The following is a 44,435-nucleotide window of genomic DNA, read 5'->3' on the forward strand; positions in this document are numbered from 1 at the left end:
AGACCTCCCAGGGTAAGACACGTGACCTTCACACTTATACCTGCCGCATCTACGACCGCTGCTCCGTGCAAGTACCGGGCTTTGAAGATATTGGACTCCTCACCCGCAGCCGTCGCCTCGTATGCGATTTCTATTCGTCAGGCCAGTGCTTTGCCTTCGGCTTCCTTCAGATTCCACCTCGCGATGGACACCCTTGCCGTTCGGCTAGTGGTTCCCCTTGCCGGGCCCACAGAGGACTTGCACCTCCAAGTCATCCGACCGCCACCACGCGCGTCGGAACAGCGCCCGTCAAGGCGCTACGCGCCATGCCTGGCGCACGATAAAAAACGGCTCCCGAAGGAGCCGCAGAAGTGTGCTTTGGAATGACGGCGGCTTTGTGGGGGACAAAACCGGAAAGCACTGGAGGCGGCGAACCGCCTCCGGACACGTCCATGTGCGAACACAACGGACAGAGAGGTGAATCAGAAGAACCCGAGCGGATCGGTGCTGTAGCTGACCAGCATGTTCTTGGTCTGCTGGTAGTGATCCAGCATCATCTTGTGGGTTTCACGGCCAACACCTGACTTCTTGTAACCACCGAAGGCAGCGTGCGCCGGGTAAGCGTGGTAGCAGTTGGTCCAGACACGACCGGCCTGAATACCACGACCCATACGGTAAGAGCGGTTCATATCGCGAGACCAAACACCGGCTCCGAGGCCGAATTCGGTGTCGTTAGCGATTGCCAGCGCTTCCGCTTCATCTTTGAAGGTGGTCACAGCGACAACCGGGCCAAAGATCTCCTCCTGGAAGACGCGCATATCGTTGCGGCCTTTCAGCAGGGTCGGCTGAATGTAGTAACCGTTGTTCAGCTTGTCACCAAGCTGCTCGGCAGCACCACCGATCAGGCACTCTGCACCCTCTTCGCGACCGATATCCAGGTAGCCCAGAATCTTCTCGTACTGTTCCTGAGACGCCTGAGCACCGACCATGGTTTCGGTATCCAGCGGGTTACCACGCTTGATCTGCTTGATGCGGTCGATGACCAGACCGATGAAGTCTTCGTAGATGCTTTCCTGGATCAGCAGGCGCGACGGGCAGGTGCAGACCTCGCCCTGGTTGAAGAACGCCAGTACGGTACCTTCAACACACTTGCTCAGGAAGCTGTCTTCGTGGTTCATCACATCTTCAAAGTAGATGTTCGGCGACTTACCACCCAGCTCAACGGTGGACGGGATGATGTTATCAGCCGCGCACTTGAGAATGTGTGAGCCAACCGGGGTAGAACCGGTGAATGCGATCTTGGCGATACGGGTGCTGGTGGCCAGCGCCTGACCGGCTTCGGCACCATAGCCGTTAACGATGTTCAGAACGCCCGGCGGCAGCAGGTCACCGATGACTTCCATCAGGACCAGAATAGACGCCGGAGTCTGCTCGGCCGGCTTGAGCACGATGCAGTTACCGGCAGCCAGGGCCGGAGCGATCTTCCAGGCAGCCATCAGCAGCGGGAAGTTCCACGGGATAATCTGGCCGACAACGCCGAGCGGCTCGTGGAAGTGGTAAGCGACAGTGTTCTCGTCGATCTCACCGATGGTACCTTCCTGAGCGCGGATGCAGCCGGCGAAGTAGCGGAAGTGATCGATAGAGAGAGGAACGTCTGCGGCCATGGTTTCGCGAACCGCTTTACCGTTATCCCAGGTCTCGGCAACAGCCAGACGCTCCAGGTTGGCTTCCAGACGGTCTGCGATTTTCAGCAGGATATTGGAACGCTCTGCGACAGAGGTACGACCCCAAGCGTCTTTCGCCTTGTGCGCGGCATCCAGCGCCAGCTCGATATCCTCTGCGGTAGAACGGGGGATTTCGCAGATTGCTTCGCCGGTGCACGGCGTGATGTTAGTGAAGTATTCGCCTTTGACGGGTGCTACCCATTCGCCACCGATGTAGTTACCGTAGCGCTGCTGGAAAGTTACTACTGAACCTTCTGTACCGGGCTGTGCGTAGATCATTGTCGTAAGCCTCTTTGTTTTTATGTCCCAAGACTTCGCCGGAGGGGCCAAGCCGTTTTGTTAATCGACACTGGCATCTTAGGACTGGGATGCAAGCCCCGGTATGGTCCCTTGGCAGTGAAAAAGCGATACTTTGGTACCGGTTTTTATCGCCCGCGACGACCCACTCCCGAACGCTTAATCCCTGAAAAAAGCGGCGTTAGAAGTTATAATGGGAGATTAAATCCACCTTATCCTTAGAAGGATGATCTATGCCTCTTCTAGACAGCTTTACCGTCGATCACACACGCATGCACGCACCGGCAGTGCGTATCGCCAAGACGATGAACACCCCGAAGGGCGACCCGATCACCGTTTTTGACCTGCGCTTCTGCCTGCCTAACCAGGAGATTCTTTCAGAGAAAGGTATCCACACACTGGAGCACCTGTTCGCCGGTTTTATGCGCGAGCACCTGAACGGCGACGGCGTGGAAATTATCGACATATCACCGATGGGCTGCCGCACCGGCTTCTACATGAGCCTGATCGGCACACCGGGCGAGAAAGACGTTTCGAACGCTTGGCAGGCTTCAATGCAGGATGTCTTGAACGTGAAAACCGAGGGCGATATACCCGAGCTGAATAAATACCAGTGCGGAACCTACACCATGCACTCCCTGCAGGAAGCGCAGCAGATCGCCCGCAATATTCTGGATCGCGGCATTCAGGTCAACAGCAACGCCGAGCTGGATCTCGACGAAGAGTTTCTGAAAGAACACAGCTGATTGGGGCTCCTACCGGGCTACACCCACGTAGCCCGGATGCAGCGAAGCGAAATCCGGGAGATCACCCCAAATCATCAATTTTGGCGGCAATAATAAAGTCGTTCTCATGTAACCCATCGATCTTGTGGGTCCAGATCTCCACCTCCACATGCCCCCAGCCGAAGCTGATCTCGGGATGATGATCCTCTTCCTCGGCCAGCTCCCCTACCCGGTTCACAAAGCGCAAAGCCTCGGCAAAATTTTTGAACGCAAACTCCCGCCGCAGCTTTTTTGCATCGGCGGACAGGGTCCACATGGGCACTTCGCGACTGAGTTCAGCAGCCTTTTCCGCACTCAGCGGCGGCACGCCACCTTTACAGGGTTCGCAGCTTTTTTCGGATAAAGCCATGGATGCCTCCTTGATGCACCAGATGGGTTTGAACCCAGTGTAGTCAAGAAGGCCCGGTGATACCCGGCGCAACCTATGTAGCCCAGATGGAGTAAAACGGAATCCGGGATGATCCCCTACTCCTCGACAACCTGCTCCTCGGAACGGAAACGTTTCCGCTCCTCTGCCGACAGACCCAGTATTTTGGAGAACCAGGGTGGCGGTGCCTTGAATACCTGCTGGAACTCTTTGAGTTTCTCCGAAGCATCAATCACGTCCGGCACTTTGATCGGGTAGATATCAGCGCGAATCACCCGTGCAGCAGCGGGGCCACCCATGGTCTGTACGAACAACACCTGACAATCACGGATCAGGTCCACACGGAACAGGTTCCGATCATCGGAGTCGTCCGCCTCAATGGCTGAACGAATATCCACCAGACGCATATCGGTAGGTGAAAGCTGGTAGATCAGGTAGCGCAGGCAGGAGCCAAAATGGCCATTGAGCAGATTGCCAGCATTGGATGCCACCGCCACTCGGACCGACCCCGGCAGATCACCGTCACGATAGGCTTCGATCTGCGGGAGATCTTCATCGGATTCCTCCCCCCAGAGATAACGCACAGCCAGCTTGATGTTTTCCAGGCCGATACCGATATCTTCGCCATCCTCTTCGCCATCCAGACTGCCGATGCCGGTCTTGAGGTTGGTTACGGTCACCCGCTTGAGCGCTTCGTCATCCAGCGGAGTTCCCACTCGCTCATGCAGAATATCCAGCAACTCACCCACTTCAACACCGGGCAAAACCCGGGCTGCCAGCGCTATACGCAGCGCCAACTCTCGATCCAACGCTTCCATAGAAAACTCCAGGTTCAGGCAACAGAAACTGCACGCAATAACTTGAAGCTGGTCAGGCTCGCTGCCAGATCCAGTGCCGACATATCATCATCATTGCGAATCGCAGGATCAGCACCCAGTTCAAGCAGCAGGTGGACAATGGCATCTTTACCGCTGGAAGCAGCGTACGCCATGACCGTATTACCAGCCGGGTTGCGAAAATTGATATCACAGCCGGAGGCAACCAGCAGGCGAATAACCGCTTCGGACTCGGCGTAGCACGCGGCCCAAATTGCGTTATTGCCATACGCATCCACTGCACTGATATCGGCACCCTTCTCAATCAATTCACTGATCAGGTCCGCATCGCCAGCCCGGGATGCCAGAATCAGCGCGCAATCACCTTCACCGTTCACTGAATTGACATCCTTTTCCTTCAAACCGCACTGGCTAAACCACTCAGCTTCCATCATGACGGATCTCCCGCTTTTATTATTCAGGTCCAGGCGGCAAAACCACCCTTGAGGCTGTACACATCCTTGAATCCGAAGTCGCTAAACATCTCGGCCACATGTTCACTGGCGTGCCCGTGGTAGCAATAGATCACCATGGGACGGCTCTTATCCCCCTTGAGCAGAAGGGTCTCACGCAGCCCTTCGTGCAGATGCATGGCGTTATCGATGTGCCCCGCCTTATAGTCTTTCACGTCGCGGCAATCGAGCAGCATGGTGCGCTCATCAGACAGCAGAGGCTTCACCTCATCCACGGTAACGGTCTTGAACTTGCTCATCTGTCACAGGCTCCCTGTTGTGTATAAATCGGCTTGAAGGGATCAATTAAGTGTGCGGGTGCGGCCCGCTTCACCACTGAGCCGATCGATCAGTGCGAAATACTCGTCACTGGCGAAGGCTTCACTCTGGCTCTCGAAAAAGCTGCGGGCGTTATCCACCGCGTCCTGCATCGCCGCGATCACGAACGCTTCCGCATGAACCGACTCCACCATGCGTCCCGGCACCGATGACTCGATCCGCAGGGTGTTGGAACGGGAATCGAAAGAGTGAAAACGCATGCCTTCGAAGGGCGGCGCTTCCTCCGAACCCGGCATCAGAAAATGCAGGTCCAAGTGAGGCGATCGGGTTTGCAGCGGATCGCGACGCTGCTGAGCAAGCCCGGCCGCCACACGCACCAGCGCTTTGTGGAAGGGGCTTTCATCGAGCTGGCGGTCCGGCAGGTACGCCCCGATATAGATAGCCATGGTATTTATCTCCTGATCCGAGTGTGTAAGATGCAGCAAAACCCCGGCCAGACTGTGCCACCCTGCAAAAACAGCAAGTTAAGCCATTTTCCAGGGCTCCATTCCTCGGTAACGCTGTTGTAAACCCGACAACCCTGTGGGGATCATTCCCAAGGCGCTGTATCTGATCGACGGCGAATCCGCTATTATCCGGGCGTTTTCATGGGAAGATGGCTGATGATCGAACTTCAGGATCTGTTCTGGCTCACGCTGATCGGCTTCCTCTGTCTGGCCTGGTGGCAGGGGCAGAAGGTCAAGGAGATCGCCCTGCGTCGGGCGCGACGCGAATGCCGGGACCTCGACTTACAACTGCTCGACGACAGCGTGGCGCTGCGTGCAATCTGGCTTAAGCGGGACGATGGCGGTCGCATCCGGGTCTGGCGACGTTACCGTTTTGAGTTCACCTCCACCGGCGATGAGCGCTATACCGGCGAGGTCGTTACGCTAGGGGTGGCCGTGACCGGATTCCATCTGGCACCCCACCGGCTGGGCTAAAGCAATTGCAGAACACGGCAGTTAACGCCTAACATCCAAGTATCATGAAAGTGTCACCTGCCTCTACCAAAGAGATGATCAGAACACGGTCGATATTCCAGCGCCGTCTGCTGGCGTTTTCCGGCGCGTTGCTGATAGCTACCTCCTTTGCCGCCCGCAGTGGAGAGATTCGTCGGATCGTGCACCCGGACGGACGGGTTGAGTACACCAATGTAGCCCCGGAACAGGCGACCAAACGCTATGGCGGCTCCGGCAGCAGTGACACTATCTACAAGTATCGCCGTCCCGATGGCACCCTCTCCTTCACCGACCAACGCCCGGTGCACATCCGCAATTACGAGGTGATGCGCTTTGACTGCTACGCCTGTCGGGTAAGCTCCACCGTTAACTGGCACACCACGCCGCTTAACCGTAGCGCATTCGAAAACAGCATCACCTCTGCGGCGGCACGCTACAACGTAGATCCATCACTGGTACGCGCCGTGATTCATGCCGAATCGGCCTTCCGGGCCGATGCCCGTTCCAGTAAGGGCGCCATGGGATTGATGCAGCTAATGCCCGGCACCGCCGATGATCTCGGTGTGGCCGATGCGTACGACAGTGCCCAGAATATTGATGGCGGCGTACGTTACCTGGCCGCCCTGCTTGAGCGCTATCGTGGCGATACACGTCTAGCGACAGCGGCCTACAACGCAGGGCCCGGTGCCGTGAACCGGTATTCCGGTATTCCGCCCTATGCGGAGACACAAGCCTACGTGGAGCGCGTGGCAATTTTGCGAGACCGATACGCACAGCCGTAGCCCGGCAGAAGCCAAAGGCGGGTGCCGGGAAACTCCCGACACGCTAAACAAAACGTAAAAAGGGCCCGCAGGCCCTTTTGAAAGTGGAGAGTTGGATTACACCTTAACGGCTGGCCATCTCAGCGCTGGCCGGAAGTTTGAAGGTCCAGACGGAGCCGCCCTGGTTCAGGTGCTTAACGCGCTTGGCAACTTCACCACCCCACAGTGGTACCGCGCCACCCCAGCCGGAAACAACGGAGACATACTGCTCGCCATCCATTTCCCAGGTGATCGGTGAACCAACGATGCCGGAACCGGTGTTGAACTTGTACAGCATCTCACCGGACTCGGCGTTGAATGCCATCAGGTAGCCTTCCGGGTTACCGGTGAAGACCAGGTTACCCGCTGTGGCCAGAACACCACCCCAGAGCGGTGCGTAGTTTTCATAACGCCACGCCTCTTTGCCGGTCTTCGGATCGATGGCACGCAGAACACCGATGTACTCTTCGTTGGTCGGATGGATGGTGAAACCGGCACCCAGATAGGCAGCGCCTTTCTTGTAGTTAACCGGCTCGTTCCAGATATCCATCTCCCACTCGTTGGAGGGGACATAGAAGTATCCGGTGTCCTGGCTGTAAGCCATCGGCATCCAGTTTTTGCCACCCAGGAATGACGGAGCCGCTACAACGGTCTCGCCTTTCTTGGCCGCTGCCGGGTTGCCCGGGCGGTTAGCATCGTCATAGATCGGACGGCCATTCTCGTCCAGGCCCTTGGCCCAGGTCATCTTATCCACGAACGGGAAGCCGCGGATAAATTCACCGTTCTCACGGTTCAGGACGTAGAAGAAGCCGTTACGGTCAGCGGTAGCAGCCGCCTTCACGGTTTTGCCATTCTCTTCATAGTCGAAGGAGATCAGCTCGTTCACACCGTCGTAGTCCCAGCCGTCGTGCGGCGTGGACTGGAAGTGCCACTTGATGGTGCCGTCATCCGGGTCGATCGCCAGGCGTGAGGAGGAGAACAGGTTGTCACCCGGACGCATGTGGGAGTTCCAGGGAGCCGGGTTACCGGTACCGATCAGTATGCTGTCGGTATCCGGATCATAGTACCCACCCAGCCAGGTTGCCGCGCCACCGGTCTTCCAAAGGTCACCCGGCCAGGTCTGGCCCGGCTTGCCACCAGAGATGCCGTTTTCGACTTTCTTGCCGTCTTCGTAGACATAGCCCATGTGACCTTCCACGGTCGGACGAGTCCACACCAGATCACCGGTTTTGGCGTCGTAGGCTTCCACCTTACCGACCACACCGAACTCACCACCGGAGACACCGGTAATGATCTTGCCCTTAACAATCATCGGAGCCGCAGTCAGCGAGTAACCTTCCTGATAATCGGCAACGGTCTTCTTCCACACGGTCTTACCGGTGTCCTTGTTCAGAGCCACCAGCTTGGCATCCAGTGTGCCGAAGATCACCAGATCGTCGTAGAGTGCTACACCACGGTTGATGACGTCACAGCACGGCATGATGCCGTCTGGCAGACGGGCGTTGTATTCCCATAGCTCTTCGCCGGTTTTGACATCAACGGCGAATACGCGGGAGTAGGAACCGGTCACGTACATGACACCGTCCTTCACCATCGGCTGAGATTCCTGACCACGCTGCTTCTCACCACCGAAGGAGAAGGACCAGACCGGACGCAGCTCCTGGACGTTGTCAGTGTTGAGTTTGGTCAGCGGGCTGAAACGCTGCCCCTGGACGCCGAGACCGTTGGAGACGACATCATCTGTCGTCAAATGGTCTTTCAAGATATCTTCGTCGGTTACACCGGCCTGTGCAACGCTAGCCGTGGACATCGCTGCAACGAGGGCAGTAACTGCAAAGCCTGTACTGAGCCCGAGTCGTTTCATTGTCGTCTCCTTTACGGATCATTCTTATTGGATGCGGGGAATTTCCCGGTTGACCGGGATTTCCTCCCGATTCTGACCCTATTCTTGTTGCCGACCCGATTTTCAACAATTGACCGCCCGAAGCAGTTTTCTCCTCACTTGGTAGTAATACTCGACCATCCCCGGCATACGCCTCCGGCTTCTGCCGGGCTACAGAGAGGCGTAGCCCGGATGGAGTGAAACGGAATCCGGGACAGTAAGAGGAACTATCTCGGTTTCCAGTACCTGCGCGTCCTTCGGGTCATGCGACACCAATACAAGGCTCAGCTCGGGGCGGCGCTCCAACATCCGGCAAAGCAGCTCGCGCATCTGCTGTGCTGTGGGCGGGTCCAGCGATACCAACGGCTCGTCAAGAAGAAGCAGATCCGGGTTATACGCTAACGCCCTAGCAAGCGCGGCGCGGCGTGCCATGCCCAACGACAGCTCTCTCGGGTAATGCGCTTCAAAGCCATCCAACCCCACCTCATTCAGCAGAGAGTGGATGACATCGGGGTTGGCCCCCACCATGGCCAGGTTCTGCTGCACTGTGCGCCAGGGGAGTAATCTCGGCTCCTGGAACATGTACGCTATCCGCGCACCTCTCGATAACCGGCGCTCCCCCTCAAAGTCGGTATCGAGACCGGCAATGATATTGAGCAGCGTGGTTTTGCCACAGCCGGAAGGCCCAACCAGCGATAGCCGCTGCCCCTGCCGGATCGACAGATGCATCACGCCCAGCACCGGCTGTTGAAAGCACTTACTGACCAGGTTGAGATCAAGCACAGGCCACCCCGCCCTGCCAGCGTCTTGCTCGTTGCTCCAGAGGTTGAAGCACAAGCCACTCAATCAACTGCACCACCAAAATAAAACTGAAGCTGTAGGCAAGAATCGCGGCCACGTCGAACAGTTGAAACGCCAGGTGCAGCTGAAACCCGATACCGTCGGAACGCCCCAACAGCTCCACGACCAACACGATTTTCCAGATCAATGCGAGTCCGGAGCGCATGGCCCCCATCAGATAGGGGAAGAGCTGCGGTAACCAAAGATCCAGTACCTTCTGGCTCAGCGTAAAGCGGTAGATCCGCGCCACCTCGTCCAGCTGCGGGTCCATATTTCGGGCACCCTCCCGCAGCGTTACCGCCACATTAGGCACCTTGTTCAGGATCACGGCCAATACCGCCGCAGCCTCCACCAAGCCCATCCAGACATAGAGAAGAATAATCAGCACCAGAGCAGGCAGGTTCAGCATCAGCACCAGCAGTGGATCGAGGGCGCGACTCACCCGCTGACTGCGTCCCATCACCCAGCCCAAAAGGGTTCCCAACAGCATCGCCATCACAAAGGCGATCGCTACCCGGCGCAGAGTCACCAGCAGATGATGTAGCAGGTTGCCGCTTACGAACTCCTGGTAACCCGTCAGCAACACCTGATAGGGACTGGGCAGTAGAGGGTCGTTCAGATAACCGGCGATGAGCTGCCATAGCAGGAGCAGTGCTCCAACCACCAACAGGTAATCACCGATACGGGAGCGCATCAGGGCGCCACTCCACGGAAGATCGAAACCGGCAGTGGCTTTTCGCTGTGACTGATCAATGGCCAGGCGGTACGGGCAGAGCTGATCAGATCATCATCGAGATGGGAGGCGGGCTCACCACGACGAAACCCCTCTTTAAGGGCCGCATATTCTGCATCACTCTTTGCCCGCATTAACGGCTTAATAGCCACCCACGGCGAATCGTCACGCAGTGCCTCTTTGGCCTGCGCCACCGAGCGAACGAACCCTTCAGCCAGTTCGGGGTTTTCAACTACCCACTCCTCATGGGCCAGGTAGCCCAGAGTGGGCAGCCGGGGATCGACCCCCAACGCGGTTACCATCGAGGCAGCCGTAAAGGCGGGCCGGTAGTGACGGGTAGAGGTTAACCGGTCGGCAAAATGCCAGAACGTCAGCAACGCATCGATACGCCCGGCCTCAAGCTCGCGGCCAAGTAGTGGCGGCGCTCCGAAGCTCACTTCGGCCTTCTCTGCCAGATCGATACCCTTGAGCTGTGCCGCCGCACTGAGCAACTGCCAGCTTTTGCCCTGGGGCCCACCCGCCACTCCGATTCGCTTGCCCACCAAATCAGATACAGCGTTGATCGAGGAATCACTCGCAACGACCACTTCGCCAATCCGCGCCGAAAACGGCACGAAGCGTATGGGCTCTCCGGCCAGCGTACGCTGAGCCGCCCAAACCCAATCAGCCACGATCCAGTCCACGCTGCCGGATGTCAGCGCCAAACGGCCGGCCGAACTGTTCGCCAGCGGCCGCAACTCCAGGCGGTAGCCATTCCGGCGGTCCCGCCCGGCTGTCTGAATATGGGACAGCTCCCAATGCGCGGTTCCAAACTGCAACATACCCACCCGAACAACGGGCAGATCAGCGGCATTAAGAACAGCAGGCAAATAAAGAGCAACGAGAATCAAAATACGCAGGGCGGTAGCTTTCATGGCAGCTCTTGGTTTTATTTTCAGTGGCCGACAGGCAAACCTCTGGGGTTTGCGAACGATACCTTAAGCCTGAGCAACTCCAGAAAGGGACAACATACGACTTTGGCACCCCTTGCCGTGGTATTTGGTCGTAGATATAAGAAACCCCGGCGACTGCCAGGGTTTCGATTCAGCGCATGGAGCCGTGACAACGCATCAGGGCGTATCGATGTAAAGGCTGGGTTTTTCGTAAGTCACGCCGTAGCGAGCAAACAGCTCGGCCATGGATCCATCACGGATCATCCGGTCGAACAGGGTCTCCACCGCATAACCCAGGTCACGACTGTCTTCCGCGACGGCGACACCGATATCCCAGGCCTGCTTGCCCATGGCGGGAAAGCCGTTCTCTGCCCGGTGATATTGATCACCGGTTTCGCGGTGCAGCAGCCAGTCGATCTCGGAGCGCATCCCCATCACGGCACTGACCTCACCCGCTTTCATGGCAGAAAATGCCTCGCGAGGGTTGGCGTAGTGATGGGTTTTATCACGCATCCGCCCCTGCAATGCAGACGTCAGATAGAAAGCCGGCAGGCTATCAACCTCAACACCGATGGGGTGGTACTGAAACTTGGCCAGGGTACGAACCGAATCCAGCTTTTGGGTATCGAATGCCAGCTGCCAGCGCTCCTGATGATAAGGGGACATCATCACCACCAGCTCGTTAACCAGCAGCCCCAGGGAATCGCGCTTATAGGAGAAGTCACGATCATAAGGTACACGCAACATCACATCCGCCACATTCTTCAACGCCAGCGGATTATCTTCGTCCTTATCGAGGTAGTGCCCTTTCCAGACGTTGTTACGCAGGTCATCGTCCAGCGTTTCGTCCGGCGTCATCCAGTGCAGGCGGAACTCGACACCCAGCTCCTTGGCGATAGCACGGCCAAGATCCACATCGATCCCCACCGCCTTATCGCCCTCCATGTAGGAGTATGGCGGAAAGTCGCGATAAGCACCGATACGGACAAACCCGGAGGCGATCACATCATCGTATACCCGCGCCTGCGACGGCCCGCCGATCAACAGCAGGCCGGCTGCGAGCAGACCGAGAAAGTTACTCCATCTCTTCATGCCGCACATCCAGGTAAGTCTTGATCGCCCAGAGCGCTTCCTGGCTCAACGTCTCGGCCATCTTCGGCATGTACACCTTGCCATCACGCACGGCACCGTTGATGACACGGTACTTGTACCAGTCATCGCCATCGTAATCCGGCGTCAGCAGGCGCAGGTCCGGTGCAATACCGCCGGAGATCGCTTCCAGCCCGTGGCAGCGTGCGCAGTTCTGGTTATACGCGGAGGCACCGATTTCGTACGCCTTTTCAAAGTCATCGCTCGGTTTACGGTAGGGGTTGGTGTCAGGCCACTCCTCGCCCAGTGGGGTAAGCCCCTCAACGTCAACAGCCTGGGGCGTTACGTCGCCATGAGCCAGTGCCTGGGAACTGATACCCGCCGTCATCAGAGCCGACAGCGCCAGAGCGGGAACAGAGAGATGCTTTGCCATAATACTTCACCCGTTTTTGTTATGAACTCTGTCTGCCTCGCAGAAAGATCCACGAGAGCAGTATTGAATTCATAATGGATGAGGTAGCGCCGCTGTTGGATTGAACCTTGGCAGGTTTGGACAGGGTCTTTAGTACTAGTTCAGGGTGGCCATATCACGGATAAAAAAGAGGAGGTGTCGCGGCACCTCCCCTTGCGCCCCACACTGTGAGGCGTTACTTATCCTGTGGTCAGCCCTTCAGAACTCGACGTTGTGGTACACCTGCTGAACATCGTCCAGATCGTTCAGGATCGCCATAAACTTCTCGAACAGCGCCACATCGTCACCACTGAGGCTGGTGTAGCTCATCGGGATGAACTGGATCTCATCCACGTCAAAATCGATATCGCCAAAGCGTTCGATCAGCGCAGTCTTGGCCTTGAAGTATTCAGTATTGGGGGCAAAGACGGTAATTTTACCCTCTTCGTTTTCGATATCGGTGACATCCACGTCCCCTTCCATCAGCGCTTCAAGCACCGCTTCTTCATCGTCCCCGGCAAAGACGAAGATGGCGCAGTGATCGAACATGTGGCTGACGCTCCCTTGAGTGCCAATCTTGCTCTTGGTCTTGGTGAACGCCTGGCGCACGTCGCCAAAGGTGCGGTTGGGGTTGTCGGTCAGGCATTCAATAATTGCCATGCTGCCGCCGGGGCCATACCCCTCGTAACGCGCCGGAGAGTAGTCTTCACCGCCACCGCCCTTGGCCTTGTCGAGCGCTTTCTCGATCACGTGGGCAGGTACCTGCTCCTTCTTCGCACGATCGATCAGGCCACGCAGCGCCAGGTTACCATCGGGGTCGGTTCCGCCTGACTTGGCCGTGACATAGATTTCACGCCCATAACGGCTGTAGAGCTTGGCCTTCATGTCGGAGGTTTTGGCCATTGACTCTTTGCGGTTCTGATACGCCCTGCCCATGCGGTGGTTTCTCCGGTAGTGATCTTAAAGCAGGCGATTTTACTGCGAACCGACCAGCCTGAACACTGCGTATTTCAGCCGTTCCAGGGTTTGTGTTATTGCGATACCGCTTAAGAATTCTCGGTACATCTAAGATCCATAACAATCAATACGGCGCATGCGATCAGGCAGGACGTTGCTCAGGCGCTGCGGAATACTGAGTACCCACCCGTTGTCGGCTCTCTTCGATCAGCTCCAGCAAAGTGTGCGCGTACTGTTCAGCCCTTTCTGAGTCCATCCACTGGGCGTAATCGATCTGGCTCAGGTTGTCTTGTTTGCCAAGCAGCCAAGATGAATCGATATGATCGATGATTAGCTGGGTGTTATCGTCCATAAACTGCTCAAGGGCGTTTTGAGCCGATGATAGCCCACCTTCATTCAGGGTTGCGGCGGGCCGGTTGAAGCGGAAATTCTCGATCAGTTGATCGAGGGTCATCTGCATATCAGGATGACTGGCTCTGAGCGCGAAGAACTTTTGTGTGAGTTGATTAAAACGCGCCTGGGCATCGCTGATCAGGCTCTGCCGGATCTCTTCAGGCTGACTGTTCAGATAGTCAACTCCCTGCCAGGCATGATCCCGTAACACCCTTGCATTCGCCCCTTTCTCCCACGGCTCCAGCCCATACTGCTGGAAAACCATTTGCTCTGCACGCCGACCATTTTCCTCAATCCTTTGCCACTCCACCCGACTTTGGGGGAATTCATCCAGTTTACGTTGCAGGTCCGCGACGGCTTGGATACCCAGTTTATGCTGTTCGGCAAAGGCATTGAGCGCGTCAGCCGCTGGGTGCGTGCTTCCATCGGGCTGCTGCCCGATAGGATTCCCCGCTTTAACGTTATCCAGCAGGTCCTGCAGATTAAGGGCAGGGTCAACGTCCGAGAATACACGGTAAAACTCATCACTGAGCGGCTGGTAAAGGGTTTGATAGGACTGGATTAAACTCTGTTTTTCACTGTTATACATCTGACTGGACACTGCATTTTTCAGCATATTGGCATCCCCAACCCGCAGGCCGATCTCGATAAAACGCTGAGACAGATCACGGGCTGCCTGAGGATCCAAGGTCCCATTTGCCTGATGACGCCCATAGACGTCGTTAAAAACGTTAAAGCGCGCGTCAGATTCAACCAGCCCGCCGTTACCTTCCCTTTCCATCTGATAAACGGCGGTGCTAGCGAGCGCCTCACTGCGTTCGCGGGAACCTTCCAAGCCAGAGTAGCGGTGCATTTCAATGACTTTATCGACCTCCTCAGACCGCGGAATCTGCTGTTGATCGAGCCAATCCCCCAAGTGGCCGGGTACCTGCTTCAAGTTCTCATACTGCTCCAGCATTTTCTCGATAGCCGGTTGGTTCTCTTGCCAGAACCGGTTCAACGTGTCTGCGTTTGGAAGCATCGAGCCATTGGCATTCTCACTGGGGGAACGTCCGGCTAACGCGTTTTCCGCCAGTTGATCAAGCTCCACCGATACCGGGAACTCTTCATCGAGCGTCTCTGCCAGTTTGTAAGAGAGCGAAAAATAGTCATCCAGGTAGGCCGCGGCATAGCCTCGCCGCTGCTCCACCATTTGCTCCAGGTAACCGGCGGCTTCAACCCCTGCCGGCCCGGCTTCCATCAGAGCCCACCATTGGTTATTGGCCTGCTCGCTCCATTGAGTCATCTCGACTCTGTGCATACCCTCGTCAGACATAAACGCCATCGAGGTTGTGAACTCGCCCACCAGGCCCTGATTAACGAGATCATAAACCTCTTTATGGGTGGCTGACTTTGCCTGTATCTGGCTCGGAGTACTGTTGGGCAGTAAAGATGTAATGGAGATGCTCACTATGCCTTCCTCAATTCAATCCGTTGACCGAAGCTGTCGAGCAAAATCCACTCCAGATAAACTTTTTTGTTTATATATCAACTCTCTAAGATAAATACAGGCCACTTCAACGGCAGATAGGCGCCTCTCATTTGGGTCGACGGCGGCAAACGACTTCCCCTGCTGAGTTGATAGATATTGAACGTCCCCTCAGCTCAGCGAGCTGCCGTAACTTGGCAGACTCAAGCATAAAGAGGTCGCCACCCTGGTCGGCATTGCTCCCATGAACCGTGAAAGTGGCTCCTAAGCCATAACTCGAACAGTCATAGGGGCCTCGTCCGTATCCTGCCCTGCGGCGCGACCTTCTTTTTCATCTTGTCGATTAATCCAATACTAACCGGAGGAATTAGAACCTTGGATCTGCCTGTTTAGGTCCTGGGAATACAGCGCTTTGGAATTAGGTTTTTTTCCCTCGTGATTCAAGCCCGGTTCCCGGATTAGCAGGGCCCGGCTCCCTCTGATCTGCCGCGGGTGATAGCAAGAATGTAGGGGACATTGGAGCAGTGCTTGCTGCCCCTAACCAAACCAGAAAAGGCTATCCCAATGACAACAAAAACAGAAAATCTGAACCTGAAACCGCTGACAGCGATCATGCGTGTGGCTGCGCTGGGCGCTACACTCGGGCTTTCCACTTTGTCCGCCAACGCTGCAAACTCTTCCGTTACCTGGGAGGACATTGTCAATGACCAGGCAACGCCCGAAGACGTTCTGGGATACGGCATCGGCCCCAAGGCACAACGTTACAGTCCAATGGCCAAGATCAATACCGACAACGTAAAGAAGTTGGTACCGGCCTGGTCCTATTCATTTGGTGATGAAAAGCAGCGCGGACAGGAATCCCAGGCACTGGTCCATAACGGAGTCATCTACGTCACCGGCTCCTACTCCCGTGTGTTCGCCATCGATGCCAAGACAGGTAAAGAGATCTGGTCCTACACTGCGCGCCTGCCTGATGGCATCCGCCCCTGCTGTGATGTGGTCAACCGCGGCGCGGCAATTTTTGGTGACAAGATATTCTTTGGCACCCTGGATGCGGGTATTGTCGCGCTGAACAAAGACACCGGTAAGGTAGTATGGAAAGAAGTGTTTGGTGACTACCAGGCCGGTTACACGATGACCGGCGCGCCAACTCTGATCAAGGATCAAAAGACGGATCGCGTGCTGCTAATCCACGGCAGCTCCGGTGACGAGTTTGGCGTTGTCGGAAAGCTCTTTGCCCGTGATCCGGATACGGGCGAAGAGGTCTGGATGCGCCCCTTCGTGGAAGGCCATATGGGCCGCCTCAACGGCGAGGAGAGCACACCGACAGGTGATCCCCGTGCACCAAGCTGGCCCGATGATCCCAACTCACCCACCGGTAAGGTAGAAGCCTGGAGCCACGGCGGCGGCGCCCCCTGGCAAAGCGCCAGCTTCGACGTTGAAACCAACACTATTATTGTTGGCGCAGGCAACCCGGCCCCTTGGAACACCTGGAAGCGTACATCCGAGGGCGGCGACCCTCATGATTACGATAACCTCTACACGTCCGGACAGGTCGCCGTTGATCCGAGCACCGGCGAGGTGAAGTGGTTCTACCAGCACACACCCAACGATGCCTGGGACTTCTCCGGCAACAACGAGCTGGTGCTGTTCGAGTATGAAGACAACGGTGAAACCATCAAGGCGACTGCCCACGCCGACCGCAATGGCTTTTTCTATGTGGTCAACCGTGAGAACGGTGATTTTATTCGCGGCTTCCCCTTTGTTGACGGTATCACCTGGGCGACTCACATCGACGAGGAAACCGGTCGCCCGGTAGAAGTAGAAGGCCAACGCCCACCCAAACCCGCACCCGGTGAAAAGCGCGGCGAGTCCATAGAGGTATCCCCTCCTTTCCTGGGCGGCAAAAACTGGAATCCCATGGCCTATAGCCAAGACACCGGCCTGTTCTACGTGCCAGGCAACCACTGGAAAGAGGACTACTGGACAGAAGAGGTCTCCTACAAGAAAGGCTCCGCCTACCTGGGTCAGGGTTTCCGGATCAAGCGTATGTATGACGATCATGTCGGCATCCTGCGCGCATTCGATCCAAAAACCGGCGAAATGGCCTGGGAGCATGAAGAGAGCCTACCGCTCTGGTCCGGTGTGTTAACCACTAAGGGCGGGCTCGTGTTCACCGGTACCGGTGACGGCTATCTGAAGGCATTCGATGCCGAAAACGGCGAGGAGCTCTGGAGCTTCCAGACCGGTTCCGGAATCATCTCATCACCGATCACCTGGGAGATGGATGGCGAGCAATATGTCGGTATTGCCTCCGGTTACGGTGGTGCGGTGCCGCTTTGGGGGGGCGATATGGCTGTACTGACCAAACCTGTTCCTCAAGGGGGCTCATTCTGGGCATTCAAACTGGCTGACTTCGACTGATTACCGGCTCGATGGGGGAAGGAGCCAGCTCCTCCCCCCATCGACTTTCAAGGGAGACAAGCATGATCAAGACTCTTCGCATTACCGCCCTTGTGGCACTGGCCAGCAGCGTCGCTTTCGCCTGTGAACCCGCCCCAAAAGCCCAGTGCAATGGCGCGGATTTGCGCGATCAGGACTTAAGCTCGCTGGACCTGCGTGGGATTGAGCTTAAGGGCGCAGACCTTCGCGGCGCCGACCTACGCCACTCCAATCTAAACGATGCCAACCTGAGCGGCGCTGACCTGCGCGAGGCTGATTTAACCCGTGCACGACTGGAACAAGCCAGCCTTAGGGGCGTAAGGGCCGACCACGCCAACCTGACAGCCATCTCTGGCTGGGCACTATTCGCCCAAGGCGGTTCATTTGTAAATGCACGTTTTGACGGTGCAGACCTTTCATTTAGCCGATTCTCCGGTGCCAACCTGATGGGCGCGAGCCTCTATGCGGCAACGCTGGAGATGTCCTGGCTATCGAAGGCAAGGCTGGATGGCGCAGACCTTCGCAATGCCGACCTTCAGGAGGCTAAGCTCTATAATGCATCGCTCATGAACGCTGATCTTACTGGCTCGCACATCCGCTTTGGAATCTTTCAGGATACAGCCATGGATGGCTGTACCGCCTGTCCATTCGACTGGTAACAAAAACGGCCTATGATGGTGGCCTAGCGAGTACCAAGCAAGGCCACTGGCCACTGGCCACTGGCCACTGGCGTTATTCATGAGTGCCGGCTGTGAGGCCAGCAAGTTTTCGGGAGAGCCAGACTTTTCAAGCAGACCGCTCATAAGGTCATGAGGTCTGCTGAAAAGAAGCGCTGGGCACTAATCCACTGGTAAATGCCAGATGGACCAACTCAGCTGTAGAGCGGATACCCAGTTTCTGTTTCAGCAATGCGGTGTGGTTCGCCACGGTTTTGGCGCTGATATTAAGGTGCTCCGCAATATGCTGCGACGATAACCCCCGGGCCAACATGGTAAACACCTCCATTTCCCGCTGAGTCATACCCTTAAGACGCCGGTCGGTGCCATCCTGCTGGCAGGCCAGGCGGGTCGCAAGCTCATGCTCCACATAGGGTTTGCCCTTTAAGGCAGCCCGCACAGCATCCACCATCACCTGAGGCGGACAGCTTTTAGTGATATAACCCAGAACGCCCAGTTGCAGCGCCTGGTTGGCCAGCGGTGTTTCCTCGTACATCGAAAACACAAGAATACGTGCCTCGGGCTTGCGCTCCAGAATCAGGCGCGCGACCTCCAGGCCACTGATATCCGGCAGATGGATATCAAGTACGGTGAGCTCAGGCTGCTGTTTTTGCCATACCGAGAACGCCTCGCGTCCACAACCAACCTGCAACATCTCGTAACCCGGCAGCAGCGCATCCAGCAGGCTTGCATAGCCATGACGCACAACCGCGTGGTCGTCACATAACAGTATTTTAGGCATATACCCCTCCAGACAGACTTCTGACCGGCAACTCCAGCAGCACTCCCAAACCTTCGCCTTGTGTCGACTCCAGGCGCAATGTCCCACCCAGAGAGCGAGCGCGTTCGTGCATGGAACGTAAACCCACCCCTGAACGGGCCCCCGGTGCCAGTCCACAACCGTTGTCCTGAACCGATATTCGAAGGCATTTTTCGGAACCATCGACGCGCACGACCACCCGGGTCGCCCCTGCGTGCCGGGCGCTGTTGGTAAGCGCCTCCTGCACCAGCCGATAGATATGTGTCGCCGAATCGATATCGAGCGGCGGGATAGCACTGAAGCTCTCGATATGACAATTGATCGCGCTGGATTCTCGCCAACGCTGGACCAAGTCGCTCAACGCATCACTCAGTCCAAGCTCTGTGAGCACCACAGGGTGCAGGGAGTTGATTAACCGACGAAACCCGGTCTGCATAGCGGTGCAATCCGTCTGAATTCTTCGGGCGGTTTCGACCACTTTTCCCTCGTTGCCGGAGCACGTTTCCACCAACAGCGCACTGGCTTGAATACCCGCCAAGTATTGGCCAAGGTCGTCGTGTAACTCACGGGCCAGACGACTTCTTTCCCGTTCCTGTAAGGTCATCAACTCTTCAGTAAGGCGTTGGTTGTCCTGGCGTTCCGACTCCAACGCCGATGCCATACCGGATAGATAGCGCGAAAGTTTTCTCAATTCCGGCTGATTGTAAGCGCGTAAACGGGTGGAAAAATGGGTTGCCGGGTATCGATCAAGCGTACCGACCAAATGGCGTAGGAGGCGGTTCCCGCGCAGTAAGCCCCAGGCCACTGCAAGGACTGACAGCACTGCCGCCGACGCAAACAGCCCGATCAGCTGCAGCACTGAGTCCCACACCTCCTCGACTTCATCCGTTGGATCGCTGCTCAGTATTAGCCAGCGGCCATCTGCCAACCGAAACTGTCTCTCTGGATACGCAACGTTGTCAGCCCAAACCAAATGCATAAACCAGGTTGGCACCTCGCTCGACAACGGCTGGGACTCGGAGAGGCCATCGAGCGTTAACCTGACATGGCGTAACTTTAGATCCAACAGTGTTTCCAGCGTACCGGAGTCCGCCAGGGTAGCCGCCATCAACGCACTGGTTTGCGCCATGGCGGCTTCCAGCTCACGCTGCACATCCTTCCTGGCCTGTCCAATGATACCTGCAAGGCTCAGCAGTGTAGCAACGAGGAACAGCGCAAGAATAGACGCGTGGAGCCGCCAGTTTCTCATACTTATTTAACGATGAACTCGCCCACCATCCCCTTGTTTTCCAGCCCCTCCGAGTAGAACTCGAAGGTGCCCGGTTTGATCGGCACAAAGAAGATTTCGGCTTCGCCTTCCTGTTCGAACTCCAGTTCGGTCAGGGTCATCGCCTTGATCTCCATGTCGCCCGCTTCCACTTTGCGCAGGTAGATCTTGGTGAAGAACTCCGGGGACTGGATCGCGTACTCTTTGCGGCCGGAGGAAATGATCTTCAGGCTGTAGGCTTGCCCGGTCTCCATCTCGTAGCGTTTGTGTGACATGGAGTAGTCGGACTCTTCACTGCCCAGCACAAGATCGGGCAGCTCCATGGGGCGTGTGGTCAAGTCTCCTGCGGCCTGGGCGCCTGCGCTCAATAGCAGGGTGACGCCAAGTGCAGCGATTCCTTTGCCGATGTGATTTTTCATGGGGCTCCCCTTGTTCCGGTTGTTATTGGTTTCCTTATCCATGCTAAAGCCGCCCCCGCCGGACAAAATGCTACTTGAGTACCATTTGTTTGCGACCTTAAGCATATTTCCACTGCGCAGCCGGCCCCCTAAGCTGACTGTATCGATAACAACAACAAGTTCGACCTATGCTGAAAACCACACGTCATCTGGCATTTGCCGGGCTGATGCTCGCGCCGATTGCCGCCACAGCGACTCCGCTGACTATGGAGATCGGCTACATCGGCGAGATCGTCGATGCGGGCCCTGTGCTCTCCAATATCATTCCGGAGCCGGAAGATGCCGGCCTGCAGGGTGCCCGTCTGGCAATTACCGACAGCAACACCACCGGTCGTTTCCTTAAGCATCACTACCAACTGCACGAAGTTCAGAGCAGCGATTCGCAGGCGCTGCGCGAGGAAGCTTTGGCGCTCTACCAACAGGGCGTGAGAGCCTTTGTTCTGAATACTTCGGCAACAACACTCGCGGGACTGCGTGAAGCGCTGCCGCTGGATGCGCTGTTGATTAACGCGGGAAGTCGTTCCGATAAGCTGCGTACCGAGCAGTGCCTGCCCGAACTGCTGCACACGATCCCCTCCCGCGCCATGCTGGCGGATGCCCTGGCTCAATGGCTGATGATGCGCCGCTGGAACCGTTGGATGCTGGTGCGCAGCAACACCGAAGAGGACAGTGCGTTTGCTGCGGCGATTAACCGTGCAGCTCACCGCTTTGGTGGCCGGATTGTGGAGGAGAAAGCCTGGAGCTTTGATACCGACCTGCGCCGTACCGCTCAAAAGGAGCTGCCCCCGTTTACCACCGGTGAAGAGTACGACGTGGTCATTGTGGCGGATGAACGCGGCGATGTGGGCGAGTTTTTGCCCTATAACACGGGCCTGCCCCGCCCGGTTGTCGGTACTCAGGGAATGATGCCGGTAGGCTGGCACAAAATGATCGAGGCCTGGGGCGCGGCGCAGCTGCATAGTCGCTTTGAGCAACAGGCCGAGCGCTGGATGAACGAGAAAGATTATGCCAGCTGGGCAGCCGTGCGCACCATTGCGGAGGCGGTGACACGGACCAATGCCACCGATAAGCCGACACTTCAAAATTACATTTTGTCAGATCAGTTTGAGCTTGCTGCTTTTAAAGGGCGGAAACTGAACTTTAGAAACTGGAGTGGCCAACTCCGTCAGCCTATCGCGCTGGTTCACCCCCGTGCACTCGTTTCCAGCTCTCCGCAAGAGGGCTTTCTCCACCCCAAAACCGACCTGGACACTCTCGGCTTCGATGCGCCCGAGAGCCGTTGTCAGGTTGCTGAATAAAAGGATACCGCCATGAAATTTCGTGCATTGGCTCCCTCTCTGATCGCGGCTGCGCTGACGGTCAGCTCCTACGCTCAGGCGGGCCTGGCTTACATCTCCAACGAGAAGGACGATACGCTCTCCGTGCTGGATCTAAACACCTGGCAAGTGATTGATACGATCGATGTGGGGGAGCGGCCCCGGGGCATCATCCTGTCCAAGGATGGCTCCAAGCTCTACATCTGCGCCAGTGATTCCGACACCGTGCAGGTGATGGATCTGGCTACACGCAAGATTATCGCCAACCTCCCCTCCGGGGCCGACCCGGAGCAATTCTCACTGCACCCGGATGACCGCAAGCTTTATATCTCCAACGAGGATGATGCGCTGGTTACCGTGGTGGACACACAAACCCACGAGGTGCTGGCGCAGATAGAGGTGGGCGTAGAACCCGAGGGCATGGCGGTCAGCCCCGATGGCAAGTGGGCGGTCAACACCAGCGAAACCACCAACATGCTGCACTGGATCGATACCGAGACCCACGAGCTGGTCGACAATACATTGGTGGACCAACGTCCGCGCCACGTGGAGTTCCGGGAAGATGGCCAGCTGCTCTGGGCCTCCTCCGAGATTGGCGGTACGGTTTCGGTAGTGGATGTACCCAGCCGCCAGATCATCAAGAAACTTAACTTCGAAATTAAAGGGATCCACCCGGACAAGATCCAGCCGGTGGGTGTGAAGCTCTCCGCCGATGGCAAATACGCCTTTGTCGCGCTGGGCCCGGCGAATCATGTGGCCGTGGTGGACACAAAGAGCTACGAGGTGGTGGATTATCTGCTGGTAGGCCGTCGCGTCTGGCATATGGAGTTCACCCCGGATAACCAGTATCTGCTGACCACCAACGGTATCAGCGGCGATGTGTCGGTGATCAATGTGGCCGACCTCAAGGTGGAGCGCTCAATCAAGGTGGGCCGCTACCCCTGGGGTGTGGTGACCACGCCCTGATGCCCGTTGGAGTCGCCGTGATGACCGAGCCCGCCACGCTGGAGATCGAACACGTCAGCCATCACTATGGTGCCCGGGTGGCACTGGATGATGTGTCTCTGACGCTGGAGCCGGGCCGTTTTAATGCGCTGCTGGGCCCCAACGGGGCGGGCAAGTCCACCCTCTTCGCCCTGCTTACCCGGCTCTATCGGATTCAGCAGGGTGAGATCCGGTTTCAGGGCGCCTCGATTGAGCAGGTACCCAAACGGCTTCTTGCAAGCCTGGGTGTTGTGTTTCAGCAGAGCACGCTGGACCTGGATCTGACCGTACTGCAGAACCTGGAGTATCACGGTGCCCTGCACGGCCTATCGACCAGAGAGATCCGCCACCGTGCCGACCGGGAACTGAGCTGGCTTGGCCTCGCTGACCGTAAAAAGGAGAAGGTACGCGCCCTGAATGGTGGGCACCGCCGCCGGGTTGAGATCGCCCGCGCTCTGCTTCACAAACCACGCCTGCTGTTGCTGGATGAAGCCAGCGCCGGGCTGGATATTGCCTCGCGGCAGGCGATCAATATGGCAGTGCGATCACTCTGTGACGAGCGCCAGCTGACCGTGCTCTGGGCCACCCACCTGCTGGAGGAGCTTCAACCGGCGGACCCCACCGTGATTCTCCATCAGGGAAGGGTTAAGGCATCAGGTACCGGTGCCTCCCTGTGCGAAGCCAATCATTGCGAAGGTATCGCCGCGTTGTTTGAGCATTTCACCATGCAGGGGCCCGACTGATGAACATTGCGACCTACCTACACGCCTTTAACGGCGTGGTTAAACGCGAATTCTGGCGCTTTATTCAGCAGCGCAGCCGTTTTCTCAGTGCCCTGGTGCGCCCACTACTCTGGCTGGTGGTATTCGCCGCTGGTTTCAGGGCAGCGCTGGGCGTAGCGATCATCCCGCCCTACCAGACCTACATCACCTACGAGACTTACATTGCACCGGGATTGTGCTGCATGATCCTTCTGTTTAACGGGATGCAGAGCTCGTTGTCCATGGTCTACGACCGGGAGATGGGCAGTATGAAGGTACTACTGATGAGCCCGATCTCCCGCGCCTGGCTGTTGATCAGTAAGCTGGTTGCCATTGCCCTGATCTCGCTACTGCAGGTTTATGCGTTTATCGGTATCGCCTGGGTTGCCGGAGTAGAGCCGCCGGTACTGGGTTTGTTGGCGGTGCTTCCGGCTTTGCTGCTGGTTGCCGTGATGCTGGGCGCCATCGGCCTGTTTCTCTCGGCTCGGATCAAGCAGCTGGAGAACTTCGCCGGGGTGATGAACTTTGTCATCTTCCCCATGTTTTTCCTCTCGTCAGCGCTTTATCCGCTCTGGAAGATGCGCGAGTCCAGCGAGTGGTTGTACTGGATCTGTCAGTACAACCCGTTCACCCACGCGGTGGAGTTGGTGCGCTTCGCGCTCTATCTGGAACTGAACGGACAGGCATTGGCGATTACCGCCGGTGCCACCGCTCTGTTTACGGTATTGGCGGTGATCAGCTTTAACCCGGAAAAAAGCGTACGGGCTGCACCTGTTAGAAAGTGACTAACCGACACGCAACCATCAACTGCGCTGGAGCCGCCCGCGTCGCCAGGAAGTCGTGGCCGCCATCAGGGTATAAACGGCACAGATCAGAAACGCGATGCTCAGGGCGTTCATCAATGCCGGGTACTGCTCCGGCTCAATCTGGGCATTGCCGATCAGCCAGTTGAACAGGAATACGACGACAGCCATCCCCAGCATATTGCCCAAACTGCGGGAGATGTTAAGCAGTGATGAACCCACGCCCAAACGCTCAACCGCAATCGATGAGAGCGCCGCATTGTTGTTAGGCGATGAAAACAGGCCAAAACCCAGCCCCATCATCATCAGCGTGATCCCCACCTGCCACAGTGAGCTATGCATATCCAGGGTTGAGAGGCTGATAAACCCGGCACCAAACAGCAGGCAGCCCAGTGTCGCCGGGATACGTGGCTCCAGCCGATCCGACAAGCGCCCTGCCAGCGGCGCAACCACCACCATCACCAGTGCCTGCAGCAGCATCAGGTTACCCGCTTCGGAGGGTGACAGCGCCTGGATATACTGGAGATAGAGGCTAAGCATAAACTGCAGCGGATAGTTGGCCCCGTACATCAAAAAGCTGGATTGAATAGAGCGGAAAAACACCGTATTCGCCATCAGCCGACGGACCCGTATCAACGGGTATGGGGCATGCTCCTGCTGATATACAAAGCCGGCAAAGCCACCCAGCCCCATCAGCGTCAGCAGGATACCGGTCAGGGATGGCAGTTCGGAAATCCCCACAAACAGGGCTGTGGCCGCCAGTGTAAACAGCACGCTGCCGATCCAGTCCATGCGCTCGCCATGGGCGATCTGAGATTCTTTCACGTGGATACTGACCATGATCCAGGTCAGCACGGTCAGTGGGATAGGCGCTAGAAAGACGGCATGCCATCCCCAAAGCTCAGTCAGCCATCCGCCGATCATGGGTCCGCAGGTCAGGCCCAGATAGACCGAACCGGACGTTAATCCCAGCGCCATTCCCCGGCTCTTACTGTCGAACACCTCGGTGATGATCGCCATACCGGTGCCGAAAATCATCGCCCCCGCGATTCCCTGTAAAAGCCGCAGAAGCAATAACGGACGAATATCGTCAATGACGGTAACGGCCAAGGAGCTCAGTGCAAAGAGCAACACCCCGGCCAGAAAAACACGACGACGGCCCAGCATATCGGCCAGCCGCCCGGCCGGAAGCTGCAAGGCGACCGCACCAAGCAGGTTCATGGTCGGCACCCAGCTCACCAACACCGCATCCGCCTGCAGATCACGTGCGATCGCCGGTAACGCCACATTCACCGCCGACAGACTCATCGGCATCAGGAAGGTGGCTACACAGATGCTCATCAGTGTGAGCCAGCGGGCAGGGTTGGATGGAATAGGCTGTTCGTCTTGGGTCATGGATCAGTGATAGTTCGCCATTAAAGTTAATATCTTAACAGCGCCCAACAAAAAGTGTAATGGATATTACGGGCTGAGGGCGTAAGATACTCAGGTGGTGTTCCCGGCGTACGCCTGTGGCTTCTGCCGGGCTACAAGTTTGGCAGTCTGGAGTGAAGCAGAATCCGGGGAGGTGTGCTTAGAGAAACAATCCGCGGTCGCGGCGGGGTTTGCGGAAGCTGGCAAAGAAGAGAATAAATGACACCAGCACCCAAATGGCTGAAATCACCATCAACGCCTCTGCCATGGTGACATTGAATGCAAGCTCCGGTGTATAACCACAGGGCTCCCAGGGCTCAAACAAGGTGGGTGACCACTGATGCAGTGGCAGCCAGTCCGGGAACTCGGGATCCATGGTGCAGCTGTCGATAATCGTCCCCTGCTCCACGCCCAGCGTTATATAGCTGGATCGGAGCAGTCCGACACCCAACGCCAGTGATGCCAGGTGTCCCAGAAAGGCAAGCGGGCCGCCGAAGATCATCATCAGTAACGCGACCGCTCCCAGGCCAAAAATCCAGGCGCGGATATGAACACAGAGAACACAGGGACCGTAATCGAGGATGTATTGGTAGTAGAGTGCCGTCCCTTCGAGCACCACGCAGGCCAACAGAACTAAAAACCAGAAGATTCGGCTGCGCGCAATCGAAGACAGAGCGTTAATCATGATTGTCCCGTCAAATCAAAGAGGTGGAAGATTCTGTAATTGTTATTGGTTATCACTGGCAAAAATCTGTTTCCTGCCAACATTAGTACTGTAAACCGTTGTAACCTACAACCCTGTGCATTCAAAGATATTAATTTTATGGGCCTTTTTCGCGATTTAAGCTGGTTTTTCCGGGACCAATGGCGAACTTATACGCTGGCACTGATGATGCTCGCCGCCGTGGCCAGCCTCAACATGCTGATCCCCTGGCTGGTTGCACAAGCCGTCGATGCGTTGAGCCAGACTCCGCTTACGCTGTCCGCCGTTGAGCCTTTTTTGTTGGGCCTGGGCGGCGCTGGTGTCACCATCTATGCCTTGCGTATCGGATGGCGCCGGGTATTGTTCGGCACCGCTTACCGGTTAGGCCACCGTTTGCGCAAATCGTTCTATCAACGCTTGCTCGGGCAAGGCCAGGCTTTCTATGCCGCCCATAACACCGGCGACCTTATGGCTCAGGCCACCAACGATATCGACGCTATTGAGGTCGCAGCCGGCGAAGGGATTTTGTCCGGATTCGATGGGGCACTGACCTTTGTATTGGTTCTAGTGATGATGTTTGCCGTCATCGACTGGCGTTTGACGCTGGTCGCGCTAATCCCCTTTCCCGTCATGGCCTGGGGGTTTCAGCGCATCGGTCACTCCATCCATCGCTACTTCCACCAAGCGCTGGAGCGCTTCTCCGAGCTTAACGACCATACTCAGGAATCGATGACCGGTATTCGGCTGACCCGGGTGATGGGCCTGGAATCGATCCATGGCGAGCGCTTCGATCAGATCAGTGAGGATGCCGCACGGGCCAACTATGCGGTAGCCCGTAGCGAGGCGATGTATGAACCGGTGGTGTTTCTCTGCATGGGTGCCTCCATGCTGCTGACACTCACTTATGGTGGCTATCTGGTGGTGTCCGGTAGTTTGAGCGTGGGTGAGCTGACCGGCTTTACCCTTTATCTGGTCCAGCTGATCTGGCCCATGTTTGCCTTTGGCTGGCTGCTCAATATCATTGAGCGCGGCAGTGCCGCCTGGAAGCGGGTGGACCGCCTGCTGCAAACCCCTGACAGCATTCCCGATGAAGGCACACACGAGTTCACAGCTCCGCGCTTTGAGGTCACCAACCTGGTGTTTGCGCCGCAAGCCGGTTCGCCACCGGCGCTGGATGGTGTCAGCCTCCGGCTGGAGCCGGGGCAGCGCCTGGGCATTGCGGGGCCAACGGGTGCGGGCAAGTCACTGCTTTTACAGCTGCTGATGCGTTACTGGGAGAGCCCTGACCCCACCATGATCCAACTGGAAGGACGGCCGTTAAACGAATACCGGTTGCCATCGCTGCGGGGCGCGTTTGCGTATGTACCCCAGGATCCTTTTCTGTTCAGTCTGACTGTGGGCGAGAACATCGCGCTCTATCGCCCGGACGCGAGTGATGACGAGATTATGGAAGCCGCACGTGCAGCGGCTATCGATCAGGAGATCGAGCACTTCCCCTATGGACTGGATACCCCCGTGGGCGAGCGCGGCATATCGCTGTCGGGGGGCCAACGGCAGCGTCTGGCGATTGCCCGCGCGCTACTGAGCAAAGCACCGATTCTGGTCCTCGATGACACCCTTTCTGCGGTTGATACCCGCACCGAACGACGAATCCTGGAGCAGCTGGAGCGCCATGGCGATAATCGCACGGTGCTGGTGGTGAGCCATCGACTGTCAGCATTAAGCCATTGCGACCGCATTATGGTGCTGGCCCACGGCGAATGCATCGAGTCGGGCTCCCATGACGAGCTGCTGGCTGCCGATGGCTGGTATGCCCGAATGTGGACCTATCAGCAGCTGGAGGCGGACCTGGATGCACACTGAAAACAAACGCCGCTCAGGCGCCTTCGCGCTGCTCACAGGCTACATTTATAAAGACCGTCCGCTACTGATCAAAGCAGTCATTTTACTGTTGCTGGCCACGGCCGCCGATGTGGCCGGCCCGCTGTTGGCCAAGGTCTATATCGATGACTACCTGCTTGAATCAAACTTTGCCGCACTGCCCCTCGGCGCGCTGTTAACGGCCTATCTGGTAACCCAAGTGGGCGCGGCCTGGCTGCGCTATCGGCAGACGTTGCGGTTTACCGATATGGCACTCGATGCGGTTCTCGATATTCGTCGCCGGGTGTTCAGGCATGTACTCACCCTGCCCATCGCCTGGTTTGACCGGGCCGCAACCGGCCAGCTGGTGAGCCGCATCACCAATGACACCGAAGCGATCAAAGACCTCTATGTGCAGTTTCTCTCCACGGTACTGACCAACGCGGTGCTGTTGATCGGTATCCTGATCGCCATGGCGGTGCTGGATCTGACACTGATGATGATCGCCCTGGCGCTGGTGCCGGCGGTACTGGGGATGATCTATCTCTATCAACGGCTCAGTGGCCAGGCGGTTGCCGACACGCGACAGCGGCGGTCCGAGATCAACAACCGTATCAGCGAATCCATCGCCGGTATGACCGTGATCCAGGCGGGTAACCAGCAACAGCGCTTCGATAACGAGTTTGAGACCCTCAATGAAACCTACTACCAGGCCCGTGTACGTACGATACGGGTCAGCGCCTATCTGTTGCGTCCCGCTATCGACCTGCTCAGCGCGTCTGTACTGATTGCTGTGATCTGGGGCTTTGGCCTTGCACAGGTAGAGGGCATTGCCGAGATTGGTGTGCTCTATGCGTTTCTTAACTATTTAGGGCGTTTTACTGAGCCGTTGGCGGAGATTACCCAACGCTTTAACCTCTACCAGCAGGCGATGGTGGCCGGCGCGCGAGTCGAATCTTTACTTCAGGAATCAAGTAGTGACAGCAGCGGCACCATCGCCGAGATCCGTGAGGGTGGCATCTCGCTGGATCATCTGACCTTCGCCTATCATCCCAACAAGCCGGTCTTACAGGATATCTGCCAGGAGATACCCGCGGGCAGTTTTATCGGAATTGTGGGTCATACAGGCAGTGGCAAATCTACGCTGATCAACCTGCTGCTCGACTTTTACCGGCCCGGCGCAGGAACGGTGCGTATTGACGGGAAAAATCTCGCGGACTACACCAGTGATGCGATGCGTCGCGGCATAGCGCTGATCCCCCAGGAGCCGTTTATTCTGGCCGGTAGCATCCGTGACAATATCGACCTGGGCCGAGGCCTGTCGGATGAGGTGATCAGGCAAAGCGTTGATGATGCAGCGCTGACACCGGCCCTGGAGCGTTTGCCGGACGGGCTCGATACCTGGCTGGGCGAACGCGGTACGCGGCTCTCTACCGGCCAACGCCAGCAGCTGGTTATTGCTCGGGCCTTGGCCGGTAAACCCAGGATCTTGTTACTGGATGAGGCGACCGCCAATGTGGACAGCGAAACCGAAACCGTGGTTCAGCGGGCGCTGGAGCGGTTGCGCGGACAGATCACGCTCATCGTCGTTGCCCACCGACTATCGACAATCCGGCGGGCAGACCGCATTCTGGTACTCCATCACGGGAAGCTGGCCGAACAGGGCAATCACCAACAGCTGATGGCGCAGGAAGATGGTATCTACCGCGGGCTGTACAACCTGCAATACCAGGCCCACCAGATCGAGCTGGCGGAACATCAGTAGTGCAGATGGCGTTCTACAAAACGATCGACAATCGCGACTTCGTCATCGGGCAGGCTAATGATGGTAAGGCCCAGCGCCGTCCGATTGATCGATAACCGGCGCTTATACACGACACGGCAGAGTGCATTGATCGGTTCGCCATCCAGTTGAAAGCGCAGCTGCACATCCAGCCCACCACATCCGGGGGGTGCCTGGAGCTTCGTCAGCTCCCCGTCTCCTTCGATCAGAAAGCCGCTCAAGCTGATATTTACAAGGCTGACCGGGTAAGCCTGCCCCTCAAAACGGACCAGACCACTGAGGTCTGTGGCCACGCGCGGGTGCAATCGGCGCTCTAGTTGCATGATGAAACGCGTTCCTCTGGATGGAGCTATAGTTACAGGAAGCTCGGAAAAATCATATCCTGCCGATCACTAACCACGGCGGCTTTGGTCTGTGGTCGGTGGATATTCTGGTCGTCAGTTGTCTAATTATGACAAAATACACGCCAATTAACATTGAGTTATATCTAAACGCAGCCGCAATCCAGTACTTTAGTACTGGTCCGCTGCCACGATGGTTGAATTCATCCATTGGCGCTAAGCAGGTTTAATGAAACTCCCGATAATAAACACCATAAGAGGGATCAATACGTGTACCGAATATTGATTGCCGATGATCACCCGCTGTTCCGTGAGGCGATCACCAATGTTATTCAAACCGGCTTTCCCGGCTCGGAAACGATCGAGACCGAAGACCTGGAAACCGCCCTCAAGCTTGCCACGGAAGATGACGAGCTTGATCTGGTGTTGCTGGATCTGAATATGCCGGGCATGCATGGTCTCAACGGATTGATATCCCTGCGTAATGAAGCGCCCACAGTACCGGTGGTGATTGTCTCTGCCGAGGATGATAAGCAGATCGTTTTGCAGGCGATAACCTGCGGTGCGGTCGGCTTTATCTCTAAATCCTCTCCCCGCCCTCAGATGACCGAGGCCCTGCAACAGATTCTGAATGGCAACGTTTACCTGCCCTCCGACATCATCCGTTCGGAAGCCGGCGATAACCGCCGCCATCGCCGCATGAATGACCCGCAGATTCCACCGGAGCTGCTCAACTCCCTGACCCGAAGACAACTGCTGGTGTTGGAGCGGATGGCACAGGGTGAATCCAACAAGCAGATTGCCTACAACCTCAACATTGCAGAAACAACGGTAAAAGCCCACGTTTCCGCAATTTTGCGCAAGCTCGGCGTTCACAACCGGGTTCAGGCGATTCTCTCCGCCAGCGATATCGATTTCGCGCATTACCTGCGGCGGTAATCGTTCCGGCTATGGCAGCCACCCCTTCCCGGATTCCCGCTTCGCTCCATCCGGGCTACCCGTAGCCCGGCAGAACCCGAAAGGCACATGCCGGGAAAGCCCCCAATCAGACACTCCCCGCTCCTCACCCATCAATCAAATGGCTGAGCATCGTCTTGAGCTTTAACGGCCGGATCGGCTTATGCATCAGCTGGTAGCCGAGCTCGCGCATCTGTTGCTTAAGCTCGTTGCTGTAGTTCGCCGTAACCATCAAGACCGGCGGCTGGTCCGGCCGCTGCTGCATGATCTCGGCGACCACATCCACCCCGTTTACATCGTTATCGAGATGGTAGTCGGCAATCAAAAGATCGAGCGGCGCGGTACCCACGGCGAGCTGTTCACGCAGATGCTCCAGACTCAGGGCCGTTACCGTCTCACACCCCCAACCGCCGAGCAGCGTGGACATACCATCGCAGATCGACTGGTCATTATCGATCATCCAGATATGACGTCCGCGCAGTCCCTCACCAAAGTCACGGTGCTGAAGCTGGGGCACGGTATGCTGTGGAGCCAGCTCACCGTAGGGAAGCAATATGGAGAACAGGGAACCTCGCCCCGGTTGCGAGAGCACGTTGATCGAATGGCCGAGCATGCGGGCGATCTTCTCGACAATCGCCAGCCCCAGTCCCAGCCCCTTGTCCTGACCGGTGTTTTTACCCCGTTTGAACTCCTGGAAGATGGTTTCAAGCTGATCCGTGGGGATGCCACTCCCGGTATCCAGAACCTGCAACTCCAGTCCGTCAGGGCGGCGACGGCATCCCAGCAGAATGCGTCCACCGGGATCGGTATAGCGTACGGCGTTGGAGAGCAGGTTACGCACTACCCGGGCCAGCAGCGCCGGGTCGGTGCTGACTACTGCACTGGATATCACCGAGTCGAATGCCAGGCCCTCACTCTGAGCGATATGGGTATATTCGGAGGCGATATTATTGAGCAGCTCACTTACATTGAATGCGGAGATATCCGGCTTGATCGCCCCGGCATCCAGCTTGGAGATGTCCACCAACGTACTGAGCAGGCGTTCCACATCCTCCAGCGAGTTACTGACGGAGCCGATCAGGTGGCCGATGCGCTCCGGCATGGGCTGGTCGAGCAAGGCACCGGTAAACAGACGCGCTGCGTTCAGCGGTTGCAACAGGTCGTGACTGACAGCGGCCAGGAACTTGGTCTTCGAGAGATTAGCCTGTTCCGCCTCGCGCTTGGCTTCCCGCAACCGCGACTCGATGGTCTTACGCTCACCGATCTCCTGACGCAGCTGCTGGTTAAGGTCGGTCAGCTCGGAAGTACGCTCACGCACACGCTGCTCCAGGTTCTGATAGGCCTGCTGCAATGCCATGGCGGTACGACGACGCTCGGTGATATCGCGGATCATGACGAAGAAACCCACCGGCTTGCCCTGGGTACCGATATTGGGCACGTAGGCCTTGAGCAGATAGCGGTTCTCACCGACCGCATTGGGCTCTTCGATCTCGAAGGTGACGCTCTCTCCGGCCAGTGCCCTTTCAGCATAGGGTCGCAGGCGCTCAAACTGGGCCTCGCCGTGCACCCGGCCAATGGTTTCTCCCAACAACGAACCGCGCGGCCAGCCATACCAGTCATCATAAACCTTATTGGTAAACTGGTAGCGCAGATCCTCACCCACATAGGCGATCAACGCGGGGACATTATCGGTGATCAAACGGATCCACTGCTCGCTCTCTCGCAGGGTTTCGGCGTATCGGGAGTGTTCGGTGATATCGGTATAAGTGTTTACAAAACCGCCTGCAGACAATGGATGGGTACGAATTTCGACCACTCTGCCATCGCTTAGCTCCTGGGTTAACTCGCGTAGCGGCTGATCCTGCTCGTCCCGGCTGCGCGGGGTCAATAACGCCACTTCGGAGCCGGACATCAGGGTTTCAAAGCGCGGGGCATCGGTGAGTGCTCCTGAGCGAAGCCCGGTCAGGTTTAGGAAAAGGTCGTTCCAGATCTCCACGCGGCCGGCGGCATTAACCAGTGCGACGCCCTGGGAGAGGTTGTCCACGGTGCTCTGCAGCAAGCGGGATTTCTGCGCCAGTGCCTGCTCGCGCTGGGCTGCCTCCGAGGCTTTCAGCTCGGTGATATCGGTATAAAGTGCTACCAGCCCGCCATCGCCAGTCTCACGGCTGCTCATCTGCATCCAGCGACCGTTGCAGAGGCGGTAGATATTGGCTTCTTCGCCCTGCCCGACCTGGGTTTCCACAATCAGGTTGCGCTCCAGCCCCAGCTCCAGGCAGCGCGACAGGGAGATACCGCGCTGAATGTCTACGCCGCACAGAGCCCAGATCTCACGAAAGCGGTTATTGAACAGCACCAGCTTTTTATCCGCATCAAACAGCGCGAACGCATCAGAGATACTTTCGATGGCGTCGATCAAGCGCTGGTGGGCGGTGGCGGCCTCTTCGTTGGCTTGCTTAAGCGCCTGGTTACTGTGTTTGAGATCGTGCAAAGCGGCGTTGAGCGCCTCGGTACGTTCACGTACCTGTTCCGCCAGAATGACCGAATGTTCGAACGCGGCATAGGGCTCTGCCCGCAAACCACTGCTGGCCTCGACCCGTTCAACCAACGCGTTACGAATTTTATTCAGGCGAGCATTTTCAGCCTCCAGTTCTGAAATACGGGCGCGGAGCTGCTCCGGGCTCTGTTCATCCATCGCGGTTGCGCTTGCCGATGACGACGCCGGTAAAGGTCTGGTTGATGTGCATACCGTCATACTGTTCACCATAGGTGTTGAAGCCAATTACACGATGTTGCTGAAGGAATTCCGACATCCGCTGATCCTGCTCCCGGTGCTCCAGTTCCAGACGCCGCAGAAAACAGTCACAGCCCAGCGTGATCAACGGTGGACCCACCTCGGTTTCAAGACGGGTGAAGACACTGTTCAGGTCCTCGATCATCGAGCCCGGCTGCATGGCCGTGAGTACAATGCCGTTCTCCACCGCACAGTAGAACGTCAGGCTGCCATCCTCGTTAACCCGCTGAATGGAGCGCACGTAGTACTCCTGGCCGATACGAACCGCCACCGGGTTCAGCGCAAACACCTTATGATCCAGCGCGTCCAGCGGCACGCCGACCACCCGGGCATACTCCTCGGCTGCGGGTATGGCGTTAAGTTCAAAGACGGTACGGGTCGCCGGGTCAGCGGCGGTCACCACCAATTTTTCCTCCAGGGACGTCATGTGGTGGGTGGTAAATACTTCGAAATCGAGCGGCGTTGAGATCAACACGACAATAGCGGCCTGGGTATAGAAGCGGCCTTTGTGATAAACGTGGGTATTGGTCAGGTGGTTATCATCCCCCGCGGAGCCCCCAAAAGAGGGGATACTGCCAAGCGCCGAGTTCAGCGTCATCAGCACCAGCTCCTCCTGGCTGGAGAGCCCATCCAGCAGCGTCAGGGCAAAGCTGTGCCCTTTTATCGGAGCGACCTGACGCGAGCGGCTCTGGGTAACGAGCCCTGAAACCAGGTTCTGGGCATCGTTGAGGCTGAACCCCTCCAGCGATTCGATCAGTGCCACATCGATTGAAAACAGGTTTTGATCAAACCCCACCGCCGTAATCGAGCCCCGGTCGTACCCGCGCGGTGTCACCTCGCCCGCCGTGGTGCAGCCGGCCAGCTCGACGCCATCAAATGCCAGATGCAGCTCGCGACTCAGCGTTTCAAGGTCGTATTCGGCGGAACAGAAGAAAAGCACAAACCCGAGGTCCGGCCCCATCAATTGATCGGCCAGCTCTTGCGCCGCCAGCTTCGCATCCTGCTGCTTCGAAAGCGCGGTTTTCACCGGCTCTTTGATAAAGGGGGCATTCATAACCCGATACTCCCGATAACGGTGGAGAGACTTACTCTAGTTGATTGTAGGCGTTGGAGACACGGGGAGGTAATGCTACTTGAGTACTGAAAAGGCTATCTGGCGGGTGTAGAAGTCAGCGTGTCGGTACCGGAAAAATAAAAGCCGCGATCCGGATGAAGGGGGGAAGTTCCGAATCGCGGCCAGCGGTGAAGCTGAAAGATGATGATTATTACCAGGTCAGCACCGCACCCACTGCGAGGGTATCCATATCGGTACCGCCTTCCGGTTCATAGACACTGTATTCACCGACAAGTTTCAAGTTGTCGTTAATATCATAGAACAGCGCCCCGGCGGAAAGTTCACTTTCGGTACCGCCCGCATCCACACTGCCGTAGGAAAGAACCCCACGCACTGCATTATAAGTGTAGGACGTCTGCACCAGATAGCCATCCGAATCCATATCCGCTGCGCTGGAAAGCGTATTGCTGGCGAATGTGGTCGGGATACCTTCCTGGTCAAAACCGGACGCGGTCAGCTTGAAGCCGCCAACGGCAACCTGAGCCCCGTAGGCAACACCCTGAGCGTCAACGGTAGTGCTGGTGCTATCGATCGTTTCACCGGCAGCACCGCTGAGCCAGGCCTTGAACATGCCGCCATCAAACGCACGGGCATAGGTCAGCTCAGCTTCGAAACGCGGCTCTTCGCTGTAAGTAGCCGGGCTGGTGCTGAAGTCGTAGCTCGGATCCAGGATACCGGCAGCGATCTTGAAGCCGTTCAGATCCGGTGAGCGCCAGGTAATCTGTGCATTGGGGTTGGCGTAGGGGTAACCGGTGGTGATATTACCGAAGGTGGTCCGTGTAGTACCCTGGGGCGCAAAGCCGACGCCGAGCAGCAGCTCGTCGTTAAAGATGTTGCTGCGCGCATAAAGACCAAAGTCCTTACCGAACAGGACCTGACCGAAATCGCCATCGACAGTGGCGTAGAACTGACGTACATCGATAGCGGTGTCGGTTTTGGACGCGTTAGCGGTGCCCAGATCGTTGGAGTCGTTGATAGTCACCCAGAACGAGGAGCGGCCACCGAGCTTCAGGTCGCCCTGCTGCTTGCCTACATTGAAACCGATGTAGTTAGGCAGGAACCCCATCCGGACACGGGATACATTCTGATCCCCTTGATCCTGATAGGTATAGAAAGCGTTTAGCAGACCATCGGCAGAGAAAGTCGTACCCTTGTGATCGTACAGCTTGATCTCAGCCTGGGCCGTAGCGGCTGAGGCCGCGACGGCCAGCGCCAGCAGCGAGCGGGTCAGTTTCTTGTTGTTCATATCATCCCCTTGATGAATTTGTCATGACAGTCAGGGCCCGCCTTCCAGACCCTGCTGACCGATGATTATTCGCGCACGGGGAGTGCATAAAAACTGATCAGAGGATGGATTTTTCCTGTGCTTTGAAAGAGATACATAAGTGGCTTAAAGGAATAGGTACCAAAGTGACAATGGGATTACTGACCGAATGTGATCGAAGGAAGCAGGACCAGGGACCCAAAACAGAGCGTTTCTTGCGACTTTGGTAGAGAATTAGCAGTGCGAGGGCAAAACGTAAGCCGGTAGGCGCAGGCGGCAGATGCGAGGTGGGTTTCCCGGATTTCGCTTCGCTACATCCGGGCTACAGCAAGAACCTAGCCCGGCAGAGGCCATTGGCCGTATGCCGGGGTTTTAGTCGCGGATCAAGCCAGTTCCAGTTTCTGCGGCGAAACCAGCAGGCCGTTGTTGTCGCCGTAGATGAATTCGCCGGGACGGAAGGTAACGCCGCCGAAGGTCACTTCCACGTTAAGATCACCCAGGCCACGCTTTTCGGTTTTCATCGGATGGGTACCCAGCGCCTGAACACCGATATCGGTCTCGCCAATGGCGTTCACATCACGGATACAGCCATAGATCACAATCCCTTCCCAGCCGTTCTGGGCGGCTTTTTCCGCCAGCATATCGCCCAGCATGGCACGACGCATGGAGCCGCCACCATCGACCACCAGAACCTTACCCTCGCCCGGCTGGGCGACTTGCTCGCGGACCAGGGAGTTATCCTCGAACGCCTTGATGGTTACGATTTCGCCGCCGAAATTCTCACGGCCGCCAAAGTTGCCGAACATCGGTTCAACGACTTGAACCAGCTCGGGAAATTGGTCGCAGAGGTCAGGCAGTAGATCTTCCACGGTTGACTCCTCATTGTTGGATAAAGCGGGCATGTTCGCCGATTCATTGTGCAATTGCACTACAACTTAAGGCCAGACTTAATGGCCTGTCCACTCACTGCCCGGATAGAACACCCAGTAGTACCTGAACCGGATGGGGCAGCTGCTGCTCGTCCATCCGTTTCACCTGCGAGCGGCAGGAGTACCCGGTGGCCATCAGCTGACTCTTGTGTTCTGGGTTGTTAACCAGTTCGCGCCAGCTCAGGTCATAGATATCCCGCGAACGATAGTAGTTACGCGTTTCATGGCCAAAGGTACCGGACATACCGCAGCAACCCACCGGCATAATCTCCAGTTTCTGGCCAAAAGCGCTGAAGATCGCCTGCCACTGCTTGAGCGACGCCGCGGCCGAGGTTTTCTCGGTGCAGTGCGCCAGCAGTTTGTAGCGCGCCGAAGGCAGGTCACGTTCCAGATGGATATTGCCCAGCTCATCGGCCAACCACTCCTGGATCAACTTAACCGGGGGCAGTTCGCCGTCCACTGCATCAGCGTACTCCTGGCGGTAGGTCAGGGTCATGGAGGGGTCGATCCCCACCAGCGGCAGACCGGTTTGGCCCAACGCGCTGAGCATCTCGGCATTACGCTTGGCCGCTTTATCGAATGCTTTCATAAAACCGTGCACGTGCAGCGGCTTACCGTTGGGCAGGTAGGGAGCGACCATCACGTAGTAGCCAAACTGCCCCAGCAGATCGATCAGATCCAGAACCAGCTGTGTCTCGAAGTAGGAGGTAAAGGCATCCTGTACGATGATGACCGCCCGTTCGCGTTGTTTCTCGCTCAGCGCCGCAATCTGCTCCGATGTCGCCCATTCAATTCCCCGCTCCGTCATGCCCTGACGCAGGCTGTGAGTACAGATAACGGGGCTATCCACCATACCGACGATCCGGCGCATCACCGCCCGCACCAGCGAATTGCGCATGGCCCAGTTATAGGGCGCCGGGAACCGGGAGAGGCTGGGAATCATATACTCCAGGCTACCGATCAGATAATCCTTGGCCGGGCGCAGGTAACGGCTGTAGTAGAGCTCAAGGAATCGCGCCCGGAAATCAGGCACGTTAACTTTGATCGGGCACTGCCCGACACAGGATTTGCAGGCCAGACAGCCAGCCATCGCCTCGTGGACCTCATTGGAGAAGTCATACTCTCCGTGGTCACGGCGCCAGGTGTTGCGAATTTTCGCAGGGAGACTCAGCAGGCCGGAGCTTGCTCGCAGCTCACGTGCCTCTCCAACCGGATCAACGCCCTCCTTCGCCAGCAACCGCAGCCACTCACGAATCAGCGATGCACGTCCTTTGGGTGAGTGGATGCGTTCCCGCGTACCCTTCCAGGAGGGACACATGGCATCTTTGGGGTCGTAGTTATAACAGGCACCATTGCCGTTGCAATGCATGGCGGAGTCGTACTGCTCACGCGCACTCTGCGGAATCGTTCGATCAAGCTGTCCGCGGGTGGTCACTTCATCGATCTTAAGAAGCTGCGCGCCCGCCAAAGCCGGTGTGGCGATTTTACCCGGGTTGAGCTGATTGCGGCCATCAAAGGCGCCCTTGATCGCCTGCAACTGCGGGTACAGATCACCGAAGAACTCAGGCGCATACTCCGAACGCACCCCTTTGCCGTGTTCGCCCCAGAGCAGGCCTCGATACTTCTTGGTTAACGCAGCAACACCATCGGTCAGGGTGCGAATCAGGGTTTCCTGCTCCGGGTCCTTCATATCAATAGCCGGGCGCACATGAAGTACACCGCAATCGACGTGGCCGAACATGCCATAGGCCATTCCGTGGCTATCGAGCAACGCACGGAACTCCATGATGTAATCGGCCAGATTCTCCGGCGGTACGGCGGTATCCTCAACAAAGGGAATCGGGCGCTTCTGTCCTTTGGCATTACCCAACAGACCTACGGCGCGCTTACGCATGCCCCAAATCTTGCCGATTTCACCGGCGCCAAACGCCACCGTATAGCCAAAGCTTGCACCTTCACTGCCCTTCACCTGCGTGAGATGGGCTTCAAGAGCAGCTACTTTCCGCTTCAACTCCTCCTCGTCATCACCGGTGTATTCCACCAGGTTGATGCCACGGATCTCCGGCTCTCCCTCATGAGAGGGAAAATAGTCGCTGACGCTGTCCCAGACGATATCCTCCATCGCCAGATTAAGCACCTTGGAGTCCACCGTCTCAATCGATGTGGGGCCCCAGCTCATCAACGCCTGAGCATCTCGCAGCGACGCCTCGAAGCTGTCGTACTTGATGTTAACCAGCGCGGCGTACTTGGGTATCGGCAGGACATTCAGCTTGGCCTCGGCGATAAACGCCAGCGACCCCTCCGCACCGCACAGAATATTATTGAGGTTGAAGCGGCCCTGTTCATCACGGATATGAGCAAGATCGTATCCGGTCAGGCAGCGGTTCAGCGGTGGAAATGTGTCCGCGATCTGATCGCCATACTCGCGCTGGATTCGGTCCAGTTCGCGATGCACCTCACCGATCCGGTCATCCCGCTGTTGGGCGCGGTTTAGCGCCTCATCATCCACCGGCCCTGAGAGCCAGGTTTCGCCGCCCAGCCAGACGCTGGTCAGCTCCAGCACGTGGTTCCGGGTCTTGCCGTACATCACGGAGCCCTGGCCGCTGGCATCGGTATTGATCATGCCGCCGATGGTGGCACGGTTGCTGGTCGAGAGTTCTGGCGCAAAGAACAGTCCGTAGGGTTTCAATGCCGCATTGAGTTGATCCTTGACCACCCCACTCTGGACCCGCACCCAACGTTCATCCGGATTGATCTCGAGAATCCGGTTCATATGGCGGGAGACATCCACCACCAGTCCATCGGTCAGCGACTGGCCGTTGGTTCCCGTACCGCCGCCCCGGGCGCTGAGCACCACATCATGAAAACGCGGCTCATCCGCCAGGCGCGCGATCTTGACCAGATCCGCCGTGTTGCGGGGATATAGCACCGCCTGAGGCAAAATCTGATAGATGCTGTTATCGGTGGAAAGCACCACACGGTTGGCATAATCCGGATTCAGGTCACCCTCAAAGCCCGCTTCTTTCAGAGCGTCGATAAAGGCCAGGTAGAGCTCGCTAATGGTCTGGGTTTCGGCAATACGTGGGATCATACGGGCATCCGTTGTGTCGGCAGTGGTCAGATTTCGCGCTATGATGCAAAATCATCATTTATCAATCAAACGATAAATATTTATAAATTAATTGATGATTACGAATAATATATCGATTCGCCAGCTACAGGCCTTTGTCCGTATCGCGACCACGGGCAGTTTTACCCGGGCTGCCGAGCAACTGCACCTGACTCAATCCACGTTGACCGCACAAATTAAACAACTGGAAGATCAGGCAGGCCTCAAATTGCTGGACCGTACCACCCGCCGAGTTGTCGTAACCGTGGAAGGCGAGCGTTTTCTACCGGTCGCCGAGCGGCTGATCTCAGACTTTACCGCAGCCATCAACGACCTCCAGTCCCGTGCCGAGCTGCAGCAGGGCCAGGTCAGTCTTGCCGGCTCCCCGTCCGTGGTCACCCGGCTGCTGCCCGACGCAGTCAAGATGTTCCGTCAACAGCACCCGGCTATCCATATCCATATCCGCGATGACAGCGCGGGCAGCCTGGAGCGCCGTGTACTCGATAACGAAGTGGACTTCGCCATCGCTGGCAATCACTCCCAGCAACCGGAGTTGCGCTACCAACCTATCTTAAAAGACAGATATGGCATGGTCCTCCCGAGCGGACACAAGTACGCAGACCGGGAGCAGCTTAACTGGGAGAGTATCGCCCGGGAGCCTTTGGTGCTTCTGAGCCCGGATACGGGCATTCGCGCCCAGCTGGAGCGATTTTCCCAAGCGGGTTTACCGCTGGAGCTTGGCAACACCACACTGGAAGCCACCAACCCGGCGGGGCTCGCCGCCCTGATCAACGCCCAACTGGGCGTCACCCTGCTCCCGGCCCTGGCGGCCGATACAGACTCCTTCGCCAGCCTGCGGTTTATTCCAATGGAGGCACCTGCCCAGTATCGCGAGATCTGCCTGATCACCCGCAGGGGACGTGCCTTAAGCCCGGCCGCCGCCGCCCTGCTGGAGGCGGTGCGTACGCAGATCACTCAGGCAGCATTACCTCGGTGGGTAGAGTCATTGGCTTAATGCCTGTAACCCGGTTGCAGCGATAGCGAAATCCGGGACTGCTATCCCTATTCCCCAAAATTACCGGATAGATCGTATTCCGATTCACCCCAGTCCGGCGTGTAGAAACCGGCGTTAACAAAACGCCAGAAACTTGAATAAGCCCAGTTTGCCGGGGAGTCGGTCAACCCGTGTTTGACCGGGTTAAGGTGGATGTAATCCCGGTGGATATTCAGATCATTCTCGCTGGTTATCGTATACTCCCAGAAACGCGGTTGCCAGAGACCACGGCGACCTCTCTTACCCGACCGGCTTAAGCGCCGGGAGAAATCGGCCTTGATGCTCTGCCAACGCTTCGAGTAATCCGCATCATCCTCGGGCAACCTCCATATAGCATGCAGGTGGTCCGGTAATATCACCGAGGCGTCGATCACAAAGGGAGATTTCTTAAGAACAGCGCGATGAGCGTCCCTCAACGCTTCGATATGATCAATCAACGTGTTACTGCCGCGATCTTTGAGGGTGACGGTGAAAAAACAGGTGCCGCCTGGTACGTAATTACGGCGGTAGTTGACCATCCTTGGTCCTCCATCGACTGTGTTGTTCCATTTATCCTAGTGGCAGGAGCCTGAAGACATATAGCGGGAATTCCCGGCATGCGCCTTTGGCTTCTGCCGGGCTACGTGGTGGCTGTAGCCCGGATGCAGCATAGCGGAATCCGGGAGCCATTTACCGAGCCAAAGCTGGCAAGTCGCCCTCTAACCCCATGGCGAACTGCATCACACGCTTCTTGGCAAAAGGCAGTTTCTCGGCGGCCCCCAGCCCCAGATTACGCAGGAGTTTCAGGGGCGCCGCATCGTTGCTAAAGACCCGATAGAAAGCATCCATGGTCTGCATCATCAGCAGGTTATGGCGGCGGCGGCGTTTCTCATAACGTTTGAGGGTGGCAAGAGAGTCGATCGCCTCGCCGGCGCAGTGTGCGTCGAGAAGCTCTTCGGCCAGCACCGCCACATCGAGAAAACCGATATTGACGCCCTGCCCGGCAAGCGGGTGGATCATATGCGCGGCGTCGCCGGCCAACACCACGCCCTCTGCACAATAATGCTGAGCATGCTGCCGGCGCAGCGGAAAGAAGCCACGCTCGACAAGACGGTCGATACGTCCAAGCCGTTCCGGGAAGGTGGCAATCAGCTCTGACATAAAGGCGGTTTCCGGCAGATCCATCAGCCTACGCGCTTCGTTCGGCGTGTTATACCAGACCAGGGAGGCATTGGGCCCATCCAGTGGCAGGAAGGCCAATGGGCCTGTGGGCGTGAACTGCTGCCAGGTTATATCCTGCTGCTCGTATCCGGTTTCCACTGAGGCGACCAGCGCATACTGGTCGTAATCCCATTTATGAACGCCTATACCGGCTGCATCACGCACCCTGGAGTTTCCACCGTCGGCCGCCACCAAAAGACGCCCGACAATCTCGCGTCCCCCCTCCAGAGTCACGACACTGGCACCGGGGGAGTAGTCGATGCTATCAACCCGCGCCGGACAGATCAGATCGATCCCGGACATCTGCTGTGCTCGTTCCAACAGCGCCAGCTGAACCAGCCGGTTCTCGACAATGTGCCCCAAATAGGGCTGACCGATCCCCTCCGAGTCAAATTCAGTGGCCGCTCGATGATCGTCCGCTTCCCAGACGCGCATCCGGCGGTAGGGGCAAAGACGGCGGGACTGAATACCCTCCCAGGCGCCCAGATGACGCAGCAGGTTTTCGGACGCCAGGCTCAATGCCGACACCCGCAGATCATGGGGTTGCTCCGGGCTGAAGGCCTGCGGGTATTCCCGCTCCAGAAGCGCGATACTCAGGTCGCTTTCCGCCAACGCGCAAGCAAGCGCCGCACCGACCATGCCACCGCCTACGATGACGACATCAAAACGCTGATCCATTCCCCTTCTCCGACAGGTTGAACTGGCCGCTAGTATACCGACTCTATCGATTCGTGTTTTTGTGACACATCAAACTGTTATATCGAATCATGAATCGAGTAGGAGGAGGTCTTGCGACCTCCGTCCTCTCACACCACCGTACGTGCGGTTCCGCATACGGCGGTTCATGATACACATTTAAGCCGATGATACTGATCCATCAGCGATACCAGTCCGATGCGATCAAACACCTTCTTCGGCAACGCCTGATTCAAATGAGAGGCGCACGAGTTCCACCAAGGACCACGCCCATTGGTCGCACTGCGCCAAGCCCTGTCTTCAGACAGACCCAGTCGCATCAGCATCTTGACCCGGGTGAACGGCCGCTTCCATTGACGCCAGAGGATTTTGCGCAGATGCCGGCGGATCCAGCCATCCAGCGCCTCGAAGCT

At 57.1% G+C, this 44,435-nt stretch carries 41 protein-coding genes; 13 read left to right on the forward strand and 28 right to left on the reverse strand.

Annotation, left to right across the window (positions count from 1 at the left end):
- Positions 1-461 precede the first annotated feature (461 nt).
- Entirely contained in the window at positions 462-1,982 is a 1,521-nt protein-coding gene (exaC, locus tag G403_RS0117440) for an acetaldehyde dehydrogenase ExaC (protein WP_027855125.1), read from the reverse strand.
- Positions 1,983-2,233: 251 nt separating this feature from the next.
- On the opposite strand from exaC, the gene luxS reads away from it, so the two are divergent.
- On the forward strand, positions 2,234-2,746 hold the full coding sequence (gene luxS / locus G403_RS0117445) for an S-ribosylhomocysteine lyase (protein ID WP_027855126.1): 513 nt from the start codon (positions 2,234-2,236) through the stop codon (positions 2,744-2,746).
- A gap of 61 nt (positions 2,747-2,807) precedes the next feature.
- Here luxS and G403_RS0117450 read toward each other — a convergent pair whose 3' ends face one another.
- From G403_RS0117450 to G403_RS0117470, 5 genes are all read right to left on the reverse strand, one after another.
- Complete coding sequence (locus G403_RS0117450; RefSeq protein ID WP_027855127.1) at positions 2,808-3,134, reverse strand: 4a-hydroxytetrahydrobiopterin dehydratase; 327 nt, start codon at positions 3,132-3,134, stop codon at positions 2,808-2,810.
- A 116-nt stretch (positions 3,135-3,250) separates the two neighbouring features.
- Positions 3,251-3,970, reverse strand: a complete 720-nt coding sequence (locus G403_RS0117455; protein ID WP_027855128.1) for a dinitrogenase iron-molybdenum cofactor biosynthesis protein — start codon at positions 3,968-3,970, stop codon at positions 3,251-3,253.
- 14 nt (positions 3,971-3,984) lie between these two features.
- Positions 3,985-4,422 (reverse strand): ankyrin repeat domain-containing protein, encoded by a 438-nt coding sequence (locus G403_RS23790; RefSeq protein ID WP_051299210.1) that lies wholly within the window; start codon positions 4,420-4,422, stop codon positions 3,985-3,987.
- A 23-nt stretch (positions 4,423-4,445) separates the two neighbouring features.
- Entirely contained in the window at positions 4,446-4,739 is a 294-nt protein-coding gene (locus G403_RS0117465) for a rhodanese-like domain-containing protein (protein WP_027855129.1), read from the reverse strand.
- Positions 4,740-4,781: 42 nt separating this feature from the next.
- The gene (locus G403_RS0117470; protein ID WP_027855130.1) at positions 4,782-5,204 is read right to left on the reverse strand and encodes a hypothetical protein; all 423 of its coding nucleotides are present in this window, start codon (positions 5,202-5,204) and stop codon (positions 4,782-4,784) included.
- A 216-nt stretch (positions 5,205-5,420) separates the two neighbouring features.
- On the opposite strand from G403_RS0117470, the gene G403_RS0117475 reads away from it, so the two are divergent.
- Both G403_RS0117475 and G403_RS0117480 read left to right on the forward strand, forming a co-directional pair.
- Positions 5,421-5,738, forward strand: coding sequence for a DUF3301 domain-containing protein (locus G403_RS0117475; protein ID WP_245578387.1), 318 nt, complete (start codon positions 5,421-5,423; stop codon positions 5,736-5,738).
- Positions 5,739-5,812: 74 nt separating this feature from the next.
- Entirely contained in the window at positions 5,813-6,538 is a 726-nt protein-coding gene (locus tag G403_RS0117480) for a lytic transglycosylase domain-containing protein (RefSeq protein ID WP_051299212.1), read from the forward strand.
- Between the two features lie 103 nt (positions 6,539-6,641).
- Here G403_RS0117480 and G403_RS0117485 read toward each other — a convergent pair whose 3' ends face one another.
- From G403_RS0117485 to G403_RS0117520, 8 genes are all read right to left on the reverse strand, one after another.
- A complete protein-coding gene (locus G403_RS0117485; protein WP_027855133.1) occupies positions 6,642-8,420 on the reverse strand; it encodes a PQQ-dependent methanol/ethanol family dehydrogenase in 1,779 nt (592 codons plus the stop codon).
- 189 nt (positions 8,421-8,609) lie between these two features.
- Positions 8,610-9,221, reverse strand: coding sequence for an ATP-binding cassette domain-containing protein (locus tag G403_RS23795; protein WP_051299214.1), 612 nt, complete (start codon positions 9,219-9,221; stop codon positions 8,610-8,612).
- Positions 9,214-9,972, reverse strand: coding sequence for an ABC transporter permease (locus G403_RS0117495; RefSeq protein ID WP_027855134.1), 759 nt, complete (start codon positions 9,970-9,972; stop codon positions 9,214-9,216). Before G403_RS0117495 ends, G403_RS23795 begins: the two co-directional genes overlap by 8 nt.
- The gene (locus G403_RS0117500; protein ID WP_027855135.1) at positions 9,972-10,925 is read right to left on the reverse strand and encodes an ABC transporter substrate-binding protein; all 954 of its coding nucleotides are present in this window, start codon (positions 10,923-10,925) and stop codon (positions 9,972-9,974) included. The genes G403_RS0117495 and G403_RS0117500 overlap by 1 nt, the downstream gene beginning before the upstream one ends.
- 195 nt (positions 10,926-11,120) lie before the next feature.
- Entirely contained in the window at positions 11,121-12,035 is a 915-nt protein-coding gene (locus G403_RS0117505; RefSeq protein WP_036234389.1) for a substrate-binding periplasmic protein, read from the reverse strand.
- Positions 12,019-12,465: a cytochrome c-550 PedF gene (pedF, locus tag G403_RS0117510; RefSeq protein WP_027855137.1), complete on the reverse strand. Its 447-nt coding sequence runs from the start codon at positions 12,463-12,465 to the stop codon at positions 12,019-12,021. Before pedF ends, G403_RS0117505 begins: the two co-directional genes overlap by 17 nt.
- Positions 12,466-12,702: 237 nt before the next feature.
- Positions 12,703-13,419: a YebC/PmpR family DNA-binding transcriptional regulator gene (locus G403_RS0117515; protein WP_027855138.1), complete on the reverse strand. Its 717-nt coding sequence runs from the start codon at positions 13,417-13,419 to the stop codon at positions 12,703-12,705.
- A gap of 163 nt (positions 13,420-13,582) precedes the next feature.
- Positions 13,583-15,283, reverse strand: coding sequence for a hypothetical protein (locus G403_RS0117520; RefSeq protein WP_027855139.1), 1,701 nt, complete (start codon positions 15,281-15,283; stop codon positions 13,583-13,585).
- A gap of 582 nt (positions 15,284-15,865) precedes the next feature.
- On the opposite strand from G403_RS0117520, the gene G403_RS0117525 reads away from it, so the two are divergent.
- Positions 15,866-17,725 carry a methanol/ethanol family PQQ-dependent dehydrogenase gene (locus G403_RS0117525; protein WP_027855140.1) on the forward strand — a complete coding sequence of 620 codons (1,860 nt, stop codon included), beginning with the start codon at positions 15,866-15,868 and terminating at the stop codon, positions 17,723-17,725.
- 62 nt (positions 17,726-17,787) lie between these two features.
- Complete coding sequence (locus G403_RS0117530; protein WP_027855141.1) at positions 17,788-18,402, forward strand: pentapeptide repeat-containing protein; 615 nt, start codon at positions 17,788-17,790, stop codon at positions 18,400-18,402.
- A 148-nt stretch (positions 18,403-18,550) separates the two neighbouring features.
- Here G403_RS0117530 and G403_RS0117535 read toward each other — a convergent pair whose 3' ends face one another.
- The 3 genes from G403_RS0117535 to G403_RS0117545 are packed head-to-tail and all read right to left on the reverse strand — an operon-like array spanning position 18,551 to position 20,905.
- Complete coding sequence (locus G403_RS0117535) at positions 18,551-19,201, reverse strand: response regulator (RefSeq protein ID WP_036234391.1); 651 nt, start codon at positions 19,199-19,201, stop codon at positions 18,551-18,553.
- Entirely contained in the window at positions 19,194-20,468 is a 1,275-nt protein-coding gene (locus tag G403_RS0117540; protein ID WP_036234393.1) for a sensor histidine kinase, read from the reverse strand. The genes G403_RS0117535 and G403_RS0117540 overlap by 8 nt, the downstream gene beginning before the upstream one ends.
- A 2-nt stretch (positions 20,469-20,470) precedes the next feature.
- Positions 20,471-20,905, reverse strand: coding sequence for a cupredoxin domain-containing protein (locus G403_RS0117545; protein ID WP_027855144.1), 435 nt, complete (start codon positions 20,903-20,905; stop codon positions 20,471-20,473).
- 167 nt (positions 20,906-21,072) lie between these two features.
- Between G403_RS0117545 and G403_RS0117550 the strand changes: the two genes are divergently transcribed.
- The 4 genes from G403_RS0117550 to G403_RS0117565 are packed head-to-tail and all read left to right on the forward strand — an operon-like array spanning position 21,073 to position 24,790.
- Positions 21,073-22,242: an ABC transporter substrate-binding protein gene (locus G403_RS0117550; protein WP_027855145.1), complete on the forward strand. Its 1,170-nt coding sequence runs from the start codon at positions 21,073-21,075 to the stop codon at positions 22,240-22,242.
- 12 nt (positions 22,243-22,254) lie between these two features.
- Positions 22,255-23,226, forward strand: coding sequence for a YVTN family beta-propeller repeat protein (locus G403_RS0117555; protein ID WP_027855146.1), 972 nt, complete (start codon positions 22,255-22,257; stop codon positions 23,224-23,226).
- Between the two features lie 20 nt (positions 23,227-23,246).
- Positions 23,247-23,987 (forward strand): ABC transporter ATP-binding protein, encoded by a 741-nt coding sequence (locus G403_RS0117560; RefSeq protein ID WP_036234395.1) that lies wholly within the window; start codon positions 23,247-23,249, stop codon positions 23,985-23,987.
- On the forward strand, positions 23,987-24,790 hold the full coding sequence (locus tag G403_RS0117565; RefSeq protein WP_027855148.1) for an ABC transporter permease: 804 nt from the start codon (positions 23,987-23,989) through the stop codon (positions 24,788-24,790). The genes G403_RS0117560 and G403_RS0117565 overlap by 1 nt, the downstream gene beginning before the upstream one ends.
- Positions 24,791-24,808: 18 nt before the next feature.
- Here the strand turns inward: G403_RS0117565 and G403_RS0117570 are convergent, their stop codons facing one another.
- Positions 24,809-26,149, reverse strand: coding sequence for an MFS transporter (locus tag G403_RS0117570; protein WP_245578388.1), 1,341 nt, complete (start codon positions 26,147-26,149; stop codon positions 24,809-24,811).
- 232 nt (positions 26,150-26,381) lie between these two features.
- The gene (locus G403_RS0117575; protein ID WP_027855150.1) at positions 26,382-26,906 is read right to left on the reverse strand and encodes a disulfide bond formation protein B; all 525 of its coding nucleotides are present in this window, start codon (positions 26,904-26,906) and stop codon (positions 26,382-26,384) included.
- A 138-nt stretch (positions 26,907-27,044) separates the two neighbouring features.
- Between G403_RS0117575 and G403_RS0117580 the strand changes: the two genes are divergently transcribed.
- Both G403_RS0117580 and G403_RS0117585 read left to right on the forward strand, forming a co-directional pair.
- Complete coding sequence (locus tag G403_RS0117580) at positions 27,045-28,787, forward strand: ABC transporter ATP-binding protein (RefSeq protein WP_027855151.1); 1,743 nt, start codon at positions 27,045-27,047, stop codon at positions 28,785-28,787.
- Entirely contained in the window at positions 28,777-30,549 is a 1,773-nt protein-coding gene (locus tag G403_RS0117585) for an ABC transporter ATP-binding protein (RefSeq protein ID WP_027855152.1), read from the forward strand. Before G403_RS0117580 ends, G403_RS0117585 begins: the two co-directional genes overlap by 11 nt.
- Here the strand turns inward: G403_RS0117585 and G403_RS0117590 are convergent.
- A complete protein-coding gene (locus G403_RS0117590; protein WP_027855153.1) occupies positions 30,543-30,890 on the reverse strand; it encodes a PilZ domain-containing protein in 348 nt (115 codons plus the stop codon). The genes G403_RS0117585 and G403_RS0117590 overlap by 7 nt on opposite strands.
- 288 nt (positions 30,891-31,178) lie before the next feature.
- On the opposite strand from G403_RS0117590, the gene G403_RS0117595 reads away from it, so the two are divergent.
- Positions 31,179-31,847, forward strand: a complete 669-nt coding sequence (locus tag G403_RS0117595) for a response regulator (RefSeq protein WP_027855154.1) — start codon at positions 31,179-31,181, stop codon at positions 31,845-31,847.
- Positions 31,848-31,971: 124 nt separating this feature from the next.
- Here the strand turns inward: G403_RS0117595 and G403_RS0117600 are convergent, their stop codons facing one another.
- The 5 genes from G403_RS0117600 to ydiJ all read right to left on the reverse strand — a co-directional run bounded on the left by G403_RS0117600 (position 31,972) and on the right by ydiJ (position 41,054).
- Positions 31,972-34,557, reverse strand: coding sequence for a hybrid sensor histidine kinase/response regulator (locus tag G403_RS0117600; protein ID WP_027855155.1), 2,586 nt, complete (start codon positions 34,555-34,557; stop codon positions 31,972-31,974).
- Complete coding sequence (gene nosP / locus G403_RS0117605) at positions 34,550-35,710, reverse strand: nitric oxide-sensing protein NosP (protein WP_027855156.1); 1,161 nt, start codon at positions 35,708-35,710, stop codon at positions 34,550-34,552. The genes G403_RS0117600 and nosP overlap by 8 nt, the downstream gene beginning before the upstream one ends.
- A gap of 211 nt (positions 35,711-35,921) precedes the next feature.
- Complete coding sequence (locus G403_RS0117610) at positions 35,922-37,016, reverse strand: porin (RefSeq protein ID WP_027855157.1); 1,095 nt, start codon at positions 37,014-37,016, stop codon at positions 35,922-35,924.
- Positions 37,017-37,417: 401 nt separating this feature from the next.
- A complete protein-coding gene (rraA, locus tag G403_RS0117615) occupies positions 37,418-37,903 on the reverse strand; it encodes a ribonuclease E activity regulator RraA (RefSeq protein ID WP_027855158.1) in 486 nt (161 codons plus the stop codon).
- A 94-nt stretch (positions 37,904-37,997) separates the two neighbouring features.
- Positions 37,998-41,054: a D-2-hydroxyglutarate dehydrogenase YdiJ gene (gene ydiJ, locus G403_RS0117620; protein WP_027855159.1), complete on the reverse strand. Its 3,057-nt coding sequence runs from the start codon at positions 41,052-41,054 to the stop codon at positions 37,998-38,000.
- Between the two features lie 94 nt (positions 41,055-41,148).
- Between ydiJ and G403_RS0117625 the strand changes: the two genes are divergently transcribed.
- Complete coding sequence (locus tag G403_RS0117625) at positions 41,149-42,087, forward strand: LysR family transcriptional regulator (RefSeq protein WP_084404099.1); 939 nt, start codon at positions 41,149-41,151, stop codon at positions 42,085-42,087.
- 47 nt (positions 42,088-42,134) lie between these two features.
- Here G403_RS0117625 and G403_RS0117630 read toward each other — a convergent pair whose 3' ends face one another.
- The 3 genes from G403_RS0117630 to G403_RS0117640 form a co-directional block, all read right to left on the reverse strand.
- Positions 42,135-42,644: an REP-associated tyrosine transposase gene (locus G403_RS0117630; protein ID WP_027855161.1), complete on the reverse strand. Its 510-nt coding sequence runs from the start codon at positions 42,642-42,644 to the stop codon at positions 42,135-42,137.
- A gap of 151 nt (positions 42,645-42,795) precedes the next feature.
- Positions 42,796-44,004, reverse strand: a complete 1,209-nt coding sequence (locus G403_RS0117635; protein ID WP_027855162.1) for a UbiH/UbiF/VisC/COQ6 family ubiquinone biosynthesis hydroxylase — start codon at positions 44,002-44,004, stop codon at positions 42,796-42,798.
- 164 nt (positions 44,005-44,168) lie between these two features.
- Positions 44,169-44,435 (reverse strand): group II intron maturase-specific domain-containing protein (locus G403_RS0117640; RefSeq protein ID WP_027855163.1); only part of this gene is annotated, 267 nt, incomplete at its 5' end.

The sequence above is a fragment of the Marinobacterium litorale DSM 23545 genome (assembly GCF_000428985.1).
Taxonomy (GTDB): Bacteria; Pseudomonadota; Gammaproteobacteria; order Pseudomonadales; family Balneatricaceae; genus Marinobacterium_D; species Marinobacterium_D litorale.

Bases quoted from the DNA above. Each gene is read 5' to 3' on its own strand.
- exaC (WP_027855125.1), bottom strand. From the start codon at position 1,982: ATGATCTACGCACAGCCCGGTACAGAAGGTTCAGTAGTAACTTTCCAG.
- luxS (WP_027855126.1), top strand. From the start codon at position 2,234: ATGCCTCTTCTAGACAGCTTTACCGTCGATCACACACGCATGCACGCA.
- G403_RS0117450 (WP_027855127.1), bottom strand. From the start codon at position 3,134: ATGGCTTTATCCGAAAAAAGCTGCGAACCCTGTAAAGGTGGCGTGCCG.
- G403_RS0117455 (WP_027855128.1), bottom strand. From the start codon at position 3,970: ATGGAAGCGTTGGATCGAGAGTTGGCGCTGCGTATAGCGCTGGCAGCC.
- G403_RS23790 (WP_051299210.1), bottom strand. From the start codon at position 4,422: ATGATGGAAGCTGAGTGGTTTAGCCAGTGCGGTTTGAAGGAAAAGGAT.
- G403_RS0117465 (WP_027855129.1), bottom strand. From the start codon at position 4,739: ATGAGCAAGTTCAAGACCGTTACCGTGGATGAGGTGAAGCCTCTGCTG.
- G403_RS0117470 (WP_027855130.1), bottom strand. From the start codon at position 5,204: ATGGCTATCTATATCGGGGCGTACCTGCCGGACCGCCAGCTCGATGAA.
- G403_RS0117475 (WP_245578387.1), top strand. From the start codon at position 5,421: ATGATCGAACTTCAGGATCTGTTCTGGCTCACGCTGATCGGCTTCCTC.
- G403_RS0117480 (WP_051299212.1), top strand. From the start codon at position 5,813: ATGATCAGAACACGGTCGATATTCCAGCGCCGTCTGCTGGCGTTTTCC.
- G403_RS0117485 (WP_027855133.1), bottom strand. From the start codon at position 8,420: ATGAAACGACTCGGGCTCAGTACAGGCTTTGCAGTTACTGCCCTCGTT.
- G403_RS0117495 (WP_027855134.1), bottom strand. From the start codon at position 9,972: ATGCGCTCCCGTATCGGTGATTACCTGTTGGTGGTTGGAGCACTGCTC.
- G403_RS0117500 (WP_027855135.1), bottom strand. From the start codon at position 10,925: ATGAAAGCTACCGCCCTGCGTATTTTGATTCTCGTTGCTCTTTATTTG.
- G403_RS0117505 (WP_036234389.1), bottom strand. From the start codon at position 12,035: ATGAAGAGATGGAGTAACTTTCTCGGTCTGCTCGCAGCCGGCCTGCTG.
- pedF (WP_027855137.1), bottom strand. From the start codon at position 12,465: ATGGCAAAGCATCTCTCTGTTCCCGCTCTGGCGCTGTCGGCTCTGATG.
- G403_RS0117515 (WP_027855138.1), bottom strand. From the start codon at position 13,419: ATGGGCAGGGCGTATCAGAACCGCAAAGAGTCAATGGCCAAAACCTCC.
- G403_RS0117525 (WP_027855140.1), top strand. From the start codon at position 15,866: ATGACAACAAAAACAGAAAATCTGAACCTGAAACCGCTGACAGCGATC.
- G403_RS0117530 (WP_027855141.1), top strand. From the start codon at position 17,788: ATGATCAAGACTCTTCGCATTACCGCCCTTGTGGCACTGGCCAGCAGC.
- G403_RS0117535 (WP_036234391.1), bottom strand. From the start codon at position 19,201: ATGCCTAAAATACTGTTATGTGACGACCACGCGGTTGTGCGTCATGGC.
- G403_RS0117540 (WP_036234393.1), bottom strand. From the start codon at position 20,468: ATGAGAAACTGGCGGCTCCACGCGTCTATTCTTGCGCTGTTCCTCGTT.
- G403_RS0117545 (WP_027855144.1), bottom strand. From the start codon at position 20,905: ATGAAAAATCACATCGGCAAAGGAATCGCTGCACTTGGCGTCACCCTG.
- G403_RS0117550 (WP_027855145.1), top strand. From the start codon at position 21,073: ATGCTGAAAACCACACGTCATCTGGCATTTGCCGGGCTGATGCTCGCG.
- G403_RS0117555 (WP_027855146.1), top strand. From the start codon at position 22,255: ATGAAATTTCGTGCATTGGCTCCCTCTCTGATCGCGGCTGCGCTGACG.
- G403_RS0117560 (WP_036234395.1), top strand. From the start codon at position 23,247: ATGACCGAGCCCGCCACGCTGGAGATCGAACACGTCAGCCATCACTAT.
- G403_RS0117565 (WP_027855148.1), top strand. From the start codon at position 23,987: ATGAACATTGCGACCTACCTACACGCCTTTAACGGCGTGGTTAAACGC.
- G403_RS0117570 (WP_245578388.1), bottom strand. From the start codon at position 26,149: ATGAGCATCTGTGTAGCCACCTTCCTGATGCCGATGAGTCTGTCGGCG.
- G403_RS0117575 (WP_027855150.1), bottom strand. From the start codon at position 26,906: ATGATTAACGCTCTGTCTTCGATTGCGCGCAGCCGAATCTTCTGGTTT.
- G403_RS0117580 (WP_027855151.1), top strand. From the start codon at position 27,045: ATGGGCCTTTTTCGCGATTTAAGCTGGTTTTTCCGGGACCAATGGCGA.
- G403_RS0117585 (WP_027855152.1), top strand. From the start codon at position 28,777: ATGCACACTGAAAACAAACGCCGCTCAGGCGCCTTCGCGCTGCTCACA.
- G403_RS0117590 (WP_027855153.1), bottom strand. From the start codon at position 30,890: ATGCAACTAGAGCGCCGATTGCACCCGCGCGTGGCCACAGACCTCAGT.
- G403_RS0117600 (WP_027855155.1), bottom strand. From the start codon at position 34,557: ATGGATGAACAGAGCCCGGAGCAGCTCCGCGCCCGTATTTCAGAACTG.
- nosP (WP_027855156.1), bottom strand. From the start codon at position 35,710: ATGAATGCCCCCTTTATCAAAGAGCCGGTGAAAACCGCGCTTTCGAAG.
- G403_RS0117610 (WP_027855157.1), bottom strand. From the start codon at position 37,016: ATGAACAACAAGAAACTGACCCGCTCGCTGCTGGCGCTGGCCGTCGCG.
- ydiJ (WP_027855159.1), bottom strand. From the start codon at position 41,054: ATGATCCCACGTATTGCCGAAACCCAGACCATTAGCGAGCTCTACCTG.
- G403_RS0117625 (WP_084404099.1), top strand. From the start codon at position 41,149: ATGATTACGAATAATATATCGATTCGCCAGCTACAGGCCTTTGTCCGT.
- G403_RS0117630 (WP_027855161.1), bottom strand. From the start codon at position 42,644: ATGGTCAACTACCGCCGTAATTACGTACCAGGCGGCACCTGTTTTTTC.
- G403_RS0117635 (WP_027855162.1), bottom strand. From the start codon at position 44,004: ATGGATCAGCGTTTTGATGTCGTCATCGTAGGCGGTGGCATGGTCGGT.